Source organism: Desulfovibrio desulfuricans, from assembly GCF_024460775.1.
Taxonomy (GTDB): domain Bacteria; phylum Desulfobacterota; class Desulfovibrionia; order Desulfovibrionales; family Desulfovibrionaceae; genus Desulfovibrio; species Desulfovibrio desulfuricans_E.
Window position 1 is genome coordinate 575,242 of the sequence record NZ_JANFYZ010000001.1, and the last position, 57,671, is coordinate 632,912.

At 58.3% G+C, this 57,671-nt stretch carries 47 protein-coding genes (2 of these 47 only partly in view); 27 read left to right on the plus strand and 20 right to left on the minus strand.

From position 1 onward, the window contains the following. Together NE637_RS02395 and ggt are read left to right on the plus strand one after the other, a co-directional pair. Nucleotides 1–288: the 3' portion of a methyl-accepting chemotaxis protein gene (locus NE637_RS02395; protein WP_192111987.1), read on the plus strand. Its footprint begins 1,521 nt before the window's first position; the window shows 288 of its 1,809 coding nt (coding positions 1,522–1,809); the start codon falls outside the window, past its left edge; its stop codon occupies nucleotides 286–288. Nucleotides 289–638: 350 nt separating this feature from the next. Next, nucleotides 639–2,396 (plus strand): gamma-glutamyltransferase, encoded by a 1,758-nt coding sequence (gene ggt, locus NE637_RS02400; RefSeq protein ID WP_233483000.1) that lies wholly within the window; start codon nucleotides 639–641, stop codon nucleotides 2,394–2,396. A gap of 124 nt (nucleotides 2,397–2,520) precedes the next feature. On the opposite strand, the gene NE637_RS02405 is transcribed toward ggt, so the two are convergent. Further along, a complete protein-coding gene (locus NE637_RS02405; RefSeq protein WP_227117949.1) occupies nucleotides 2,521–3,300 on the minus strand; it encodes an HAD-IIA family hydrolase in 780 nt (259 codons plus the stop codon). Nucleotides 3,301–3,581: 281 nt separating this feature from the next. Here NE637_RS02405 and glpA point away from each other — a divergent pair, with 281 nt between their 5' ends. The 19 genes from glpA (at nucleotide 3,582) to NE637_RS02500 (ending at nucleotide 26,397) form a co-directional block, all read left to right on the plus strand. Next, the gene (gene glpA / locus NE637_RS02410) at nucleotides 3,582–5,189 is read left to right on the plus strand and encodes an anaerobic glycerol-3-phosphate dehydrogenase subunit GlpA (protein WP_215648848.1); all 1,608 of its coding nucleotides are present in this window, start codon (nucleotides 3,582–3,584) and stop codon (nucleotides 5,187–5,189) included. Beyond that, complete coding sequence (glpB, locus tag NE637_RS02415) at nucleotides 5,173–6,462, plus strand: anaerobic glycerol-3-phosphate dehydrogenase subunit GlpB (RefSeq protein WP_256267566.1); 1,290 nt, start codon at nucleotides 5,173–5,175, stop codon at nucleotides 6,460–6,462. Before glpA ends, glpB begins: the two co-directional genes overlap by 17 nt. Continuing rightward, on the plus strand, nucleotides 6,459–7,667 hold the full coding sequence (locus tag NE637_RS02420) for an anaerobic glycerol-3-phosphate dehydrogenase subunit C (RefSeq protein ID WP_192111991.1): 1,209 nt from the start codon (nucleotides 6,459–6,461) through the stop codon (nucleotides 7,665–7,667). The genes glpB and NE637_RS02420 overlap by 4 nt, the downstream gene beginning before the upstream one ends. Nucleotides 7,668–7,860: 193 nt before the next feature. Next, a complete protein-coding gene (locus tag NE637_RS02425) occupies nucleotides 7,861–8,616 on the plus strand; it encodes a class I SAM-dependent methyltransferase (protein WP_227117950.1) in 756 nt (251 codons plus the stop codon). A gap of 805 nt (nucleotides 8,617–9,421) precedes the next feature. Beyond that, nucleotides 9,422–10,243 (plus strand): nitrogenase iron protein, encoded by an 822-nt coding sequence (gene nifH / locus NE637_RS02430; RefSeq protein ID WP_022659260.1) that lies wholly within the window; start codon nucleotides 9,422–9,424, stop codon nucleotides 10,241–10,243. Between the two features lie 27 nt (nucleotides 10,244–10,270). Then, complete coding sequence (locus NE637_RS02435) at nucleotides 10,271–10,594, plus strand: P-II family nitrogen regulator (RefSeq protein WP_022659259.1); 324 nt, start codon at nucleotides 10,271–10,273, stop codon at nucleotides 10,592–10,594. A gap of 9 nt (nucleotides 10,595–10,603) precedes the next feature. After that, entirely contained in the window at nucleotides 10,604–10,981 is a 378-nt protein-coding gene (locus NE637_RS02440; RefSeq protein WP_022659258.1) for a P-II family nitrogen regulator, read from the plus strand. Nucleotides 10,982–10,992: 11 nt separating this feature from the next. After that, entirely contained in the window at nucleotides 10,993–12,582 is a 1,590-nt protein-coding gene (nifD, locus tag NE637_RS02445) for a nitrogenase molybdenum-iron protein alpha chain (protein ID WP_192111993.1), read from the plus strand. A gap of 1 nt (nucleotide 12,583) precedes the next feature. Further along, on the plus strand, nucleotides 12,584–13,948 hold the full coding sequence (locus NE637_RS02450) for a nitrogenase component 1 (protein ID WP_192111994.1): 1,365 nt from the start codon (nucleotides 12,584–12,586) through the stop codon (nucleotides 13,946–13,948). A 61-nt stretch (nucleotides 13,949–14,009) separates the two neighbouring features. Then, nucleotides 14,010–15,437: a nitrogenase iron-molybdenum cofactor biosynthesis protein NifE gene (gene nifE / locus NE637_RS02455; RefSeq protein ID WP_192111995.1), complete on the plus strand. Its 1,428-nt coding sequence runs from the start codon at nucleotides 14,010–14,012 to the stop codon at nucleotides 15,435–15,437. Between the two features lie 75 nt (nucleotides 15,438–15,512). Beyond that, nucleotides 15,513–18,224, plus strand: coding sequence for a nitrogenase cofactor biosynthesis protein NifB (gene nifB, locus NE637_RS02460; RefSeq protein ID WP_227117952.1), 2,712 nt, complete (start codon nucleotides 15,513–15,515; stop codon nucleotides 18,222–18,224). An 81-nt stretch (nucleotides 18,225–18,305) separates the two neighbouring features. Further along, a complete protein-coding gene (locus tag NE637_RS02465; protein ID WP_192111997.1) occupies nucleotides 18,306–19,250 on the plus strand; it encodes a homocitrate synthase/isopropylmalate synthase family protein in 945 nt (314 codons plus the stop codon). Further along, nucleotides 19,243–20,106 carry a hydroxymethylglutaryl-CoA lyase-like TIM-barrel protein gene (locus tag NE637_RS02470; RefSeq protein WP_192111998.1) on the plus strand — a complete coding sequence of 288 codons (864 nt, stop codon included), beginning with the start codon at nucleotides 19,243–19,245 and terminating at the stop codon, nucleotides 20,104–20,106. The genes NE637_RS02465 and NE637_RS02470 overlap by 8 nt, the downstream gene beginning before the upstream one ends. A 352-nt stretch (nucleotides 20,107–20,458) precedes the next feature. Then, entirely contained in the window at nucleotides 20,459–21,109 is a 651-nt protein-coding gene (locus NE637_RS02475) for a Fe-only nitrogenase accessory AnfO family protein (protein ID WP_227117953.1), read from the plus strand. A 47-nt stretch (nucleotides 21,110–21,156) separates the two neighbouring features. After that, a complete protein-coding gene (locus tag NE637_RS02480) occupies nucleotides 21,157–22,098 on the plus strand; it encodes a hypothetical protein (protein ID WP_227117954.1) in 942 nt (313 codons plus the stop codon). 134 nt (nucleotides 22,099–22,232) lie between these two features. Next, complete coding sequence (locus NE637_RS02485; RefSeq protein ID WP_227117955.1) at nucleotides 22,233–24,251, plus strand: monovalent cation:proton antiporter family protein; 2,019 nt, start codon at nucleotides 22,233–22,235, stop codon at nucleotides 24,249–24,251. Nucleotides 24,252–24,481: 230 nt separating this feature from the next. Beyond that, nucleotides 24,482–24,907, plus strand: a complete 426-nt coding sequence (locus NE637_RS02490; protein ID WP_215648860.1) for a CoA-binding protein — start codon at nucleotides 24,482–24,484, stop codon at nucleotides 24,905–24,907. Nucleotides 24,908–24,925: 18 nt separating this feature from the next. Further along, complete coding sequence (locus tag NE637_RS02495) at nucleotides 24,926–25,378, plus strand: YkgJ family cysteine cluster protein (RefSeq protein WP_192112003.1); 453 nt, start codon at nucleotides 24,926–24,928, stop codon at nucleotides 25,376–25,378. A 2-nt stretch (nucleotides 25,379–25,380) separates the two neighbouring features. Further along, nucleotides 25,381–26,397 (plus strand): J domain-containing protein, encoded by a 1,017-nt coding sequence (locus NE637_RS02500; protein ID WP_227117956.1) that lies wholly within the window; start codon nucleotides 25,381–25,383, stop codon nucleotides 26,395–26,397. 118 nt (nucleotides 26,398–26,515) lie between these two features. Here NE637_RS02500 and panD read toward each other — a convergent pair whose 3' ends face one another. Both panD and NE637_RS02510 read right to left on the minus strand, forming a co-directional pair. Further along, entirely contained in the window at nucleotides 26,516–27,034 is a 519-nt protein-coding gene (gene panD, locus NE637_RS02505) for an aspartate 1-decarboxylase (RefSeq protein ID WP_227117957.1), read from the minus strand. A 158-nt stretch (nucleotides 27,035–27,192) separates the two neighbouring features. Beyond that, entirely contained in the window at nucleotides 27,193–27,615 is a 423-nt protein-coding gene (locus tag NE637_RS02510) for a hypothetical protein (protein WP_027180902.1), read from the minus strand. A gap of 260 nt (nucleotides 27,616–27,875) precedes the next feature. Between NE637_RS02510 and NE637_RS02515 the strand changes: the two genes are divergently transcribed. Further along, entirely contained in the window at nucleotides 27,876–28,796 is a 921-nt protein-coding gene (locus tag NE637_RS02515; protein ID WP_227117958.1) for a DMT family transporter, read from the plus strand. A 254-nt stretch (nucleotides 28,797–29,050) separates the two neighbouring features. Further along, a complete protein-coding gene (locus NE637_RS02520) occupies nucleotides 29,051–31,366 on the plus strand; it encodes a methyl-accepting chemotaxis protein (protein ID WP_215648864.1) in 2,316 nt (771 codons plus the stop codon). Nucleotides 31,367–31,643: 277 nt separating this feature from the next. On the opposite strand, the gene dapB is transcribed toward NE637_RS02520, so the two are convergent. The 3 genes from dapB to uvrB all read right to left on the minus strand — a co-directional run bounded on the left by dapB (nucleotide 31,644) and on the right by uvrB (nucleotide 36,698). Then, nucleotides 31,644–32,432 carry a 4-hydroxy-tetrahydrodipicolinate reductase gene (gene dapB, locus NE637_RS02525; protein ID WP_227117959.1) on the minus strand — a complete coding sequence of 263 codons (789 nt, stop codon included), beginning with the start codon at nucleotides 32,430–32,432 and terminating at the stop codon, nucleotides 31,644–31,646. Between the two features lie 16 nt (nucleotides 32,433–32,448). After that, nucleotides 32,449–34,578: an NAD-dependent DNA ligase LigA gene (gene ligA / locus NE637_RS02530; RefSeq protein WP_227117960.1), complete on the minus strand. Its 2,130-nt coding sequence runs from the start codon at nucleotides 34,576–34,578 to the stop codon at nucleotides 32,449–32,451. 89 nt (nucleotides 34,579–34,667) lie between these two features. Beyond that, nucleotides 34,668–36,698 carry an excinuclease ABC subunit UvrB gene (gene uvrB / locus NE637_RS02535; RefSeq protein WP_227117961.1) on the minus strand — a complete coding sequence of 677 codons (2,031 nt, stop codon included), beginning with the start codon at nucleotides 36,696–36,698 and terminating at the stop codon, nucleotides 34,668–34,670. Between the two features lie 57 nt (nucleotides 36,699–36,755). Between uvrB and NE637_RS02540 the strand changes: the two genes are divergently transcribed. Continuing rightward, on the plus strand, nucleotides 36,756–37,247 hold the full coding sequence (locus NE637_RS02540) for a hypothetical protein (protein ID WP_022659238.1): 492 nt from the start codon (nucleotides 36,756–36,758) through the stop codon (nucleotides 37,245–37,247). Here NE637_RS02540 and aat read toward each other — a convergent pair. The 9 genes from aat to NE637_RS02585 all read right to left on the minus strand — a co-directional run bounded on the left by aat (nucleotide 37,211) and on the right by NE637_RS02585 (nucleotide 45,833). Further along, nucleotides 37,211–37,990, minus strand: coding sequence for a leucyl/phenylalanyl-tRNA--protein transferase (gene aat, locus NE637_RS02545; protein WP_192112009.1), 780 nt, complete (start codon nucleotides 37,988–37,990; stop codon nucleotides 37,211–37,213). The two genes, NE637_RS02540 and aat, sit on opposite strands and share 37 nt — an antisense overlap. A gap of 132 nt (nucleotides 37,991–38,122) precedes the next feature. After that, nucleotides 38,123–40,435, minus strand: coding sequence for an ATP-dependent Clp protease ATP-binding subunit ClpA (clpA, locus tag NE637_RS02550; protein WP_256267567.1), 2,313 nt, complete (start codon nucleotides 40,433–40,435; stop codon nucleotides 38,123–38,125). A 9-nt stretch (nucleotides 40,436–40,444) separates the two neighbouring features. Next, nucleotides 40,445–40,765 (minus strand): ATP-dependent Clp protease adapter ClpS, encoded by a 321-nt coding sequence (clpS, locus tag NE637_RS02555; protein WP_022659235.1) that lies wholly within the window; start codon nucleotides 40,763–40,765, stop codon nucleotides 40,445–40,447. A gap of 19 nt (nucleotides 40,766–40,784) precedes the next feature. Then, nucleotides 40,785–41,426 (minus strand): class IV adenylate cyclase, encoded by a 642-nt coding sequence (locus NE637_RS02560; protein ID WP_192112011.1) that lies wholly within the window; start codon nucleotides 41,424–41,426, stop codon nucleotides 40,785–40,787. 11 nt (nucleotides 41,427–41,437) lie between these two features. Then, entirely contained in the window at nucleotides 41,438–42,781 is a 1,344-nt protein-coding gene (gene radA, locus NE637_RS02565; protein WP_227117963.1) for a DNA repair protein RadA, read from the minus strand. Nucleotides 42,782–43,074: 293 nt separating this feature from the next. Continuing rightward, nucleotides 43,075–43,380, minus strand: coding sequence for a hypothetical protein (locus NE637_RS02570; protein ID WP_227117964.1), 306 nt, complete (start codon nucleotides 43,378–43,380; stop codon nucleotides 43,075–43,077). Nucleotides 43,381–43,597: 217 nt separating this feature from the next. Beyond that, nucleotides 43,598–44,215 (minus strand): GGDEF domain-containing protein, encoded by a 618-nt coding sequence (locus NE637_RS02575; protein WP_227123226.1) that lies wholly within the window; start codon nucleotides 44,213–44,215, stop codon nucleotides 43,598–43,600. 11 nt (nucleotides 44,216–44,226) lie between these two features. Next, a complete protein-coding gene (locus NE637_RS02580; protein ID WP_256267568.1) occupies nucleotides 44,227–44,799 on the minus strand; it encodes a PDC sensor domain-containing protein in 573 nt (190 codons plus the stop codon). Nucleotides 44,800–45,569: 770 nt separating this feature from the next. Further along, nucleotides 45,570–45,833 carry a hypothetical protein gene (locus NE637_RS02585; RefSeq protein WP_215648881.1) on the minus strand — a complete coding sequence of 88 codons (264 nt, stop codon included), beginning with the start codon at nucleotides 45,831–45,833 and terminating at the stop codon, nucleotides 45,570–45,572. Nucleotides 45,834–46,059: 226 nt separating this feature from the next. Between NE637_RS02585 and NE637_RS02590 the strand changes: the two genes are divergently transcribed. From NE637_RS02590 to groL, 3 genes are all read left to right on the plus strand, one after another. Further along, a complete protein-coding gene (locus NE637_RS02590) occupies nucleotides 46,060–49,137 on the plus strand; it encodes a hypothetical protein (RefSeq protein ID WP_215648883.1) in 3,078 nt (1,025 codons plus the stop codon). A gap of 382 nt (nucleotides 49,138–49,519) precedes the next feature. Continuing rightward, on the plus strand, nucleotides 49,520–49,807 hold the full coding sequence (gene groES / locus NE637_RS02595) for a co-chaperone GroES (protein WP_022659228.1): 288 nt from the start codon (nucleotides 49,520–49,522) through the stop codon (nucleotides 49,805–49,807). A 42-nt stretch (nucleotides 49,808–49,849) separates the two neighbouring features. After that, nucleotides 49,850–51,502 (plus strand): chaperonin GroEL, encoded by a 1,653-nt coding sequence (gene groL, locus NE637_RS02600; RefSeq protein ID WP_192112017.1) that lies wholly within the window; start codon nucleotides 49,850–49,852, stop codon nucleotides 51,500–51,502. A gap of 170 nt (nucleotides 51,503–51,672) precedes the next feature. On the opposite strand, the gene NE637_RS02605 is transcribed toward groL, so the two are convergent. From NE637_RS02605 to NE637_RS02625, 5 genes are all read right to left on the minus strand, one after another. Then, nucleotides 51,673–52,650, minus strand: a complete 978-nt coding sequence (locus NE637_RS02605; RefSeq protein WP_215648885.1) for a 2-hydroxyacid dehydrogenase — start codon at nucleotides 52,648–52,650, stop codon at nucleotides 51,673–51,675. A gap of 212 nt (nucleotides 52,651–52,862) precedes the next feature. Continuing rightward, entirely contained in the window at nucleotides 52,863–55,475 is a 2,613-nt protein-coding gene (locus NE637_RS02610; RefSeq protein WP_215648887.1) for a PEP/pyruvate-binding domain-containing protein, read from the minus strand. A 1-nt stretch (nucleotide 55,476) separates the two neighbouring features. Continuing rightward, entirely contained in the window at nucleotides 55,477–55,854 is a 378-nt protein-coding gene (locus tag NE637_RS02615) for a response regulator (RefSeq protein WP_192112020.1), read from the minus strand. Nucleotides 55,855–55,904: 50 nt separating this feature from the next. Further along, complete coding sequence (locus tag NE637_RS02620; RefSeq protein ID WP_192112021.1) at nucleotides 55,905–57,608, minus strand: sensor histidine kinase; 1,704 nt, start codon at nucleotides 57,606–57,608, stop codon at nucleotides 55,905–55,907. Continuing rightward, nucleotides 57,608–57,671: the 3' end of a PEP/pyruvate-binding domain-containing protein gene (locus NE637_RS02625; RefSeq protein ID WP_227117967.1), read on the minus strand. Its footprint extends 2,564 nt past the window's final position; only the last 64 of its 2,628 coding nucleotides appear in the window; the start codon falls outside the window, past its right edge; it ends in the stop codon at nucleotides 57,608–57,610. Before NE637_RS02625 ends, NE637_RS02620 begins: the two co-directional genes overlap by 1 nt.

Genomic DNA, 57,671 nt, shown 5'->3' on the forward strand with positions numbered 1-57,671 from the left:
GCTGGCAATGTGGAAAGCGCCACCACGCTTTCGCAAAAATCCGGCGAAGCCCTGCGGGAAATCGTGGGCATGGTGGATTTGACAGTTGATCAGGTGCGCGGCATTGCCACTTCGTCAGAAGAACAGTCCGCCGCAACCGAATCCATCACGCAAACTGTGACGCAGGTCAGCTCTATCGCGACAGAAACCGCCACCATCATGCACACATCGGCCCGAGCGGTTGCCGCCCTTGCCGATGAGGCCAAAAAGCTCAACAACATGGTCACAGAACTAAAAAACACCAAATAATGCGGCAAGTTCAGGGCGCTTCGCCAAGGTGAAGCGCCCTGCTGCACAGCGCCATCATTCATCCAGAGTTTGATAAACAAACACACAGCGGCAACGTGAAATTTCCCGTAACGCCTGTTGTGTGGGTACGTTGCCGCCCGCGATTGTCGGGGGCGGGTCTATGGTTTTACCGCGCAATCTGCAATTTGTTACATAATTGGCTCAATTGCCTGATAATGAAACAAAAATGCGCCAGATTGCGACCATTAAAAAATTCAATACATTTAAATGGCTTATCTTTCTCTTTGGAACAGATGGTGCATATACATGGCCGGTTTCATTGCCTTTAGCATTTCTGAAAGGAGAATCTGATGTCCATGAATTTTCTCTCTCTGGTCAGCCGCAAAACCCTGCCGGTTCTCATGGCATGCGGCCTCTTACTGCCTACAGCGACAGTCAAGGCGCAGGATGAGCCCCAGTACACGGCGACCATTTCCGCCGCCACCAACCCCCTGAGCACCAGGGGCGTTGTTACCAGCCCCAACTATCTGGCCTCGCAGGCCGGGCTGGACGTGCTGCGGCGCGGCGGCACGGCGGTGGACGCGGCCATTGCCACCGCCTCCACCCTTGCGGTTGTCTACCCGCAGATGTGCACCCTGGGCGGCGACAACTTCTGGCTCATTTACAATGCCAAAACCGGCGAACTGAAGGCGCTCAACGCCAGCGGCCGCTCGGGCGAAATGGCTACCATTGATTTTTATGCCTCCAAAGGGCTGAAAAAAATCCCCTCCCGCGGCTACATTGCGGCCAATACAGTGCCCGGCGTGGTTTCCGGCTGGGATGCGGCCTATGCCTACAGCAAGCAGAGCATGGGCAGCAAAATGAAGTGGAAGGAGCTGCTCGCTTCCGCCACCGATTATGCCGCCAACGGCTTCCCCGTGAGCACGTCGCTGGCTTACTGGAGCAAGATCAACACCAATCCCAATGATTCGGAATTCCGCAACCTGCAACGCTTTGACGCCTTCCGCAAAGCCTATCTGCATGCAGACGGCAGCCCCTACACCGTGGGCGAAGTCATGCGCCTGCCTGATCTGGCCGTCACGCTGAACCAGCTTGCGGACAAGGGCGCACAGGTCTTTTACAAGGGCGACATCGCCAAACGTATTGTGGCCGACCTGCAAGCCAACGGCGGCCTGCTGACCCTCAACGACTTTGCCAACCACAAGGCGGACTGGGTTGACCCCATTTCCGTCAACTATCGTGGTTACAAGGCCGTGAACTTCCCGCCCAACACGCAGGGCATGGCCTCCCTTGAAATTCTGAACATCCTCAACAACTTCAACATCAAGGCCATGGGCGAAGGCACGGCGGATTACTACCACGCGCTGATCGAAGCCACCAAGGAAGCCTTTGTCGATCGCGACAAGTACCTCTCTGACCCTGATTTTGTAAAAATCCCTCTCGACTATCTGCTTTCCGCCAAGCACGGCAAGGATCAGGCCGCGCGCATCAGCATGAGCAAGGCAGCCACAAACCTTACGCCCCTTGACCCCAAGGGCGACACCATCTGGCTTGGCGTTGTGGATGCGCAGGGCAACGCGGTTTCGCTTATCCAGAGCATTTATCACGACTTTGGTTCCGGCATCGTTGCGGGCGGCACTGGCGTGCTGCTGCAAAACCGGGGCAGCTTCTTCTCCCTTGATCCCAAGCACGTGAACCATCTTGAGCCGCGCAAGCGCACCTTCCACACGCTGAACCCGGCAATGCTGCTCAAGGACGGCAAGCCCTACCTTGTGTATGGCACCATGGGCGGCGAAGGCCAGCCCCAGACCCAGGCCGCCATCGTTACCCGCGTGGTGGACTTTGGCATGACCCCGCAAGAAGCCATTGCCGCTCCCCGTTGGCTTTATGGCCGCACATGGGGCGCTTCTTCCAACGACCTCAAGCTTGAAGGCCGCATTCCCCAGAAAGTGGCGGACGAACTCAAGCGGCGCGGGCATCCCGTGCGCCTGATTGAAAACTACACCGACACCATGGGCCATGCGGGCGCGATCCTTGTGGATCAGGCCACCGGCGTGCGTCAGGGCGGTACGGACCCGCGCGGCGACGGCGCTGCCGTGGCCTACTAGGCTGATATTAAAACAAGCTTCAGCCCAGCAGCATGTTGGGCCGAAGGCTCTGACGCAATAAAACACCCGCGCTGGTCTTTCGGCCAGAGCGGGTGTTTTATTGTCGGCAACGGGCAGACTGGCTTTATGCCCAGTCTTTATCGGCGTGGCCCAGGTCTTCAAGCACCAGAGTCGGCTGATGCTCCTCCCTGGCAAGATCGGCGCGCGTGGCTTCGCCGCTGAGCACCAGAATGGAATCAATGCCAGCATTGCGCGCAAGCTGCATATCCGTACTCAGGCGGTCGCCAACCATGATCATTTCTTCCTTGCGGTAGTGCGCCAGCAGAGGCGCGAGCACGGCTGGGTCGGGCTTGCCAAAAATATGTTGCGGCTTTCTGCCCGTGGCCGTGGCGTACAGGCTGATGAAGCTGCCCACATCCGGCAGCGGGCCTTCGGGCGAGGGGCACACCAGATCAGGGTGCGTGGCAAGGAAGAGCACCGAACTGTCCTGCAACAGCAAGGCAGAGCGGGCAAGTTTGTGGTAGGTGAGTTCCGTATCATAGGCCAGCACCACGGCCTGCGCGCCCTCTTCCACCAGTTGCAGCTCGGGCATGCGCTTGAGCAGATCATGCTGAAAATCGGCATTGCCCACGGGGAAAACGCGCAAGATGCCATTGGCGCGCAAAAAATCTACCAGAGGCGTCACGGGCGAGAGCAGCAGGTCTTCGCGCGCGGCAATGCCCATGCCGTTGAGCTTGTCCACATAGGTGAATGGAGATTTGGAGGTATTGTTGCTCAGAAAATAAAAATCCAGACTGTTCCAGTGCCGCTGAATAAAGCCCACGGCCCCATCAATTGGGATATGACCGAGGTAGACGGTGCCGTCCATATCAAGCACAACGCAACGTTTTTTTGACCAATCCATATATGCAATCCTTGAGTTTTTTGCCTTCATTATGCGGCATTGCCTTCTCTGGCAAGTGCATCCCCAATATTCTCCAGCATTCAATCTTGACGCAATTACACAAATTGATAACCATACGGTATCAACAATCATCCTGGGCATAACCGCAGCAATCATTTACCCGACCTGGATATTCAATCTTGTTGTGCAGCTAGCCGTTGTTTTCGGCCACGCAGGCGCGGCATCTGGCAGCGTCTGCATGCTTCAGGACGATTCCGACAATTTGCTCCACTGGAGAAACCATGCTTGAAACTACTGTTGTCGTCATCGGCGGCGGCGCAACAGGCATAGGAACCCTGCGCGATCTTTGCATGCGCGGCGTTCCTGCCATATTGCTCGAACAGGGCGGCCTGGCCCACGGCACAAGCTCGCGCTTTCACGGCCTGCTGCACAGCGGCGGCCGTTACGCCGTGGGAGATAATGAATCCGCGCGTGAATGTATTGAAGAAAACATGATCGTGCGGCGCATTGGCAGGCAGTGCGTGGAACAAACCGAAGGTTTTTTTGCGCTCACGCCCGAGGATGACCCCGCCTATGTGGATCGATGGGTTGAGGCCTGTGGCCGCGCGGGCATTGAAGCCTCTGAAATTGACGTCAAGGAAGCCCTGCGCCTTGAACCCAACATGTCGCCCGAGGTCAAACGCGTTTTCCGCGTGCCTGATTCCTGCGTGGACGGCTTCCGGCTGGTGCTGCACAACGCCATGTCGGCCAGGCGCCACGGCGGGCAAATGCTCACCTATCATGAAGTGACCGGCATCTGCCAGAAGAACGGCAAGGTCTGCGGCGTTACGGCCATCAACAAGAACACGGGCGAAACCATTGAGATTGCCTGTTCTGTTGTTGTCAACGCCGCCGGTTCATGGTCTGGCCGCATTGCGGCCCTGGCCGGTCTTGATGTGGCGGTTTCGCCCGACCGTGGCACGCTTGTGGTCTTTAACCACCGCTTTACCTCGCGCGTGGTCAACCGCCTGCACCCCGGCTCGGACGGCGACATTTTTGTGCCGCACGGTTCCATCACCATTCTTGGCACCACGTCCATACCCACCGACAGGCCGGACGACACTACCCCCACCAGCGAGGAAGTGCTGCGCCTGCTCAAAATCGGTGAGCCGCTGTTCCCCGATGTGCGCAGCTACCGCATTTTGCGCGCCTTTGCGGGCACACGCCCCCTCTACACGCCGGGCAACGCCGCCGGGCGCAAGGCCAGCCGCAACTTCCATGTTATGGATCACGCCGAGCAGGGCCTTGACGGCATGGTTTCCATTTTCGGCGGCAAGCTGACCACCTACCGCCTCATGGGCGAACGCACCGCAGACAAGGTTTGCGCCAAGCTCGGCGTCACCGCCCCCTGCCGCACCGCAGAAGAAGCCATTGTGCCGGATCCGGACGAAGCCACACTTTCCCGCGCCGCCAAGTACTTTCCTGTGCAGGGCATCCAGCTTATGGCCGACCGCATGGGCGATGACCTGACCCCTGTGATCGAACGCGCGGAAAAGGCCGATTCCAACCCCCTGCTCTGCGAATGCGAGATGGTCAGCATGGCGGAAATTGAATGCGTGGCGCGCGACGCCTCCACCCATTCGCTGACGGATATCCGCCTGCGCACACGTCTGGGCATGGGCACCTGCCAGGGAACGTTCTGCTCCTTGCGGGCAGTGGCCGCACTTTCCGAACACGACATTCCCCTTGAATTTTCAGCTACCGACAACGTGCGGCGCTTCCTTCAGGAGCGCTGGGGCGGTCTGCGCCCGGCCCTGTGGGGCATGCAGGCGCGTGAAATGGAACTTGGCCGCGCCGTATACGCGGGAACACTCAATCTTGATGGAGCCGCCCATGAGCAGGATTGTTGACGTACTGGTGGTCGGCTCCGGCATGGCGGGCCTTGTGGCTGCCCTTGCCGCAGCGGATCAGGGCCGCAGCGTACGGCTGCTCACCACGGGCATGGGTTCGCTGGCTATCAGCGGCGGCTCGGTGGATTTTCTTGGTTACGCAGACGGCAGATTTGCCGCCGACCCGTGGCAGGGTCTGGCCATGTTGCCTGAAGACCATCCCTACAGCCTGCTTGGGGCAGAAAGCGTCCGCTCGGCCTTTCAGTTCTTTGCAAATGTGATGGAAGGCCAGCACTGGCCCATGCGCCCCGCCCTCTCGCAGGACGGCACCCCGCGCAACACCCAGTTGCCCACCATCATGGGAACGCTCAAACCCACCTATCTGCTGCCAGCCAGCCTGCACACAGAGGCGCTCGCCAGCGCAAAAAAAGTGCTGGTGCTCAGCGTGCAGGGCCTGCGCGACTGCCGTCCCTCCCTGGTGGTCAGCCAGTTGCGGCGCTACAAAAGCTGGGCCGACAAGGAATTTACCAAGGGGCTTTTGCCCTCGCCCTTTGGCGACACCCACCGCGCCATATCTGCGCTTGATCTGGCCCGCATGGCGGACAAGCCGCACAGCCGCCGCTGGCTGCTGGATGCGCTTGCCCCGCATGCCGGAAAGTACGACCTTATCCTTATTCCCCCGCTCTGCGGCAGCAAGGCCAATCCGGAAGTCTGGCAGGCGGTCAATGCCGCCGCTGGCTGCCCGGTGGTGGAAATGCTGTCCATCCCTCCGGGGGTTGGCGGCCTGCGCCTGCGCGACGCCCTGTTGCAGGCCCTGAACAAGCACAACTTTGAACTGGTGGAAAACACCACGGTTCTGCGCGCCGAAACAACTGGCAAAACCTGCACCGCCCTGGTGGCCGAGGCCTCCGGGCAGGAACGCCATCACGCCGCCCGCGCCTTTGTAACCGCCACCGGCGGCATCCTTGGCGGCGGTATGACGCTTGAACCCGGCCAGTGCTGGGATTCCGTGTTCGGCATCGACATCACCGTGCCGCAGGATGTTTCGCAGTGGTCAGAGCCGAAGATTTTCGGCAATCATCTGTTCTCGCGCATGGGTGTGCGCGTTGACCGCACCATGCGGCCTGTGGACGATGCCGCCGTAGTGCGCTGGCAAAACGTCTTTTTCGCCGGGCGCAGCCTTGGCGGATATGATTACGCAACAGAAAAAAGCGGTCACGGCGTTGCTATCGCCACGGGCTGGCAGGCGGGCCTCATGGCCGCCGCAGCCGCCGCTGCCGGGGAAAACCAATGAGCGTGCGCATCAATCCAGACAAATGCATAGCCTGCACCACCTGCGTGGTGCACTGCCCCGTGGCGGATGCGACCCCCAAATTCCTGGGGCCGCGCATGATAGGCCCTGCCTATGAGCGCTTTCGCCTGCTTGGGCTGACGGAAGACCCCTCGCTGCACTACTGCGCCAACTGCAAAAACTGCGATATCTCGTGCCCGCACGGCGTGCCGGTTTCCAGCCTCAACATGATGGCAAGGGCCGACCAGTTCAAAAAACACTCCCCCGGTCTGCGCGACTGGGTGCTCGGTCACGGCGAGCTTATGGCCAAGTGGCTGCGGCTCATTCCGGCGGCGCTCAAGAACTTCGGCATGCTCAATCCCGTTACCCGCATGGTGCTGGATGCGCTGGGTATCGACAAACGCGCGCCCCTGCCCGCCTTTGCGCCCCAGACATTCCGCCAGCTCATGCGCCATGTGCACCAGCCCGACCACAAGCGCAGTGTGGTTTTCTACCCCGGCTGCTACGTGGACGTGTATGACCCGCGCACCGGCCTTGATATGGTGTGGGCCATGAACCGCGCGGGCTACAAGGTCATTGTGCCCGAGGAACTTGTGTGCTGCGGCCTGCCAATGGTTGCCAACGGCTTTTGGCAGCATGCCCGCTCCAATGCGGAACATAACCTGAAAGCTCTGGGCCAGTGGCGCGATGCAGGGCTACCCGTGGTGACGGGCTGCCCCAGTTGCGCCCTCATGTTCCGGGTGGATCTGCCGGAATACTTCCCCGATGTGGCGGAAAAATACGGCGCATGCAGTCTTGCGGACGCGCAGGAATTTCTGCTGGATGCTGTGGACAGCGGCGACCTTTCGCTGAAGGCCGACGGCAAGCAAACCCTGCCCGACCTCAAGCTGATCTACCACGCGCCCTGCCATCTGCGGGCACAGGGCAACGGCCTGCCGGGGCTGGAACTGCTGCGCCGCCTTGACGGCGTGACCGTGGAAAATGCTGATGCAGGCTGCTGCGGCATTTCCGGCAGCTATGGCTTTAAAAAGGAAAAATACGACATTGCCCAGACTGTAGGCTCGGAACTGTTCGCCAAGGTACGCGAAAGCGGCGCGCAGGCGGCGGTTTCCGAGTGCGGCACCTGCCGCGTGCAGATAACGCACGGTTCCGGCAAATTCAGCCTGCACCCTGTCACCATTCTGCGGCAGCGGCTCGAAGCCCGCTAGGCTTCTGGTTCACGCAACAATTTCTGCTTAACTCATGTGGCAGGCGGCTAACCGCCTGCCACATGCATGTCGGCTTTGCCAACACTACCGAAAATCAAGAGCAGGCAGCGGCTTTGCCGCACCGTCAGACGAATATTTTCCGTGCATTGCACCCGTTGCCCAGACGGTTTGCCGCCAGCCCAAAGGATACGCCATGACAGCCAAAAACAGCACCAGGGAATTCTGGAACAGCAGGGCTGAGTCCTTTCCCCGCTATGAAGCCGGGGCCGACACCTACGAGGGCCGCATGCTCCAACTGGCGCGCGACAACGGCGTGGATTTTCGCGGCAAAACGGTCCTGGATGTGGGCTGCGGCAGCGGCATGTACACCATCCGCCTTGCGCAGGAGGCCGCAACGGTCACTGCCGTAGATATATCTGACGAAATGCTCCGCATCCTCATGCAGGATGCCGCCGCGCAGGGCCTTGCCAACATCCGGCCCGTGCTTTCAGACTGGGAACACTTTGCCCTTGATGAGCGCTTTCAGATTGTTTTTGCTTCCATGACCCCGGCCCTGAGCGATGACGCCGCCCGCGAAAAGCTGCAGCACTACGCGCTCGAGCAGGTGGTCTTTATGGGTTTTAACGAGCGCAAAACTTCGGATGTCATGGCCGGGCTGTACACGCATTACGGCATTACGCCGCCGCAGTTTGCCGACGCCCCCGACATGCGCGCATGGCTTGAGGGCCGCCGCATGCCCTATACTGCACTGCCTGTTGACGGCCAATGGATTGTGCCACACACCCGCGACCAGTTGCTTGGAGCCTGCGCCGCCAACCTGCGCGCCCGTGGCGCTGAGCCGGATATGGCCCACCTGGCTGCCCATATTGAAAATTTTCGCAACCAGAACGGGGAATATGTGGAACGCACGGAATATTCCCTTGAAATGCTGATCTGGCAGATATCCTAATCACAACTCTAACCCGCACAGAAACTTTAAAAACTTCTGGCTGCGCGTAGCTCACCTTCCTCGTCCCTGATCTCCATACTGCATTTCTGCCGCGTATGCCGTTCATAAGCCGTGCGCAAGGTCTTGCCCGCAGTATTTCTTGCGCGAGTTGGGTTGTTCACGCTTTGCAACTTTTACGCTTTCATTCCTATTTTGATACAATTTTGAATCAAACTTTTCCTGTCTTGGCTATGCATATATTTGCGGCCATGCAGGCCTGACCACGCTCGATGAATGAGCCCTTTTCTCTCCCCCACTGGCAAAACCGTCCGAACAGATACGTTCTTGCCTGAACCGCTCCCTTCCTCCCCTCACACTCCTCTCAATTCACCGCTCTTTTGCAATTCAATCCCTGCTTCCGCCCCATTTGCCTGATGGGCCGGGCTTTCTGCGCCCATGAGCAGCCATCGCTGCCCTACCTGTTTTCCTCTGCCGCTTCCATCATCGTGTGTCCCCAATGCAGCCCATTCTGCCCCTGCACATTCACGAATGGCAATTTCCCTGCAACCTGTTCCCAATTTCAAACAAATTTGTATTGGCGATTTACGGCCAAAATTTTCCTTCAAATAAAAATCTATTATTAAAGCAAGTTACAGACAGGGCGGTTTTTTCTGCACGATAGGCCACCTTAACAATTTTGTATTGATTGTGCATGCAGATTATAAAATTATATAATAATATTATATAGTTAATCTAACGGCACGGTTTCTGCACAAAGAGGGACAAGCGCAACGAGCGCGGGAACATCAAACCCAGAGGGAATCTCATGCGTCAGGTAGCTATTTACGGCAAGGGCGGTATCGGCAAGTCCACCACCACACAGAACCTTAACGCCGGCCTTGGCGAAATGGGCAAGAACATCATGATCGTGGGTTGCGACCCCAAGGCCGACTCCACGCGCCTTATCCTGGGCGGCCTTGCCCAGCAGAGCGTGCTCGATACCCTGCGCGAAGAGGGTGAAGACATCGAGCTGGATCTGGTGCTCAAAAACGGCTTCAAGGGCATCCGCTGCGTGGAATCCGGCGGCCCCGAACCGGGCGTTGGCTGTGCCGGGCGCGGTATCATCACCTCCATCGGTCTGCTGGAACGCCTTGGCGCTTACACCGAAGACCTCGACTACGTGTTCTATGACGTTTTGGGCGACGTTGTGTGCGGCGGTTTCGCCATGCCCATCCGTGAAGGCAAGGCCCAGGAAATCTACATCGTGGCTTCGGGCGAAATGATGGCCCTCTACGCCGCCAACAACATCTGCAAGGGTGTCAAAAAGTACGCCAACACCGGCGGCGTGCGCCTTGGCGGCATCATCTGCAACAGCCGCAAGGTTGATGGCGAAGCCGAGCTTGTCTCTGCCGTTGCCAAAGAAATCGGCACCCAGATGATCCACTTTGTGCCGCGCGACAACATGGTGCAGCGCGCCGAAATCAACAAGCAGACCGTTATCGAATTTGACCCCACCTGCGGACAGGCCGACGAATACCGCACCCTGGCGCAGAAGATCGACGGTAACGACATGTTTATTATCCCCAAGCCCCTTTCCCAGGAACGGCTCGAAGAGCTGCTCATGGAACACGGCTTGATGGACGCCTAAACCAACAGCACGAAACGGAGAACAACAATGCAGATGATTCGCACGATTATTCGGCCTGAAAAGACCACCGAGGTTCTCTCCGAGCTGCTGTCAGCGGGCTTTCCCGCCGTTACCAAGCTTGATGTGGTGGGCCGTGGCAAGCAGAAAGGCATCATGGTTGGCGATATCCAGTACGACGAAATTCCCAAGCAGATGCTCATGCTTGTGGTCAGCGATGAAGACAAGGACGATGCTATCCGCGTTATCCTGCGCGTGGCAAAAACGGGCGACGGTCACTTTGGCGATGGCAGAATCTTTGTTTCAAGCGTCAGCGAGGCCTGGACCATCAGCAGCGGCAAGTCCGGCCTGTAGGAGGCTCCCATGCAGGAAATAGTTGCAATGGTTCGGGCCAACATGGTGGCGGCTACCAAGAATGCCCTGTCCAAGGCCGGATGCCCCTCATTCTCATGCACCAAGTGCCTGGGACGCGGCAAAAAAGGCATGGATCCCGCCACCCTGCGCATGGTTATGGAAAGCGGCGAGCTGCCGCGCACTCCGGCGGGCGAATCCCTGACCGAAGTGGGCAGGCTGATCCCCAAGCGGTTGTTCAATATCTGCGTTCCCGATGAAAAGGTCGAAGCTGTGGTCAAGGCCATCATAGAAGCCAACAGCACCGGCCACCCCGGCGACGGAAAGATCTTTGTGATGCCGGTGGAAGAATCCTATGTGGTTCGCACGGGCGAGCGCGCTGACGCATAAGGAAGGTATGTATGAGTATTGACGCCAACGCAGTAGTGCTTGAGCGCTACAACGCCAAGGTCTTCAAGAACCGCAAGGAGCACATGCTCAAGGTCAATCCTGCGGAAGACCAGATTATTATCGCCAACACGCGTGCCATTCCCGGCATCATGACCAACCGGGGCTGCTGTTACGCTGGCTGCAAGGGCGTTGTGCTCGGCCCCATCAAGGACATGGTTACGATCACCCACGGCCCTGTGGGCTGCGGCTTCTATAGCTGGGGTACGCGCCGCAACAAGGCCAAGGCAGAAGGGGATACCCCCAATTACATCCAGTACTGCTTTACCACGGACATGCAGGAACCGGACATCGTCTTTGGCGGCACCAAGAAGCTCAAGAAGGCCATTGATGAAATCATGGAGCTTATGCACCCCAAGACCATCATGATCGCCGCCACCTGCCCTGTGGGCCTGATCGGTGACGACATTCAGGCCGTGGCCGCAGAAGCTGAACAAGAATACGGCATCCGCTGCGTGGCATATAGCTGCGAGGGTTACAAGGGCGTAAGCCAGTCGGCGGGCCACCATATCGCCAACAACGGTCTTATGAAGCGCGTTATCGGAACTGGCGATTATGAACCCGCCACCAAGTATTCGATCAACATCCTTGGCGAATACAACATCGGCGGCGACGGCTGGGAACAGGAACGCATCCTTAAAAAGATTGGCTACGAAGTTGTTTCGGTGTTCACGGGCGACGGAGAAGTGGAACGCATAGCCAGCTCGCACAAGGCAAACCTGAACCTCGTGCAGTGCCACCGCTCCATCAACTACATCGCCGAAATGATGAAGACCAAGTACGGCGTGGACTGGCTCAAGGTCAACTTTATCGGCCTGGAAGGAACGGTTCAGAGCCTGCGCGACATGGCTGCCTACTTTGGCGATCCAGAGCTTGCGCAGCGTACCGAGCAGGTTATCGCCGAAGAACTGGCCGAGGTGCAGGATCAGATGGCGGCCTACAAGGCCCGCCTCAACGGCAAGACCGCAGCCCTCTTTGTGGGCGGCAGCCGCTCGCACCACTACCAGGGCCTGCTGCAGGATCTGGGCATCAAGACAGTGCTTGCCGGGTACGAATTCGGCCACCGCGACGACTACGAAGGCCGGGAAATCATCCCCAACATCAAGGACGACGCGGACAGCAAGAACATCGAACACATCACCGTGGAAAAGGACGAAAAGAAGTATCACGCCTACCTTACGCAGGAACAGTACGACAAGCTGGCCGCCGAGATCCCGCTTGAAAAGTACCACGGCATGATACGCGACATGGATGAGGGCACTTACGTGGTTGACGACCTCAACATGTACGAAGCTGAAAAATTTATGGAAATCCTCAAGCCCGACATGTTCTTCTCCGGCATCAAGGACAAGTACGCGCTGCAAAAGGCCGGCACGCTCTCGCGCCAGTTGCACAGCTACGATTACAGCGGGCCTTACGCGGGTTTCAAGGGCGCAACGCAGTTCGGTTACGACCTCTGCATGGGTTACTTTACCCCCGCGTGGCACATGGTAACCCCGCCCTGGAAGAACCGCGCCACCCTGCAAGGAACTGTGGGAGAATAGTATGCTTGACCTCACCCCAAAGACACATGTGAACAGATCGGGCGTTCTTATCAACCCGTGCAAGACCTGTCAGCCGGTGGGCGCGCTGTTTGCCGCCCTGGGCGTGCGCAACTGCATGCCTTACAGCCACGGATCGCAGGGTTGTGCTTCTTACCACCGCACCTACCTTACGCGTCACTTTAAGGAACCAGCCATTGCCGTCACCAGTTCCTTTACGGAAGGCGCCTGCGTGTTCGGCGGCGGCCCCAACATCCGTCAGGGCGTCAAGACCACTTTTGAGGTCTATAACCCCGACATTATTGCCGTGCATACCACATGTCTTTCTGAAACCATCGGCGATGACCTCAAGACCTACATCGACGAAATGGAAATTCCGGACGACAAGCTCGTGGTGCACTGCAACACGCCGAGCTACGTTGGCTCGCACGTGACGGGCTTTGGCAACATGATGGCCGGTTTTATCAACTACCTTGCCGCCAAGGGCAAAACCACGGAAACCGTGGCGGTGTTCCCCGGTTTTGTGAACCCTGGCGACATCCGTGAATACAAGCACCTTGTGAACCTGATGAAGCTCAAGTCCATCATGTTCCCCGATTGCAGCAACGTCATGGATGCCCCCATGACCGGCGAATACAAGATGTACCCTGATGGCGGCACCACGGTTGAAGAAATCCGCGCCCTTGGCACCTGCCGTAAGGTTCTGGCCCTTGGCCGCCTGACCAGCGAGGAACCCGCGGCCCAACTCAAGCGCAAGTGCGGCGTGGATTTTGACCTGCTTCCCCTGCCCATCGGCCTGGCCGATACCGATGCCTTTGTCATGGCCATGGCAAACCTCAATGGCGGCGAAGTTGACCCGCTTATTGACGAAGAACGTGGTCGCCTGCTTGACCTCATGCTGGACGCCAACCCGTACTTCTACGGCAAGAAAGTTGCCGTGTACGGCGACCCCGACACAGTGCTTGGCATGACCCGCTTCTGCCTCGAACTGGGCATGATCCCCAAGTACGTGCTTACCGGTACGCCCGGCGAAACCTTCGTCAAGCTGGCCAAGGCCATGTTCAAGGAATACGGCAAGGAAGAAGAATGCCAGGCCTTTGCCGCCAAGGACCTCTTTGACCTGCACCAGTTCATCAAGGAAGAACCCGTTGACCTCTTGCTCGGCAACTCTCACGGCAAGCAGATCGCCAAGGCCGAGGGCATTCCGCTGGTTCGCGCCGGTTTCCCGGTGCTTGACCGCTACGGACACGCCTCGCTGCCCATGGTCGGCTACCGTGGAGCCTTCCAGCTCGCCACCCGGATCGCTGATACGCTCATGGAAGAGTTTGACCGCAACTGCGCTGACGAAGATATGGATCTGATTATGTAAGACGGCTCAAAGCCGCAATAGGGCCGGGGGGGCATCCCCCCGCCCTTGCAAGGGGGTTCCCATGGCTATGGAAATACTTGAAGAACGCCGTACGTCCATCAAGGAAAAGGGAAACAAGGGCGGGGGCTGCTGTAGCGGCGACGGCCTGCGTTGCGATACGGCCAGCGTGGCCGGTTCCGTGAGCCAGCGGGCCTGCGTGTACTGCGGTGCGCGCGTGGTGTTAAACCCCATTACCGATGCCTTTCATATCGTTCACGGCCCCATCGGCTGCGCCAGCTACACCTGGGACATTCGCGGCAGCCTCACCAGCGGGTCGGAACTGTTCCGCAACAGTTTTTCCACTGACTTGCAGGAAAAGGACATCGTCTTTGGCGGTGCGGAAAAGCTCACCCGCGCCATTGACGAGGCCGTGGCCAACTATGCGCCCAAGCTCATCTTTGTGTACGCTACCTGCATTGTGGGCGTAATCGGCGACGATGTGGAAGCCGTGTGCCGCAATGCGGAAAAAAAGCACGGCATCCGCGTGATCGCGGTCAAGGCTCCGGGCTTTTCGGGCACCAAGTCCACAGGCTACCGCATGGCCTGCAACGCCCTTGTGCAGCTTATGGAGCCGCACAAGGAACAGCCCAAGATCAAGGGCGTCAACATCCTTGGCGACTACAACCTTGCGGGCGAAATGTGGATTATCCGCAACTACCTGCGCGAGATGGGCATTCCCATTGTCGCCACCCTCACGGGCGACGCCGCGTACGAAACGCTCATCAAGGCTCCGGCTGCACAGCTCAACATCGTGCAGTGCGCTGGCTCCATGATGTATCTGGCCCACCGCATGGAAGACGAAATGGGCGTTCCCTGGATGCGCGCCAGCTTCTTTGGGGTGGAAGACACCTCCACAGCCCTGCGACAGGTGGCCGAACGCCTCAATGACGACTACGCAAAGCGCAAGGCTGAGGCTCTTATTTCTGAACGCGGCGCAAAGGCTGAAGCTTTTCTTGAACAGTACAAGCCGCACTTTGTGGGCAAAAAGGCCGCCATTTTTGTGGGCGGCGGCTTCAAGGCCATATCGCTCATCCGTCAGTTTAACGAGATGGGCATTGAAACCGTAGTGGTCGGCACCCAGACCGGCAAGCCTGAAGATTATGAAATCATTTCAAGCCTCGTTAACCCCGGCACTGTCATTCTGGACGATGCCAACCCGGCAGAGCTTGAAACCTTCATGAAGCAGAAAGGCGCGGATATTCTGGTTGGCGGCGTCAAGGAACGCCCCCTCGCCTACAAGCTTGGCATTGCCTTTTGCGACCACAATCACGAGCGCAAGCACGCTCTGGGCGGTTTTGAAGGCGTGGAAAACTTCACCCGCGAGGTGAACCTTTCCATCAACAGCCCTGTGTGGCAGTTCACGCGCAGCTCTGCCTCATTTGCCGAGGCAACGCAGGCGCAGGCCAGCCTTGTGCGTGAAGCACTGGCAGCAAGAGCAGCACATTTCTAGCACAGCGTAATCGGCTTGCACGCAGTTTGCCCGCCGCCACGGCCCAAAGGCCGCCTGGAACATAAGGAGAAGACAATGAGCGCCAATCTTGTCAACCTGAATACAAATCCCTGCAAGATGTGCATGCCCATGGGTTCGGTAAGCGCCTTTTACGGCATCAGCAAGAGCATGAGCATTCTGCACGGTTCGCAGGGGTGCAGCACCTACATTCGGCGGCACATGGCAACACATTACAATGAGCCGGTGGATATCGCCTCCTCTTCGCTTACAGAAGAAGGCACGGTCTTTGGCGGCACCAAGAATCTGCTCAAGGGGCTTGAAAACCTCATCAAGCTCTACAACCCCGAGGTGATCGGCGTTTCCACCACCTGTCTTGCCGAAACCATCGGCGAGGACGTGCCCGCCATCATCAAGCAGTTCAAGGACGAACACCCGGAAGTGACGGCCACCATCATTCCCGTGGTCTCGCCGGGCTACAGCGGCTCGCAGTACGAGGGATTTTTCCGCGCTTTGCACGCCATTGTGCGCCATGTGCCCATGAACGCCACGCCCAACAACGTGGTCAACATCATCACCGGGCACCTCTCTGCGGCGGATACCAGAGCGCTCAAGCTGCTGCTTGACGCCAGCGGCCTTGAATACGTGCTGCTGCCCGACCTTTCGCAGAATCTTGATGGCGGGCATGAAGATGACTATAACAGGCTGCCCCAGTATGGCACCACGCTTGCCCGCATCGGCCTCATGGCTGGCGCGCGCATGACGCTCGAACTTGCGCCCTTTTGCCCCGACGGCTATTCCCCTGGCGCGTACCTTCGCGATACTTACGGAGTGCCGCTCCTGCGCATGAACCTGCCCGTGGGCCTGCGCGATACCGACGCCTTTATAGCCACGCTTGAAGCCCTTGGCGGGGCCATTCCCGCCACTGTGCGTGAAGAACGCGCCCGCTACCTTGACGCCATGATCGATGCGCACAAGTATAACGCCCAGAGCCGCGTTGCCGTATTTGGCGAGCCGGACATGGTGCTGGCCCTTGTGCGCGCCTCGTGCGAAAACGGAGCCGTCCCCGTGGTGGCCGCCACCGGCAGCCGCTGCGCCGCCTTTGAAAAAACGCTTGCGCCCGACATGGCTCAGGCTACGGAAACCCAGTTCAGCGGCGATTACGACATTCTCAATTTTGCAGACTTTGCCGCCATTGAAAACGCGCTGCTTGCGCGCAAGGCCAACCTCATGCTTGGCAATTCCGATGGCCGCCGCATTGAGGAGCGTCACCATGTTCCGCTGCTGCGCTACGGCTTTCCCATCCACGACAGGGTTGGCGGCCAGCGCACACGCATGCTCTTCTATGACGGCTCGCTCAGCCTCATGGAAGCCACGGCAAACGCCATGTTGCAGTTCACCGAGGGCAGCTTCCGCGAGGAGCTTCTCAACAAATACTTCAAGGATGAAGCCGTCATGGAAGCTGATGCCTCCCGCATAGAAGTTGCGGCCCCGGCCACGGAGCCTCTTGTGCCTGTAACAGCCCCTTCAGCCGTCCATGCCGCTGGCAGCGCCGCCGCCGTCAATGCGGAGCGCACCAAGTCCCACCCCTGTTTTTCCTGTGGGGCCTGTGCCACCTCGGCGCGCCTGCACCTGCCCATCGCGCCCAAGTGCAACCTGAGCTGCAACTACTGCCTGCGCAAGTACGACTGCGTTAACGAAAGCCGCCCCGGCGTCACCACCGCCGTGCTCACGCCCGCGCAGGCTTTTGACCACTTTATGAAAGTAAAGCGCGACATGCCCAATCTTACGGTTGTGGGCATCGCCGGCCCCGGCGACACGCTGGCAAATCCCGAGGAAACCTTCCGCACGCTGGAGATGATCCGCAAGGAAGACCCCAATATCACCTTCTGCATGTCCACCAACGGTCTGGCTCTGCCGGAATACGTGGAAGACATGAAGCGCGTGGGCGTAAGCCACGCCACCGTGACCATCAACGCCGTTGACCCGGTCATTGGCGCGCAGATTTACAAGTTTGCCATGTATCGTGGCAAGAAATACACGGGCGAAACCGCAGCCGCCCTCCTGCTGGCAAACCAGATGGCGGGCCTGCGCGCCCTCTCCCAGGCTGGCATTGTGAGCAAGGTCAACACGGTGCTACTCAAGGGCATCAACGACGGGCACATTCCGCAGGTGGTGGAAACCGCGCGCGAGCTTGGCGCTGTGATGACCAACATCATGCAGCTTATCCCGGTCAAGGGCAGCGTTTTTGAAAACATGCCCCTCGTGAGCAACAAGGAACTCATGGACATGCGCCGCAGCTGCGAGCCCACGCTCAAGCAGATGTACCATTGCAAGCAGTGCCGCGCCGACGCCGTGGGCCTGCTGGGCGACGACAAATCCATTGATTACCGCCCGCCCGTGGCCGAAAAGGCCCCCGTGGTGGAAGAAGCCAAGCCCGCCGTGGCCCGCAAGATACGCATTGCCGTAGCTTCCAAGACAGGCATGACGGTTGATCAGCACTTTGGTCAGGCCGAACAGTTCTACATCTACGAAAGCGATGGCGACGCCGCCAGCTACGTGGAAACCCGCAGTGTTTCCAAATACTGCAATGGCATGGACGACTGCGGCGAAAAGGCCGGGCGCATGGCGGGCATACTGGCCGCCGTGGACGACTGCAAGGGCGTGCTGGCCCTGCGCATAGGCGAAAGCCCGCTGAAAAAGCTTGAGACAAAGGGAATCCGCGTGTTCACCCTCTATGAAAATGTGGATAAGGCCGTGAATGACGCCGCCAGGGCGCTCTGCGGATAATTCCGGCCCATTCCAACGGCCTGGCCGGAGGCAAACCGGTCAGGCCGGGGCACACGCCATCTTTGCCAAGAGGTTATTTCCATGCCGCAACTGGTGGACAGAACGCTCTGCCTGCTCTACCGGGTGCTGCCAGCCGCGCACTCGCAAGAGGAAAGGCAGACCGCAGACGCATTTGCGCTCTGGGCCGGGGAATGGATCGACCTCATGCACCATATGGGTTTTGTGGTCGAAATTCCCCCAGACCTGCAATTTGCAGCAGCCAGCGTCAAGGCCCGCCGCACGGGCAAACGCCCGATCCTTAACGGGCCGTGGGCGCGCCTGAGCGGTTGCTGTGACGCCCTTTATACCTTTGAAACGGAACTCTGGCCGCGCTTTGCCGCCATCAAGGATACCGTGGAGTTCTGCCCCGGCGATCATGCAGGCTGCGCCACGGCTCTTGCCGTGCTGTGGATGCTCAAGGGCGGCCCCCGTGTGGCGGGCTGCATTGGCGGCTCTGCCCTGCACGGCCCCGATGCCGGGCCTGCGCTGGAAGAAGTGGCCCTGAGCCTGTACGCCCAGGGTCTGGAAACCGGCCTGACGCATCTGGACAAACTGCCTGAAGCAACAGCTCTGCTCAGGGAGGCAGGCCAGGAAGTTTCCCACCACAAGGCCGTGCTGGGAGCGGATATTTTTGCTGTAGAATCCGGCATCCACGTGGACGGCATTGTAAAAAAACCCTTTCTTTACGAGCCGTACACGCCAGCTACTGTAGGGCTTGAACGCCAGATTGTGGTGGGCAAGCACTCAGGGCGTGTTTCGTTGCGCATCAAGGCCCGCCAGCTTGGTTTGAACTTGCCGCGCACGGCGGAAGAACATATGCTGGAACTGGTTCAGCAGCTTGCCGAGCGCCAGCAATGCAGCCTGACCGATGCCCAGTTTCTCGACCTGTGTCACGCATGCCATCCCCCCGAATCCTTGTCTTCTGCCCGAACGGACTGTTGCGGTCTTTCGGGCGCAACGGCTTCTGTGGAGGTGGGCCATGCCTGAGATCATTATTGTCGATACCACCCTGCGCGACGGCGAGCAGGCTCCCGGCTTTGCATTCCCCCCTGCCCTGAAAATCCGCCTTGCCGCCATGATGGACGAAGCTGGCGTGGACCAGATCGAGGCGGGCGTTCCCGCCATGGGCGAAAACGAAAAGGCCACCATCCGCTCCATCCGCGAGGCCTGTTCCAATGCCCGCGTTTCCACCTGGAACCGCCTGCGTGAAAGCGATGTGCGCCACTCCTTTGACTGCTCTCCACATATCATTCATCTATGCTGCCCGGTTTCTGACCGGCAGATCAAGGACAAGCTCAAAACCACCCGCGCCGAAGTGATGGCCTCCCTTGCCAAGTGCGCGGCACTCGCCGCAAGCCGTGGAGCGGAAGTGACGGTTGGCTTTGAAGACGCCTCCCACGCTTCGCCCGACCAGTTGCGCGAAGCGGCAAAGGCGGCACGCCAGTGCGGCGTGGTGCGGGTGCGGCTCAGCGATACCGTGGGCTGTTACACGCCAGACAAGGTCTGGCGGGCCGTGCGCATGCTGCGCGAGGCAGGAGTGGATGTGGAAATCCATGCGCACAACGACTTTGGCATGGCTGTTGCCAATTCACTCATGGCTGTGAACGCCGGGGCGCGCTACGTCAATACAACGTTGTGGGGCATTGGCGAACGGGCGGGCAACTGCGGGCTTGCCACCTTTACGGCGGCGGCCGCGCGGCTTGGCAATACCTCCTGCGCCGTAGATGCGCGCAAGGCACTTGAACTGGAACGCCTTGCGGCTACACTTTTGCCGCAAAAATCCATGAACGGCTGGGGCAAGCATCTGGGGTATAGCTATGGCACGCGCCCCTTTGGTCTTTAACGGCACAAGCGTCTTTTGTCCTCTGCCAGCGTTGCGTTAGCCGTTGCGACGCAGGAAGCTACGGATAACGGCAGCAGTTGGTTAAAAATGAACCTTACACGTCCATTGCTGTCGCTATTCGTAAGCCCGACAAGCGGGCAACGACTAGCGCATACTGCGCCAGTTTTTTCGGTCGAGTACTATAAGAGTACACTCCCTCAAAAACAGGCTTGTCTTCCTTGGCAGAGAACAAAATCCATCTTGTGCCAAAACAAGTTTATCATAATTACGGCAGATAGATAGATGTTATTTTTAATAATTACATCACTCGTTGCCGCCAATACTCTGGACGCCCCAGCTTACGGAGATCGCCATGAAATGCGACTGCATTGCAGTGTTGGTAAATACAGATAATTCAATCACCGCCATGGAAAACTGCACCCACCTTTCCCTCTGGCAGCGCGACTGGAGCACGGGCAAGGGCTGGCATGCCTGTGATCCAGTGCCTTTTTCTCTTGAAGGCTGCGCAACTCTGCCCCAGATACGCGACCGGCTGCGTCAACTGGCCCTTCTGCTGCCCGCAGAGGCAGCCATAGCCGGGGCCAGTATTTCCGGCCTTGCCTACAACGAACTGAGCCGGATGGGCTTTTGCCTGTGCGAGCTGGATGCATTCTCGCCCGATATTCTGGATGCCTTGGCCAGCGAGATTCTGGCTTCCGCCCAGGGGGAGGCTCAGGTTCCCATCGCGCCCACGCCCACAGATACACCCGGCGTATACAGCATCAATCTTATGGAAGTGCAGGCCGCACACCCTGAAATTACATCAAAAAAAGCCTTGCGTCCCTTTTTTGCGTCTACGCCCTTTGTGGAACTGGAACTCATCTGCGGGCACATGCCCCCCTGGCTTGAGGAGCACATGCGCCAGCAGCGCCTGACATGCGCCCTCACCCGGCAGGAAGACGGAACCGTCCGCGCCCGTATTTCACACGCGCTTTGCGGCGAATCTGCGGCCAATGGACGTTAGAGCAGTTCACGGATGAAATGGGTTAACTGCTCCAAGGAGTCAATGATATGGGTACTGCCCTGCAATTTGAAACTGTGGCTACGCCCTACGGCACCATCGCCAACGTGCATGTGCTCTCCCGCTGGCCCGGCGGCGCGCCGCAGGATTGCCGCCTGCTGGCAGAAGATACCGTGCCCACGCCCCACGGCTGGCTCACGCCCCTTTACGAAGCCGAAGACGTGCGCCGCAGCAGCGGCAAGAGCTTCAGCCTCTACCCCAACGGCATGTGGCGCAGCCTGGAGCTGCAAAATCAAACAACCGTAAACACGCCCCTTGGCGACATGCCCGCCGAATGGCTGGCATGGCACGGAAACGGTGCGCTCAAGCGCATACTCCTGCGCAAGGGCAAACTCAGCGGTTACTGGACAGAACAGGACGAGCGCAAACTGGCAAGCCAGATATCCCTTTCCCTGCACGGGCAGGAAATGAGCGCCAAGGTTCAGGGCCTGCGTTTCTATCCTTCAGGTGTACTGGAGAGCGTCACCTTCTGGCCCGGCGAAACAATCAGGCTCGTCACCCCGCTTGGCCCCATGCCCGTGAGGTACGGCTGCGCCTTTTACGAGAGCGGCGCACTGCGAAGCTGCGAACCGGCGCGGCCTGCGCATGTGCCGACCTCCATTGGGCAGCTTGCGGCCTACGACCCTGCGGCCTCGGCCATCTGCGGCGATATGAATTCCCTGTGCTTTGGTGAAGACGGCGAGGTTTCCAGCCTTGTCACCGCCGCCTGTTCGCTACGCTGGCAGCAGGGCAAGGAGCAGAAATGCATGTCGCCGCGCATGGAAAAAGATCAGCTCACCATGCTGCGCACAGTGGTTGTTCCCCTGCGGGTAGAATTTCTGCCCAATGGTCTGGTACGCATGGACGATGGCAAACAGATCATGCAGGCCCCCTCGCAGGGCATAACTGTCGGGCCTTTTGTGGCTCTGCCCGACATGCGCGAGAGCCGCTGAGGTTTTGCGCAGCAACTACAACCCTGCCTTACATTGCAACCAGTTGGACGAGCATCGCGCTGCCGCAAACATTGTTGCGGCAGCGCGTCTTGCGCTGTATATGGTCACAGTGCTAGATTGCCGCAGGAGGCTGCATGGAAGTTCCTTTGCTCTATGAAATCGTCATTATTTTTCTTCTTTCAATATTCGTCACCATCGTCTGCAACAGAATAAAACTGCCCGCTACCGTGGGCTTTCTGCTTACAGGCGTTTTGTGCGGCCCGTCCCTGCTTGGTATCGTCAAGGATATGCAGGCCATTGATCATATTGCTGAACTCGGCGTTGCCATGTTGCTGTTCACAATAGGCATGGAACTTTCCGGCGAGGCCCTCAACCGCCTGAAACGGCCCGTTTTTCTGGGCGGCAGCCTACAAATCGGCCTGACAGTTCTTGCCGTGGCGGGCATAGCCATGCTGCTGCGCGATGCCACCTACCAGAAAGGCCTTTTCTGGGGCTGTCTGGTGGCGCTTTCGTCGTCGGCCATCGTGCTGCGCATTTTGCAGGAGCGCGGGGCCACAAACACGCCTACGGGCCGCCTTTCCCTCGCCATCCTTGTTTTTCAGGACATTATGGTAGCGCCCATGCTGCTGGCGGTGCCGCTGCTTGCGGGCACGCTTGAGCTTTCTCTCCAGGGCGCGGTGTTCTCCACCCTGCGCGTGGTGGTGGTATTGGGCGGCGTACTGCTGTTTGCCCGCTTTGGCCTCAACAGGCTTATGGAAGCCGTGGTACGCACCCGCACGAGGGAAATACTGCTGCTCTCCACACTTGGCCTGTGCCTTGGCATGGCCATGCTGACCAACCATCTGGGCCTTTCGCTCTCGCTTGGGGCCTTTTTGGCAGGTTTGATGCTTGCCCGGTCGGAATACAGCATGAGCGTTATTTCGGGCATTCTGCCCTACCGCGATGTTTTCATGAGCCTGTTTTTCATCTCGGTAGGCATGATGCTGAATCTGGAGTTTTTTTTAGAGCATTTTGTCGCCATTATTGTTCTGACGGTGCTGTTCATTGTCATAAAATCCCTGCTCACCCTGCCTTCGGTGCTGGTGCAGGGCTATCCCTTGCGCGCGGCCATCATCACCTCCCTCTCTCTCGCGCAGGTGGGCGAATTTGCCTTTGTTCTTGCGGCATCTGGTCTGGCGGCCGGGTTGTTCGACATGAACGCCTACCAGACATTCCTTGACGTAAGCGTGCTCACCATGATGCTGACCCCCGGCCTTATGGCTGTGGCCCCGCGTATTGCCGACAAGGTTGCGGGCAAGCGCAACGAAAGGATGCTCGCCAAGGCCGAAGACCACGAAGGCGCCTGCGCCATGGATGACCACCTGATTATTGTGGGCTTTGGCATCAGCGGAAAACATCTGGCCCATGTGGCCCGAGAATCGGGCGTATGTTACACCATCCTCGAAATGAATCCTGAAACCGTTACCCGCTATCGGCACAAGGAACCCATTTCGCACGGCGACGCCTCGCAGCCCATTGTGCTGGAGCATCTGGGCGTCACCAGGGCGCGTGTGCTCGCCATCGTCATTTCCGACCCGGCGGCGGTGCGCTCCATTGTTATTGAAGCCCGCCGCTTCAACCCCAACCTGCACATCATTGCGCGCACCCGCTTTGTGAGCGAGGTGGCACCGCTGCGCGCGCTTGGCGCGGACGAGGTGATCGCTGAAGAATTTGAAACTTCCATTGAGGTTTTCAGCCGCGTGCTGACGCGCTATCTGGTTCCCCGACAGGATATAGATTCCTTTGCCGCGCGTATCCGGCAGGAGAATTACCGCATGATCCGCCGCATGAGCGCATCGGTAAACTCGCTTGATTCCATGGTCAGCCGCCTGCCGGAGATGGGCGTTCAGGCCATGCGCCTTGCCGCCGCCTCGCCCCTTTGCGGCATCAGCCTTGCCCAAAGCCAGATGCGCCGCAAATACGGCGTAACGGTCATTGCCATTCTGCGTGACGGCGTAACCCAGGCATCGCCCGAACCCAACGACCAGTTCCAGGCCGATGACGTGGTTTATCTGTTTGGCAAAACAGATAAACTTCTGGCAATAGCCCCGCTCTTTTCCGGCCCCTTGCGCGAATCCGGCAAGGAAACCAGCCCCCCGCCCAAGGCTGCATAGCGCATTTCGCAATTGCTGCGTCAAAGGAGGCGGGGCTTGCCCTGCCTCCTTTTAATTGCCAAACTCGGCAAGGTGTTAGCGCTGCCACGGCAAAAGATTCTGCCAAACCGGGGCTGGGAACTTGCGCATTTTGCCATTGCCGTCTATTAAAACTGATTACAGATATACTAACGGGAGCAACCCAAAGGGCTGCCCGCTGATAATCCGCCCTCTTGCGGTATGGATGTACTATGCTTGACGACAGACTGATGCGCGCCATGTTTGGCGAATCACGCAGCATCGCCATTATCGGTGCCAAGGACAAAGCCGGACAGGCCGTGGACAGGGTCGGGCGCTATCTGCTGGAGCAGGGATACAGGATTTTTCCTGTCCATCCTGTGCGCAAGACCGTATGGGGGCTGCCTGCGGCAACCTGCCTTGCGGAGCTGCCCGAGCCTGTGGATATCGTCAATCTGTTTCGTGCGCCGGAATACTGCCCTGCCCACGCGCAGGAAGTACTGGATCTGCCCTGGAAACCAAAAGTTTTCTGGATGCAGCTTGGCATACGCTCGATCGAGGCACGTCAGATGTTAGCCCGTACAGGCATGACAGTGGTTGAAGATTCCTGCATCATGGTGGAACACGAGCGCCTCATGCGCCCCTCTCTCACTTTTTAAGGTCAAGGATTATAGCCCATGTCTGCCGCTCACGGAGAATCTGTTTTCAACTGCCGCATGTGCGGCCACTGCTGCGAAGGAAGAGGCGGCATTGTCGTAAGCCCCACAGACCTGATCCGGCTGGCAGCGCACATGCAGCAAGCACCGGAAGCAGTGGCGGACAGCTATTGCGAACGCATTGGCGGCAAGCTCAAAATTCGTTGCGGCGAAGACGGCTACTGCGTATTTTTTCGCCAGGGCAGCGGCTGCGGCGTGCACGAGGGCAAGCCTTCAATCTGCCGCGCATGGCCCTTTTTTCGCGGCAACATCGAAGACCCGGCCAGCCTTGCCATGGCCAAGGAATTCTGCCCCGGCATCGAAACTGGCGCGCTGCATGCGGATTTTGCGCGCGAAGGCCGCGACTATCTGCGCGAAAACGGCCTGCTTGCTTCTGATGCCACCTGTGAAGCCAATGCGCTTATCCTGAAGTAATCATGCGACGCCGCCCCCGCCAGATATCGTTGAAAGAATGCTACGACATTCTCAAGCTTAAAAAGGACGCCGATACGGCTGACCTCAAGCGGGCCTACCGGCGTCGCGCTTTTGAGCTGCACCCCGATCTCAACCCCGGCAACCCCGATGCCAGCCGGGAATTTCAGCTGCTCAACGAGGCATATGTGGCCCTTTCCGCCATACTCAAACATGAGGACGGCGTACGGGCTTCAACAGAGGCCAGCAGGGCTGCCCAGGCAGAGAGCAAGGCGCGGGCCGCAAAGGAAGAGCCCGCTGACGACAGGGCTGAACAGAAGGCTCAGGCTGAAAATGGCTCTCAAGGCAGCAACGGGCAGCAAGCGGAACCTGACGCAAAAGAAGCCAGCTCTGGCCCGGCTGACGCCGCTTCCGGGGCACGGACCGCAGACGAGACCGGGAAAGCCCAAAAAGAGCAGAATCAAGAGCAGCAAAAGGACAAAACGGCAGACAAAAAAAACGCGCAGAACGGCTATTCAGAGCATGACGTGCTGCGCGACCTGCTTACAGATCCCTTTGCCCGCCGCGTTTTTGAAGATATTTACAGCGAACTGAACCGCCAGCATCAGGAAGAAGCGCCCCCCCAGCAGGAAGCGCCTTACCAAAAGGAAGGGCCCACTTTTGGCCAGCCTAAGGAAAAACCCACGGCAGAAAAGCGCAATGTAAAACTGCACAAGAGCAATCTGGCCTGGGGCACGCCCAAGTGGAACAAAGACCACAGCAAGGGCGTTACCGGTATGGTCAAGGGCTGGCTGCGCCGTCAGATTGATGAAGAACAAACCCTTGCCCTGCCGTCGGCAAATCTTGCGCCCGGCAAGCGCATTCGACTGCAAATACGTCAGGCCCTTTCTGGCGAGCTAAAAACTGTCGAAATCACCCTGCCGCCGGATTTTGCCGTGGGCAAACCCATCCGGCTGCGCGGGCTGGGCAAGCGTGTGGGGCCGTGGCAAGGCGATTTGTACCTTATTATCACCAACGAATGATCACGCGCTTTCATGCGCGCCGCAGTATAAACGAAAAGAGGCCCCTGTGGGGCCTCTTTTCGTTTATACTAGTCTGCTCATCGCAAGAGCATTTTGCGCGTTCTGTCGGAGCCTGCGGCTATTCGGTTTCCACATGAAAGCCAAAGTCGCCCTCTTCTTCCCCGTCGACCACATAGCGCAGGCGCTCATGAATGCTGTTGTCCTCGTTAAAGGTCAGCACTACGGGTTTACGGCTGTACAGATCCTGTGGGCCGTTCACGTATTCGTAAGCGCTGATGATGACTTCATCCCCACGCTGACAGGCCCGGGCCGCCGCACCGTTGAGTATGCAGCAGCGCGACCCCGGCTCGCCGTAGATGACGTAGGTGGAAATACGCTGTCCGTTGCTCTTGTTCCAGATATACACAAATTCCAGCGGGTAGATGCCCGCCTCGCGGCACTGCTCCGGGTCAAGCGTCACCGAGCCGTGGTAGTTCAGTTCGCACCCGGTAACACGAATGCAATGCAGTTTTGCCCGCAGTATTTGCAGCATGACAAACTCTCTTGCGCGGTTGAACGCGCCTAAAAAAAGGTCGCACAGGCGACCATGAATGATGCCGAATCCGGCAGTTGCCCGCACCGCAGGAGTTGCCAGCACAGGGCAACCCCTCGCGCCGCCCGGTAGCGGCGGACGCATGAGCACGGCATGCAACAACTATGAAGCGCACCGCAAGCCTCACCGGGCGCGGCCCCGGTTTGGTCGCTACGCTCCGGGCCGCAAAAGCGGTGTGAACCTAAGCAGACGGCGCAAAAAAATCAATACGCCTTGATGTACTCGTCCATATTTTCCGCAGAGCAGTTGCGGCTGACCCAAAAAGCAGAGGCCCATACCATCAGGGCTGTGGCCTGCGTGTCGTCCAGACTTTTGATCTTGGCTTCAAGGCTGGATTTGCTGGCCCCATGCCGCAGGTGCACACCGTTGATGTCGCAGGCATCCGTAACGCGCAGCAAAAGATACGAAAGCCGCGTATGGTCGGGCATGAGCTTCATATCCTTGTGGGCTTCCACAATGGTTTTCAGCTCCGCAGCACTAAAGATATGCTTGATGCCCGTGATTGCCCGAAAAAACGTGTCCACCGCCCAGGGAAGGATAAACTCCGCCCCCGCGCTCTTTGTGCGGAAGTAGTCTTTGAGCCAGCGTTCCTGATCGTCGTTAATACGTGCTGCGACCTGCGGCATGATGCCCCCGATGTTGCGTGCGGCCTGGCGCAAGTTCGCCAAGCATCGTGTTACGCTATGTTTTCTTTTTGCGCTACACTACCTGCTCGTGAATTTCAAGATAAAATCTAGACTTTTTTCCAGAAACATTGTCCGGGCTTACCGCAGATCAGGATGCGGGCATGGCAAATATGCCACATGCATGCCCCCTTGCCTAGCCCTGCTTGCCGCGCGCTGCCCTTGAATGTATCCATAGCGCAAGACAGAATAAAGGAGCTTGCATGCAGAATGCCAGACAGGCTGCGCCCCCACAATTACAATCTACCACAGCACCCAACAAGGACGCAATGCAGCAAAGCGCCGTGCGCGCAGCCCTGATCCGCATGCACGCAGCCACGGTTCTGTTTGGTATCTCTGGCATTTTTGGCAAATTGTGCCAGTGCTCCGCCGTTGATCTTGTCTGGGGCAGGGCCGTGGTTGCAGTGGCCGCTCTTGGCTGCATCTGCCTTGTCCGGCGTGATCCGCCCTGGCATGGAATTGCGGCACGCGACCTGACAGGCCTTGCCGTAAGCGGCATTCTGCTGACCCTCCATTTTGTTACTTTTTTTATGGGCATAAAACTGGGCGGTATTGCGGTGGGTACGCTCGGCTTTGCGTGTTTTCCCGCCTTTACGGCCCTGTTTGAAGCCATAGCCTACCGCGAGCGCCCAAGCGCCCGGGAATTGCAGTGCATTGGCATGGTAAGCATTGGGCTTGTGTGCCTGACGCCCTCGTTTTCGCTGGCTGATACTGCAACCCACGGCCTGCTTTGGGGCATTGTTTCCGCTGCGGTCTACGGACTGGTGGCCATAGCAAACCGGCACTTTGCCGGGGGCATGTCTGGCATGCAGACCTGCTGGTGGCAAAATACAGTAATAATCATCTGCCTTCTGCCCTTTGCTGCAGCGGATGTGCCGGGCATCGCCGCTCTGGACTGGCTGTGGATAATCTGCCTGGGCCTTTTATGCACCGCCCTCGCCTACAGCCTTTACGTAAGCAGCCTCACAGCCCTCAAGGCCCGACAGGCAGCGGTTATCATCACGCTTGAACCTGTTTACGCCATAATTGCTGCGTGGCTGCTCTTTAACGATGCTCCCGGTCTGGGCATTTTTGCAGGCGGCGCACTCATACTTGGCGCTGTGTTCAGACTCAGCAGGCGATGATATAAGCGGCTTTTGGGCTGCAATTAATTTTTTTTAATTCGATAATCACATAAACGCTTACTACACAACTGCCATTTCCACAAAATATTATTACAAATGATATAAAGTTTATATTGGATTTGACGATTTTTTTGACTATTAATAATAAAAAAAATTTAGTCAGATGTGCTGCGTTAACGGAATGCTATTTTTTTTAACATACGTTATCATCACATCATAATCACCCTTGCATCACGAGCTCACTGGAGGATACCATGCCACGCCTGTCATTCAAGAGCGTAAATACTGTTATAGCCGCACTGATAAGCGTCATTCTGCTTATCGGCGTTTCCATTTTTGTTGTTTACGTTGGCAAATCTTCATACCACATTGTCAACAATACATCTGTTGGCGGCATGAAGATCATAAACAACGGCCTCATTGCCAACGTCAATGACATGATTGACGCCAACATGAGCATGATCAAGGTTCCGGCGCAGAGCGGTCAGGCGAAAAAAGCCATCGAAGGTAACAGCGCCGAAATGGACACCCTTATCAAAGCCCTTATCAAAGAATACAAGGGAATCAATTCCATCTTTGTTCTAAATTCGCAGGGCGTTGCTGTTTCCGGCGCATCCTCCAATGGAGAAAATTTTATTGGCAATAACTACAGTGAAAGAGGCTATTTCAAAACTGCCATGCAGGGCAAGGATGCCATTGACCCCAACATCGTTATTGCAAAAACCACAAAAAAAGAAATATTTGCCATCGCTACTCCAGTTTTTGGCGACACAGGCAAGCCCATTGGCGCAGTATGCGTGACCATGAACTGGCTTGAATATATTAAAAGCCATGTTTTTAACATAACAGTTGCAGACCATGGTTATGCATTTATTATTGATGCCAATGGTCGCGTTATTGCCCACCCCAAGGCTGAGACTCACATGAGCGATGTCAGCAAGCTGGAATTTGTAGTCAAGGCGCTTAAAATCAAGAACGGCTCTTTTGATTACGGATTTCAGGGTAAGGACAAGGTAATTGTTTTTCAAACCATTGAAAGAACAGGCTGGCTTGTCTGCACCTCCGCATTTACAGACGATCTTGCAAAAGACGCCGTTGAGCAACGCAACATTCTTATTCTCGTTGCTATCGGCATTTTTGTTGTATTGCTGGGCAGCATCATATTTATGGTTCGCCGGATCATTACCGCCCCGCTGAAGAACATCATGGACTACAGCGCGCAGATTGCGCACGGCGATTTCAAGGCCACGCTCGCGGGCAATTATAGTTTTGAACTGGCTGAACTTGCAGGTAATTTTAAAGAAACAACCGCTGTGCTCAAAAACCGCCTGGGTTTTGCTGACGGCGTATTGCAGGGCATCACCTTCCCCACCCTGGTTGCAGATACAGATGTGCGCATCACCTATGTGAATGATGCCATGGTCAAGCTTGTGGGCAAAAGCGGCAAGCCCGACGACTATAAGGGCATGGGAGCGGCTGAATTTTTCTACGGGGATGCCAACAAGCGTACCATCTGCCATAAATGTCTGAGCGAGGGAGTGAACGCACATGGCATTGAAGCAGCAATGACCTTTGCAGACGGCCAGCACAAAAATCTGCGCATTGATGCCTCGCTGATCCGCGATCTGGACGGCAACATTGTTGGTGCAGTAACACTTGTGTTCGACCTGACGGAAATCAAAAAGCAGCAGGCCACCATCGAGCAGCAGCGTGATGCCGTTGCCCAGGTGGCGCAGAACGCCAATGCCATTGCCGACAGGCTTTCCACCGCGACCGAGGAGCTTTCCACCCAGGTGGAACAGGCCAGCCGTGGCGCGGATCAGCAAACACAGCGTGTTTCTGAAACCGCCACCGCAATGGAGCAGATGAATGCCTCGGTGCTTGAGGTGGCGCGCAATGCGGGCGGCGCCTCAGACACTACCATCAATGCCAAACGCAAGGCGGAACATGGCGCAGAAGTGGTCAACAAGGTAGTGCAGGGCATCAACCAGTTGCACACGCAGGCTTTGGGCCTCAAGACCGGAATGGCCTCGTTGGGCGATCAGGCCCAGAGTATCGGCCAGATCATGACCGTGATTTCAGACATTGCAGACCAGACCAACCTGCTGGCCCTCAACGCCGCCATCGAAGCGGCGCGCGCGGGCGAAGCCGGACGCGGATTTGCCGTTGTGGCCGACGAGGTGCGCAAACTGGCGGAAAAGACCATGCAGGCAACCCGCGAGGTTGGTTCCGCCATTCAGGGCATACAGAGCGGCACCACGCAGAACATTGATCAGGTCAACCAGACTGTAGACACCATTGAGCAGACCACCGAGCTTGCCGGAACCTCCGGCGAGGCGCTCTCAGAAATTGTGGTGCTGGTGGATCAGGCTGCGGATCAGGCGCATTCCATTGCCGCCGCCGCAGAAGAACAGTCGGCCACCAGCGACGAGATCAACCGCGCTGTGGAACAGATCAACACCATCAGCGTAGAGACGTCCTCCGCCATGTCGCAATCTGCCAACGCAGTGACGGAACTGGCAAAGCAGGCGCAGGAACTCAAAAAGCTCATTGCGCAGATGGTTTCATAGCTGACGCGGGCACAGGAGCAGGAGTAAGCGCCTACCCTGCCCCGCAACAAACTCAAAGCCCCTGAACGGCAAACCGTTCAGGGGCTTTTTCACACCCTGCCCCATCTACGCAAGCGCGGCAACAATAAAACAGATCAGACCCGCCTTCGTTCAATACAGCACCTAATGTGTTGTCACTGAACGAAAACGGGCCTGCTTTAAAACACCTTGCTTTGGTCTGTACAAAAGATATTCAAACCTGAAATCTCATCCAGACAAAACAGCCTGCAAAACAATACTAAATATCCTTGATCACGTCCTGCATGCTATAAAGCTTGCCGGGCTTCTGCCCTGCCATCCAGCCAGCGGCGCGGATAGCGCCGCGTGCAAAATTCTCGCGAGAGTGGGCCTGATGGGTCACTTCAATACGCTCACCGGGGCCCATGAAATACACGGTATGCACGCCCACCACATCGCCGCCACGTATGGCCTGAATGCCGATCTGCTCCTTGGGGCGGGCGCCGATGATGCCGTCACGGCTGGAGCAGCGCACATCGTTGAGCTTCCAGTCGCGGGCCTCGGCAAGGCATTCGCCAAGGGTCAGGGCCGTGCCGCTGGGGCTGTCCTTTTTGCGGTTGTGGTGCAGTTCCACCATTTCAATATCATAATCCTCGCCCAGGGCCTTGGTGAGCTGGGGCAGGATGTTGAGCAGCACATTCACGCCGATGCTCATGTTCGAGGCCCAGAAAATCGGGGCCTTGGCAGCAAGGGCGCGCAGTTCGTCTTTTTGCTCATCGGTAAAGCCCGTGGTGCCGATTACAAGGGCATTGCCGGTCTGCGCAACGGCCTTGGCCGATTGCAGACTCACCGCAGGAGCGGTGAAGTCAATGACCACAGCCCCCGGAAGTTTGGGCAACAGGGCTGCCAGACTGTCGGAAACAGGGCAGGCAGCACCCGTAAGAGCGGCTATGCGCTCCGGGCTGTCCACCAGCCCTGCAAGGGTGAACTGCGGGTCGGCTTCCACAAGCCCGCTGATGGTTTTGCCCATACGCCCGCTGGCCCCGACCACAATAATAGAAGTGCTCATAGCTTCTCCGTTTCCGTTATTCCGGCTCAATGCCGGATTCACGCAACAGGTTTCTGAATTCCGTTTCATCCAGCACGGTTACGCCAAGGGAGCGCGCCTTGTCCAGCTTGCTGCCCGCCTTTTCGCCCGCCACCAGATAATCCAGCTTCTTGCTGACAGCACCAAGGGGAACAGCCCCGGCGGCCTCGGCCCACTTTTGCGCCGTGCCGCGCGGCACGCTGATGGTGCCCGTAAAAAGAATGGTTTTGCCAGCCAGGGGCCCTTCGGCAAGGGTTTGCGCACCCTGAGCCGAATCCGCGCCCTTGGGCCACGGGCCGTTCTCCTTGAGCCGCGCAAGCTGCTCGCGGTTGGCAGGGCTGTCAAAGAAGTTGCGTATGGACGAAGCCACTTCCGGCCCCACATCGGGCAGGGCCAGCAGGCTATCCACTGTGGCGTTTTCCAGTTCATCCAGATCGGCAAAGCGCGCCGCAAGGGTACGGGCCGTCTGCTCGCCCACGTGGCGGATACCAAGGGCGCTGATAAGCCTTTGCAGGGTCGCGGTGTGGCGGGCGTTTTCCAGCGAATCCACAAACTTTTGCGCCAGCACCTCGCCCATGCGTTCAAAGCCCAGCAGCTCCTGCACGGTGAGGCTGAACAGATCGGCTGGCGACTGTACGCGCCCGCTGGTCACAAGCTGCTCGATCCACTTTTGCCCCACGCCCTGAATATCAAGCCCGGCCTTGGAAACAAAGTGGGTTATGGAGCGCAGCCGGATGGCGGGGCAAGCCAGATTCTCGCACCGCCAGGCAGCCTCGCCTTCTTCGCGGTACACGGGCTGCCCACAGGCCGGGCACGTGTGGGGGAACTCGTAGGGTTCAGCGCCCGCGGGCCTTTTATCCAGCACCGGGCCGACCACTTCGGGGATAACATCGCCCGCGCGTTGCACAATAACGGTATCGCCCACGCGCACGTCGCGCGCGCGGATTTCATCCTCATTATGCAGGGTTGCGCGCGAAACCATGACCCCGCCCACAGCCACCGGCGCAAGCATGGCCACTGGCGTAAGCGCCCCTGTGCGCCCCACCTGAATTTCTATGCCCTCAAGCTGGGTTTGCGCCTGCATGGCCGGGAACTTGAAGGCCACGGCAAAACGCGGCGCGCGCGCCGTAAAACCAAGTGCCTCCTGGGCTTCAAGGTCGTTCTGTTTTGCCACGGCGCCGTCAATTTCCATGGCAAATTCCGGCCTGTTTTCGCGCACCCAGTTCACATAGTTTTCTACATCCTGAGGGCTCGCGCAGAGCTTGCCGTTTGGCGGCGTAAGAAAACCGTATTCCTTCAGCCGGGCCATCAGCTCCGAATGCAGGCGGCACGGCTGCGCCGGAGCCCACTGCGCATCACCCAGACTATAAGCCAGAAAGCGCAGGGGGCGCGATTCCGTAACCGAAATATCATGCTGGCGCAGGGTTCCTGCTGCCGCATTGCGCGGATTGGCAAAGGTCTTTTGCCCCAGGGATTCCTGCCGCTCGTTGAGGGCGTCAAAATCCTTTTTATACATCACCACTTCGCCGCGCACTTCAAGCCGCGCGGGAAACGGCCCATCGCCCCTGAGGCGCAAGGGCACGGTGCGGATGGTGCGCACGGCCTCTGTAACGACTTCGCCCACCTCGCCATCGCCGCGCGTCAGGGCCTCCTGCAACACGCCGTTTGCATAGATGATTTCCAGCGCAAGGCCGTCCAGTTTGGGATCACACCAGAAGGCCTGCGGCAGAGGGCCGTTGAGTTCCGTATCCCATGCGCGGCGCATGCGCTCCACAAAATCGCGCCATTCTTCGACAGAAAAGACGTTGTCCAGACCGTACATCTGGCGGCTGTGGGCTTTTTTGGCAAGGCCGTCCAGCAGCTTGCCGCCCACGCGCAGGGTGGGCGAATGGGCAGAGCGCAGCTCGGGCCAGCGGTCTTCCAGCGCGGCCAGCTCATGAAACAGCGCGTCAAACTGGTCGTCCGAAATTTCCGGCGCATCCTGAGTGTGATACAGATAATTGTGGCGCTCCAGCTCTGCGGCCAGCCAGCGGGCGCGGTTGCGCTCCTCGCTGCTGGGACCGCCAGCGGGGCCAGTGGTAAAGAGGCTGTTCTGCTCCTGCCTGCCATTGCGTGAATTCTGCGACATGAAAAAACCTTTCTGATGGTCAGCCGCCGTGCCCTTGTTTGGCTTACGGGCTTTGCGGCGGCACTGCTCACAGGGGCAAGCGCCCCCGTCTATTCGGGCATGGCGATAAGCCTGGCCCGCAAAATGCGGATGCGGTCACGCAGCTCTGCGGCCTGTTCAAATTCCAGATCACGAGCCGCCTGACGCATCTCCTTTTCAAGCTTGGCAACAAGAATGGCAACATCCTCGGCAGTCAGCGGCACTGCGTCTGGCTCGCGCTGTTTACCCTTGCCCTTGCCGCGCCCGCGTCCGCCGCCATCTTCCACATACAGGCTATCAAGTGGCGATTCAAGCGATTTGCGGGTGCTGGTGGGCGTGATGCCATGCTCTTCATTGTAGGCCGCCTGCTTGGCGCGGCGGCGCTCGGTTTCGCCCATGGCGGCGCGCATGGAATCGGTGATCTTGTCCGCGTACAGAATGACCTTGCCCTGCGCGTTGCGCGCGGCGCGGCCAAATGTCTGGATAAGCGAACCCGTGGAGCGCAAAAAGCCCTCCTTGTCCGCATCCAGAATGCACACAAGCGACACTTCGGGGATGTCCAGCCCCTCGCGCAGCAGGTTGATGCCCACCAGCACGTCAAATTCCCCAAGCCGCAGCGCGCGGATGATCTGCATGCGCTCAAGCGTATCAATGTCCGAATGCAGGTAACGCGCCCGCACGCCCATGTTGCAGCAGTATTCGGTGAGGTCTTCCGCCATGCGCTTGGTAAGTGTGGTGACAAGCACCCTCTCGCCCAGCGTCACCTTGCCCCGGCATTCGCCCAGCAGGTTTTCCATCTGGCCCTTGGTGGGGCGCACCTCCACCACCGGATCCACAAGGCCCGTGGGACGGATGATCTGCTCCGCCACAATGCCCTGCGCCTGATCCAGCTCGTACTTGCCGGGCGTGGCCGACACGTACACCACCTGATTGAGCAGGTTGGTGAACTCGTTGAACTGGAGGGGGCGGTTATCCAGAGCCGAGGGCAGGCGGAAACCGTAGTCCACAAGGGTCTGCTTGCGCGAGCGGTCGCCCTTGTACATGCCGCCCACCTGCGGAATGGTGATGTGCGATTCGTCCACAAAAAGCAGAAAATCTTCGGGAAAATAGTTGAGCAGACAGGACGGCGGCTCGCCCGGCTTGCGGCCGTCGAGGTGGCGGGTGTAGTTTTCAATGCCGTTGCAGTAGCCGAGCTCTTCAATCATTTCGAGGTCAAGCTGGGTGCGCTGCTCAATGCGCTGGGCCTCCACAAGCTGCCCGTGCTCCTTGAAATAGGTGAGCCGCACCGCCAGTTCATCGCGTATGTCGCTGGCAGCCCGCTTGAGGTTGTCCTGCGCGGAAACAAAGTGGCTGGCAGGGTACAGCACGGTTTTGCTTACCTCGGCCAGCACCTCGCCCGTGAGGGGGTCAATCTCGCGCATGAGGTCGATGTCGTCGCCAAAAAATTCCAGCCGCAGCGCCCGCTCGTGATGGTAGGCGGGAATGATTTCAAGGGCATCGCCGCGCACGCGGAAGGTGCCGCGGTGGAAGTCATAATCGTTGCGCTCGTAGTGCACTTCCACCAGCCGGGTGATGAGCTTGTCCATGGGGAAGTGCTGGCCCACCTCAACGGGAATGACCATCTTGGCGTAATATTCCGGCGAGCCAAGGCCGTAGATGCACGAAACCGAAGCCACAATGACCACATCGCGCCGGGTCAGCAGGGCGTGGGTGGCGGCGTGGCGCAGCTTGTCTATGTTGTCGTTGATGGACGAATCTTTTTCAATATAGGTGTCCGAGGCCGGAACATAGGCCTCCGGCTGGTAGTAGTCGTAATAGCTGACAAAATATTCCACGGCATTGCGCGGAAACAGCCCCCGGAACTCGCCGTAAAGCTGGGCTGCCAGCGTTTTGTTGGGGGCCAGAACCAGCGTCGGGCGGTTGCAGCGGGCAATGACGTTGGCCATGGTAAAGGTTTTGCCGGAGCCGGTAACGCCCAGCAAAACCTGGGAGGGAACCCCGGCCTGAAGATTGTCCACCAGGGCGTCAATGGCCGTGGGCTGGTCGCCCGTGGGGGTGTATGCCGTTTCAAGGCTGAATGGGATGACCGGATTATCTTCCATAATATTATGTTTTGGAGTAAGAGGACAGGATTACATCAATAACGAACGGGAATTGCCATGGAAAAAATCTTCGTACCTTCTCAGATAGATCTGCCCATCGACCGGGTTTTCATTGTGGCCGCAACCCTCAGCACCTTCAAGGGCTGCCGCCATCTGGACGTGCAGATTTTCCGCCCCGGCGCTACTGATGCCGAAGTGGAAGCCATCAAGGGTCTTGGCCTTGTGGCCCCGGCTGACCCTTCCGTTCCGGCAGAAGTGCTGCAAGGCGCTACGGAAGAAGCCGCCCTGCGCTGCGTGCTTGAATCCTTCACTGCAGAAGAAAGCCACGCGCTGGTGGAATACCTTGAAAAGCGCTATGCCGACCAGATTGAAAAAATCACGGTCTGTCCGCTTGATCTGCCCGTGCCCATGGGCGTTGCGCCGCTGGCAGGCATTGGCGAAGGCAAGACCACGGGCTTCATCCGCTTTGACGCGGTGCGCGACTATCCGCTGCCCTTCCCGGCCTATGGTTTTTACGATCTGGCCGCCCAAAAGCCGTCCGGGGAATAACTGTACACAACTCCCCAGGGCAGCCACGGAAACGGCAGACCGCTTCCAGCCATTTCAGGCGTTGCGCAACTTTGCGCAGCGCCTGTTTGCGTTTGTGAGGCAAGGGCGCGCTCAAGTTCGGCCTGAAAAACCGCGCGCGGCAGCATCACGCCGCCCATGCGCATGATGTGCGGCGTTTCCTGCTGGCAGTCAAGCAGGGTTGCTCCGCGCTGGCGCAGCAGGGCCACAAGCCCTGCCAGTGCGGCGCGCGAGGCTTCGGGCTGGGTGTGAAACATGGATTCGCCAAAAAAGGCCCGCCCAAGCGCCACGCCGTACAGACCGCCCACCAGTTCGCCATCGCGCCAGGCCTCAATGGAATGGGCATAGCCAAGGGCGTGCAGGTCTTCGTAGGCGCGCATCATGTCGTCAATAATCCAGGTGCCGCCCTCCTTGTCCCTTGGTGCAGCGCAGGCGCGGATAACCCGCCCGAAAGCGGCGTTGTGAGTCAGCTCAAAAGGATGCAGGCGCAGCTTGCGGGCGCTGCGCGCAGGCAGACGAAAGCCCTCAAGGGGCATGACGCAACGGGGATCCGGCGACCACCAGAGAATGGGCATTCCTTTGGAATACCAGGGAAAAATCCCACGGCTGTAGGCAGCAACCAGACGTTCTGGACGCAGATCGCCGCCCAGACACAGCAAGCCGTCTTCACGGGCTGATTCCGGCGGCGGAAATTGAGAGGCCAGTGCTGTAAATGCCCCGATCATAGCGTCCTTTGCCGACAGAGTACCATTTGAATATTTGGGGGATGGGGCGGATGCCCTTGAAAACAGCGTCAACGCAAACGGGCCGGGACTGCCGCATTCGGCAACAGCCCCGGCCCGCCTTTGTGCATATAATCAGGCGTCTACAGGCACCGGCTTACGGCTTTTTGCCGCGCTGCCCTCATGTTCAAGGGCCAGTTCTTCGCCCTTGACTGTCAGCTTTGCGCTGCCGCCCTTTTTGAGCGAACCAAAGAGCAGTTCGTGCGCCAGACGGTCTTCCAGCTCCGTGCGCAGCAGACGGCGCAGAGGCCGCGCCCCCATGGAGGGATCAAAGCCCTTGCGGGCCAGCCACTTGCGGGCGGTCTCCGTGAGTGTAAGCGTTACACCGCGCTGCTCAAGGCTGGTGCGGATTTCGCCCACAAACTTGTCCACAATGCGCAACATCATGGGTTCTGTGAGGCTGCCAAAGGGAACAAGCGCGTCCAGCCGGTTGCGGAATTCAGGGCTGAAGGTGTTTTCCACAGCCTTGAGGCCCTTGTGCGCCGCATCCTGCGGGGCCGTGCCGCCAAAGCCCATGGCGGGCCGCGACATTTCAAAGGCCCCGGCATTGGAGGTCATGATAAGGATAACGTGCGAAAAGTCCGTCTTGCGCCCGGTGTTGTCCGTCAGCGTGGCGTAATCCATCACCTGGAGCAGCACGTTGAAGATATCCGGGTGGGCCTTTTCCACTTCGTCCAGCAGCACCACGGAATACGGGGCCTTGCGCACGGCCTCGGTCATGAGCCCGCCCTGATCAAAGCCCACGTAGCCTGGAGGCGCGCCGATGAGCCGCGAAACAGAGTGCTTTTCCATGTATTCGCTCATGTCGTAGCGCAGAAATTCCACGCCCATGAGCTTGGCAAGACTGCGGGCCACTTCCGTTTTGCCCACGCCCGTTGGCCCGTAGAACAGGAAGGCGCCTGCGGGGCGCTGCTCCTGCCCAAGCCCGGCGCGGGCGCGCAAGATGGCGCGCACGGTCAGCTCAATGGCTTTTTCCTGCCCGAACACAAGACTCTTGAGGTCTTTTTCAAGCGTTGCCAGCTTGTTGCGTTCCTTGCCGGAGACAGTGCGCACGGGTATGCCCGCCATGCGGGCCACAATGCGCTCCACATCGGCCACACTGACCAGCGGGGCATCCTTGCCGCTCTTTTGGGCAGGCTTTCCGGCAGGCGTTACGCCACGGCCCAGGCGCACGGCTGCGCCAGTTTCGTCCAGCACGTCAATGGCCTTGTCGGGCAGCAGGCGGTCGCGCACATGGCGCGCGGTAAGATCCACCATGGCCTTGAGGGCCGCAGGGCTGTAGCGCACGTGGTGGTACTGCGCATAGCGCGGCTCAAGCCCTTCAAGAATGCCAAGGCATTCTTCCGTGGTCGGCTCGGTAAGGTCAATGCGCTGAAACCGGCGGGCCAGCGCGCGGTCTTTTTCAAAATGGTTGCGGTATTCCTCGTAGGTGGTGGAACCAATGCAGCGGATTTCGCCATTGGCGAGCACGGGCTTGAGCAGGTTGGACGCATCAAGCGAGCCGCCAGAGGTGGAACCAGCCCCCACGATGGTGTGGATCTCGTCAATAAACAGGATGCAGTCGGGCTGCTCCTTTAGCTTTTGCACCACGGCCTTGAGGCGGCCTTCAAAGTCGCCCCGGTAGCGGGTGCCCGCGAGCAGAAGGCCCATATCAAGGGCATAGAGCTTTGTTTTGGCAAACATTTCAGGCACGTTGCCTTCCACAATGCGCAGGGCAAGGCCCTCGGCCAGGGCTGTTTTGCCAACGCCGGGGTCGCCCACAAAGAGGGGGTTGTTCTTGCGGCGGCGGCACAGAACCTCAACCGCGCGGTCAAGTTCCGCTGTGCGGCCCACGAGGGGGTCAATCTTGCCTTCCTTGGCACGGGCCGTAAGTTCGACGGTATACTGGGCCAGCGGATCGGCCTTGGCTTCGCCGTCCCCGGCTTCGGCCCCGGCTTCCACGCCGCGCGAGCCGGAACCTTCATCAAGCCCGTGCGAAATAAAGGTCAGCACGTCCAGCCGTTCAACGCCCTGTTTGCGCAGATAGAAGTGGGCGTAGCTTTCTTCCTCATCCATGATGGAAATGAGCAGGTCGCCAAGCTCCACAGCGTCGCGCCCGGAGGAGCGGATATGCTCCAGCGCGCGTTCAAGCACGCGCTGCACGCTGTCCGTCTGCGAGACTTCGTGCTTTTCCGCCAGGGAAACGGGTTCCAGTTCCTTGTTGAAAAATTCCTCAAGCTGCTCGCGCAGCACGGGCACGCTTGCCCCGCTGCCCTCAAGAATGATGCGCCCCTTCATGCTGTTCGTCAGCGCAAAGAGCACATGCTCCACAGTCAACAGATCATGCCGTCGCCGGTGGGCTCCCATGAGGGCGTCCCGAATGACCAACTGAACATTTTTACTCAACATAGGCTTATCTCAATGGATTTTTTCCATGGTGCATTTAAGGGGATACCCTGCCGCCCGCGCCGTGTTGTGCACACGCCGAACCTTGGCCTCGGCTATTTCAAGGGTGTATATGCCGCACTGGCCTACCCCGCGCTGGTGTACCGCCAGCATGATAGCCGTGGCTTCTTCGGCGGTTTTGTGGAAAATGCCGCACAGTACCGACACCACAAACTCCATGCTTGTATAGTCGTCATTGTGCAGGAGTACCCGGTAGCGATCCGGTTCCTTGAGTTTTTTTTCCACGATTACGCGGCTGTCGCCGCTGGTTTGATTGTCGGGGATAAAAGACATGCATGGCTCCCAAGACGTTTCAGCTCTGCCGCGAAGAATCCGTGTTGACATCGGCCTTGTCGGTCAGGCCCAGCACTGTGCGCCAGTGCGCCCTCTGCGCTTCGTCAAACACAAAGGAAAGCTGTTTCGGCTTGTTGTTTTGCCGCAACCATTCCTGATGCAGCTCATGATAACTTTTGATGCTTATTTCGGCATTGTCAAGGTTCAGACGCTTCTCGACCCTTGCAATATCCTGCGCCCGGCCTTCCAGTTCAACCACCTGGGCAAAGGGCAGCGCGTCCAGCTCCACTTCCACGGTGTCCATGCGCCATGGCTCGCGAACTTTTTCGTACCGGGCCGCCACCGTATAGCCCAGCCCTTCCAGAATACCACGCAAGGCAGCGCCATCGGCAACTTCCGTTTCGCGCTCCTCGCGCACCTTGAAGCCGCCGTCTTCTGTGGCGGGCAGCTTGAGCGTGATCAGGTGGCGCGTTTTGTCCTGCCATTCCTGACTGCGCAAACGCAGCAGCTTGCCGCCAGTGACCAGCGTTCCCTGGGCAGTGTCAAACACCCAGTTGCACTCAAAATGCGCGCCAAGGCAGTGCGCCCCGCTGTCCACAAGCGCCTGCCGCAGGCTTTGCAGATTCACATGCAGATATTTGCGTTCAATCTCAAGGCCCATAACCGCCGCCTTTACTTGCGATGAAACAGTTTTTGCTGCAAGGCGGCTATGGTGCTAATGCCGCCTTGCTCCACAGCCGGGTGGACAATGGGATCAAAGCCCAGCCGCCGCGCCTGCGTGAGGCGCAAATCCTGCGCGGATACGGGCCGCACCTGCCCGTTGAGATCAACCTCGCCCCACAGCACGCTCTTTTCCGGCAGCGGAACATCATAATACGACGAAAGCACCGCAGCCACCAGCGCCAGATCAAGCCCCGGCTCGCTCAGCTTCATGCCGCCGCCCACCTTGGCGTAAATATCCACCTGACCAAAGTTGAGCTTGAGCCTTTTTTCCAGCACAGCCAGCAGCAAATGCAGGCGGGCCACGTCAAAACCAAGGGCGGCGCGGCGCGGGATACTCAAAAATGTGCGGGAAACAAGGGCCTGCACCTCCACTGCCAGCGGGCGCTGCCCGTCTACGGCCATGACCACGGCAGTGCCGGATAGCGAAGGATCGCGCTGACCTAGAAAAAACGTGGAAGGATCGTCCACAATCTGCATGCCCGAGGCTTCCATGCGAAAAACCAACAGTTCCTCATTGGGGCCAAAGCGGTTTTTGAACACGCGCAACAGACGGAACATCTGGCGGCGGTCGCCCTCAAGCGAAATAACGGTGTCCACCATGTGTTCCAGCAGGCGGGGGCCAGCCAGCACACCGTCCTTGGTCACGTGCCCCACCAGAACCAGGGTGCAAGACAGGCGGCGGCAAGCCTCGAGCAATGTTGTTGCCACGGCCCGCACCTGGCTGACGTTGCCCGGCAGGCCATCGGCCTCTAGGCTTGTGAGGGTCTGCACCGAATCCACAACCAGCAGGGCTGGCGGCGCGGTATTGGCAGCTTCGAGCACGTCCTCCACGCGGGAGGTGGCAATGGCCATGAGGTTATGATCCAGCATGCCGAGGCGCTCGGCCCGGCCCTTGATCTGCGGCAGGGATTCCTCCCCGCTGGCATAGAGCACGCGCCTGCCCTGCGCTGCCACTAGCCCCGCCACCTGGAGCAGCAGGGTTGATTTGCCGATGCCCGGCTCGCCGCCCACCAGTATTGCCGCACCGGGCACAAGGCCCTTGCCCAGAACGCGGTCAAGGGCTTTCAGGCCGCTGCCGTAGGGCGCGTGTCCGGCATCTTCCACATCCCGCAAGGCAATGGGGCGGCTGGAGGAATCCGTAGCAGCGCGGGGTCTGTTGCCGCCGGGGGCGGATTTGGGCTGCACAGCCGCCTGAAGCGTATTCCACTCATGGCAGTTGGGGCATTGCCCACGCCACTGCATGGTTTGTGAGCCACAAGAAGAGCATATATAAATTTCACGTGTTTTCGACATGAATAAAGCCTACGGAAAAAGTACACAGGGCGCAAGGCGTGGGCGCTTGGGCCATGCCGCCTCCCCTCTGCCGATCCGCCCTGCAACGCTTGCGCGATGAAGGAAACTCAGGCGGGATTGAAACAGCAGCGCCCGCTGTTGAACGGATCCCGGTACGGGCAGCCGTGTCAACAACGGGCGATGGTATACAGCCGTAAAATCGCGGCCTGTGGCGTCAACCGGAGCAGGTGGGTATTTTCAGCCACATCCAGCTCTGGAGTAAGGATAGTTGCAAACTTGGCAGTTGCTCCAGGTTAGCCCTTGGAACCACGCTTGGAAGCCTTGAGGGGGTTGACCTTCTTGGCGGAGACGGTCTCCACCTGAATGCGGTGCTGGTTTGCGGCCATCAGGGCATCCACATCCAGCCCCAGTGCGGCAAGCCTTTGAGGCACATCCTTGCGCACGCCGCTATAGCGGTTGCGGTCGGCAATGGGGCGTCCCACAAACTGGGCGGTGGTCAGATACAGGCCCCTGCTGTCGATGGCGAGCACAGCCTCCGTTCCATTTTCCTGAACGGTCTGGATCATCATTTCCTGCGTTGTTCCAAAACGGTTATACATGTTACCTGTTCTCCTGTGTGCCTTTGCGGCGGTAAACAGTGCGGCCCTATTGAGGGCAACAGGCTCCATTATATGAAATAGAAATTCAAAGTCAATGCAAAAAGAAGAATATTGCCGCGTTGCGGGCCGCATGATCGCAACTGCATGGATTACCAGCGCAAAGCTGGAAATTTGAGCACGAAAAACTGCGTAATGGAGAGCGCATTAATGCGCTGTGTCAGGAATGAGGACGTATCAAACAGTCCGTATTCTCTTCTTCGCTGCAACTGTCTGCCAATATGCTGCGGTTGCGCCCCTGAGCCTTTGCGCTGTACAACGCTTCGTCAGCTCTTCTGAAAGCTTCATCAAACGACATATTGCAACAGTCGTGCACCAGTAAACCGCCCAAAGAGATGGTTACAACCTTGTCTGCCCCATCTGGATGCTGGAGGCGCATATCCTCCACAGTCTTTCGGATCTTTTCCATAAGGGAAACGATCTGCCGCTCCTCTGACGCACTGGCCAGCACGGCAAATTCCTCCCCTCCGATGCGAAAAACCCTGTCGCCCCGGCGGGACAGGCGGATACTCACATATCTGGCGATTTCGCGCAGAACATGGTCGCCGGCCTGATGCCCAAAGGCATCATTCAGTCGCTTGAAATGGTCGATGTCAAACAGCACCAGCGAAAAAGGCACGCCAAGCCGCAATGTCTGGGCAAACCACGCCTCGGCCATTTCATCAAACATTCTGCGGTTGAGCAGCCCGGTCAGGGAATCATGCTGCGCCTGAACCCGCAAGGTATCATTAAGTTTTTGCAAGGTTTTGCGCAGATACCTGTCGCGCAGCAGGTTCACTGTGGTACCGATTATGACAGCAAAGCCAAGCACAAAAAAATAAACGTGGTAGCAAGGTGCATGCGGAAGCTTTCCGCAAGGTCGGCCAGCAGAGGGCCAAGGCCCTCAAAGCCGTATACACTGAGGCCCTCCTTACTTATGCGGACAGTCTTGCACAAGTAGGGGGGGCCACCGGGGCTGAGCTCCCATGCATCGTAGCCGTCCACATCCACTTTGCGCAGATACATGGGTTCAAGACTTTCGCGCTGATAGCGGAGCAGACTCTTGGCCGGGGCAAGCAAGGCGGCACTCTCGCCAGGCACGACGCGCAGCATGTTCCCCGGCGAATCGGAGAGCACCACCACGCCCGCCTTGTCCGTAACAAAACCCGTGGGCAGGTAAAGCTGCTGCGCAAGCGTGTCCGTATCAACCTTGAGCACAGCCACGCCAAGGTAGCCATCAGGCCCGCTGACAGGCGCAGAAAAATGAAAACCGGGAATTGTTGAAACCCGTCCTACAACAAATTGCACGGAACTTTCGCCAGCCATGGCGCGGATAAAATAATCACGGTCGGCAAGATTAACGCCAAGGAGATTTTTGGGCATTCCCGCATCGTTGGAAGCAACGCACACACCATTTTTATCAAGCAAAAACGCACGGTGCAGCCGGAGCGTGTCCCCCACACTCTGCAGGTAGCGGGTGCATTCCGCAAAATCCCCTTCTCCCTTCAGAGCGGCAATAATGCGTGAGTCTGTAGCCAGAAGTACGGTAAGTTTTCTTATTGTATCAAATTTAAGGTCTGCCATTTCCGCAACGCGTTGAACACGTTGCGACAAAGAATATTCTGCTTCATCAATTGCAACTGTCAAACTTTCTGAACGCCAGTGCAACGCTACAAGCAGTGAAAATAATGCAGCAACAGGAAGCGATAAAGACCAAAGCAAAAATATTGCTCGAGTTGGACGTTCTTCAATTTGCGTTCTGAGCAGTCCGAACATTGATTTCATATACAAAAAACCATATCCACAAGCCATATTCCCTTGTGTTTGTCGTAAAAAAATTACCTCCAGCACCTTCATCAATTTATGCGCGTTTGGCAACCCCAAAATGCAACCATTGCACATAAAATTTTTATAACCTCAGTAAAACAATTACATTTACTGTGTACGGTTTTACGTAACATTCTAAAATACTGCAACTGACATACCAATACAACCTGCACCATCAGTTTTCAGTAACGGATTAAAATTTGTAATCAACGAAATATTGCTGACTGCTGTCGGCAAATATCAGTGCAAAGCACGTGAAATTTTTGGTCATATCCCACGCTTTGCATTGCAATCACCGCAGCAGCCAGCAGTAAAAGAAAAGGCAGCTATTCTTCCGTCATATTCTCGGCAAAGTGCTGCTCTGCCCACTGCGCCACACGCCGCTGCATGTCGCCCAGTTGCGCATCGTCAAGTTCAAGACCGGCGGCAGCGGCATAGTTGACCACATAGGCATAAGGATCAGCCTCAAACCGGTATTGATCCTTGTTATTCCGGATATTGTCAGCCATGGCCTTTTCGAGCCAGTCCATCATTTCCTGGGCCGAGGCGAACACATGCCCTCCGGCCAGATCGTTGGTTTGCTGGTACATACATCCTCCGGGGTAACTGGTTGGAGCGGGCATCCGCGCAGGAGACTGCTTTTTGCCATTTAACGGCAGTATGGCCTTTTTATCAATGCAGTTGAGCGCATGCCCGATGGCAGAAACATGACGCTGGACTTTCGCGCACTTGCACTGCATCATAACCAAATATGGTCAGCTTGCAGGGCATGCAGCCGCTGCAAATATCTTTAAGCACTTTTTCCCGACACTATACATGCTCAGTTCTACAAGTACCACTACCAACGGTTCCTCAACCGATGGGCGCGAACACGCGCACCGGAAGTTTTCTTCATTGCTGTTTGACAGGCAGGACCACAAGCTCATCCAGATGGTGAACGCCTTTGTGGACGCCCGCGCCCAGGATCACGCCCTGCGCCAGCCCGAACCGGGCCTGCACCCCCACGGCATCATTGAAATGACATCTTCGCACGCCCTGCGCCTTGCCAGCGCTGTTATCGTGCTGCTGGAAAGCCTGGAGGCTGGCGGCCCCAGCGAAAGATTGCAGGCTCTGCGCCGCTTGCACGACGAGGTTCTGTACTCCACGCATTCTTCGCTGCAAAACAATACAGCGCGCGTGCTGGTGCAGATCATGAAAGACCTCGTGCGTTCGCACAACGACGCCAGCCGCCAGTTGCCCCTCGCGCACGAATTTCATCAGGCAGTGCGCGGTACGCCGCGCATTGTGCGGGCATTGCTGCGCAAATACCACCTGCTTGAAATGCCGGAGGAATGGAACCAGCACGCCTTTGACCACCATGTGCACGACGCCAACACCAAGGGCCGCAAAAACCCCACGCATCTGGTCATGGATGCGTGGATCAAGGGCATCCGCTTTTTGACGGTAATCTACTACAATACCGTTGACCCGGAGGCGGCTCAGGAACTGCTGCGCGCTGCGCGCATCATGGACATTACGGTGCGCATAGGTATTGAGTTCAAGGCCACGTTCCGCGACAAACTGGTGGAATTTACCTGGTCGCCGCTCAATACCGAAACATCCAGGGCTTTTGACAACCTGCTGCACCGCAAGGACATCACAGACGCGCTACGCAAGTACGCGCCCGTCAACGACTGGATGCGCGCCTACGTGCTCAAGCTCCTGCGGGCCTGGAACGAAAGGCACGCAGCCTCGCTGGCTGCCCGCTGGGATATGCCCGCGCCGGAGCCTATCAAGGAAGAGGCTTTTCTTGCCTATGTGGGTCAAAAGCAGCCGTCCTCGCTACATCTTGCCGAATTTATTTACCATCATCTGGAACCCATGCGGCAGTTGCGCGGCGAACGCCTGCGCCAAGCCCTGGCTGAAGAAACCAATTCCACCCGTGCCGCCAAGCTGCGCGAAAGCCTGACGGAACTGACAGACATGGTGCCCGACATGCTGCGCGATGACTGGCTCGGCCCGGAGGCCAACCCGGAAATCGTGTTCCCCTACAAGCCGCACAAGGATTTGCCCGCTATTTTGCAGCAGTCGCCGGAATTTCTGCTGGAAAACATCTATCCGCTGCATCCCTGTCAGATTGTGCTCAATCTTGCAGGGCTGACGGAACAGGACGTGCTGGAACTGCTGTGGCTGGGCCGTGGGCGCATTACCCACCTCGAGCTTTTTAACCTGCGCGAATGGACAGCCGGTCAGCTTGCCCATGTGGAAGAAATCAACACACTGCAAAGGGCCGTCAACGAGGGCAGCACCCCGCGCCTCAAGCAGGTCATCCGCAGCATTATCAGCAAGGAACCCAAGGATTCTGCGCGCATTCCCCTGTTTCAGGAGATATTGGGGCATATACCGCAGTTGCAGGAATTTTATGCGCTTTCGCCGCTGGGTTCGCGCATCGGCACAGATTCCACCAGTCGCTCGCACCACACGCACGGCATGGGGCTTGTGTTTGTGGAAACGCTGCCTCCCAAGGCCCGTGCCGCCCTGCGCAGCGAAGATAACTCCCTGCGGCTCACCCTGCCCGTACATACGGATATTTACCGATTCACGCACTACCATGAGCCAGCACAGCCGCAACCATGGTGGCAGCGACTGCTCAGGCGCATTCCCGGCCTTGGGAATCTGGGCTGCCACCGGGTGCGCGGCTGGGGCCTTGAAAAAAATACCACCAGCGTGGGGCATGATGGCAACCTTGTGACCCTGGGCGGCGTTGACGCCAAGGGCGTGAACCGCGAAATGCAGCAGACGCCCGGCCCGGAAAAAGGGGAAATCCCCTTCTGGTCGCCAGAATACATGAACAGCGACATTGTCAATGTTCTCAAAATTCTGGCTGGTTTTTTGCCCGCGCAGTGGGCCTTCAGCTACGTGGACGGCTGGTGGGTGCTCACGTGGTTTGGCGCGCTCATATGGTTTGCCATTACCGCGGTGCGCAACGTGGGACAGGCGGTTGTGGGCGGCGGGGCCTTTACCCGTTCTGTGCTTGTGCCGTGGAAACGCTATGTGAGCTGGAGCCGCATGGCCGATTCGCTGTTCTACACGGGCATATCCGTTCCGCTGCTTGAGGTTGTGGTGCGCCTGTGGCTCTTGCAGGACTTCATGGGTCTGACAGTGCAGGACAACGCGCTTGCAGTCTATACAGTCATAGCCATGATCAACAGCGCCTATATTTCAGGGCACAACATTTACCGGGGCCTGCCAAAGGAAGCCATAGTCGGCAATCTTTTTCGCAGCGCGCTTTCCATTCCGCTGTCCATGCTCATGGGGCAAGGTTTGCTGCTCTGCTTTACCGCAATGCACCTGCCTGATCCCATAAACCTGATGCAGAACTGCGCGGCCATTGTTTCCAAGTGCTCGTCCGACATGGTGGCATCTATTATCGAAGGTTTTGCCGATCGCAACATGTATCTGCGCATGCGGCAATGCGATTACGACAGCAAGTTTACGCAGATATACAAAAGCCTGACGCGACAGGAACTGCTGTTCCCCAGCAAAGACCTTGAGACAATGCTGCAAGACCCTGCGGAATACTGGCGCATGCTGTACGGCAAAGACCGGGCAGCAGCCCGGCAAATAGTAACGCATCTTCTGGACATGATGTACATGTGGTATTATCAGCCCCGCGCCCGTGAGGTATTCTGGCGCAAGATGTGCGCCCTGCCGCAGGAGGAACGGCGCATTGTCATTGGCATGCACGCCCTGCTCTCGCTTGAACGGGAAATCAGCACCCTCATTCTTGAGGGCCTGCTGAAAAAAGATTTTGCCCGCGCACTGGCTTTTTATCTGCAAAACAACAGGACCTATGTGAAGGAACTCCGCCGCGAGGCGCGGTCAAAACTTGGAACATCCCCCTGCCTGTGCTGACCCGGCATGGGCCAAAACCCAAAAAGGAACCGGCATCCGGGCAAGTCGAGCTTGACTGCGCGCCCTGCCTCCGGTAGTGCTCCTTGCCCAAAGTATTGAGCGCGGTTACGCCGCAGAGAAAAAGGCATCCGGAGCGGGGCTAAGTTCAACATGCTGGATTTGTTTGATTTTTTATTTTTTTGCAAAAAAAAGTAAAAAAATCAGTCCAAACCCCTTTTCAAGCTCCGAGCGCGTCTTATTTCTATGCCGGTGCGGAACTGAAGCGAAGTGAAACTGGCTTCGGTTCATAACGCGCAATATTTCCAGCGCGGCCACAGCGATGCGGCCGCTGCTGCGTCCTAGATGGACAATAATAATATCATTTCCGGGAGGATTTGACGTCATGAAGCTGAAGCCCCTTAACGACCGTGTGCTGGTCAAACGCCTTGAATCCGAAGAAAAGACCGCCGGTGGCCTGTTTATCCCTGATACGGCCAAGGAAAAGCCTTCCAAGGGTCAGGTTGTTGCTGCCGGTCCCGGCAAGGCTGGGGAAAATGGCGAACGCGTCGCTCTGGCTGTGAAAGCGGGCGACATGGTGCTGTTCAACAAGTATGCTGGCACCGAAGTCAAGCTGGACGGCGTTGATCACCTTGTGATGCGCGAAGAAGACATTCTCGCCATTATTGACTAGCTCCCACTGCTGCCGAATTATATTTCAGGAGGAAAATTTCCAATGTCCGCTAAAGAAATTCTTTTTGACGTTAAAGCCCGTGAAAAACTTGCCCGTGGCGTCGACAAGCTCGCCAATGCCGTTAAAGTGACCCTCGGCCCCAAGGGCCGCAATGTCGCCATTGAAAAGTCCTTTGGCGCTCCCGTCATCACCAAGGACGGCGTGACCGTGGCCAAGGAAATCGAACTGACCGACAAGTTCGAAAACATGGGCGCCCAGCTCGTCAAGGAAGTGGCCTCCAAGACCTCTGACGCCGCTGGCGACGGTACCACCACCGCCACCATTCTGGCCCAGGCCATCTACCGCGAAGGCACCAAGCTTGTGGCCGCCGGCCGCAACCCCATGGCCATCAAGCGCGGCGTGGACAAGGCTGTTGAAGCCCTGATCGCCGAGCTGTCCAACCTGGCCAAGCCCACCCGCGACCAGAAGGAAATTGCCCAGATCGGCACCATTTCCGCCAACTCTGATGCCACCATCGGCAACATCATCGCCGAAGCCATGTCCAAAGTGGGCAAGGAAGGCGTGATCACCGTTGAGGAAGCCAAGGGTCTGGAAACCACCATGGACGTGGTGGAAGGCATGCGCTTTGACCGTGGCTACCTCTCCCCCTATTTCGTGACCAACACCGAAAAGATGGTCTGCGAAATGGACAATCCTTACATCCTCTGCACCGAGAAGAAAATCTCCAGCATGAAAGACATGCTGCCCGTGCTTGAACAGGTTGCCAAGGTGAACCGTCCGCTCATGATCATCGCTGAAGACGTGGAAGGCGAAGCCCTTGCCACCCTGGTGGTCAACAAGCTGCGCGGCGCCCTGCAGGTTGTGGCCGTGAAGGCCCCCGGCTTCGGCGACCGCCGCAAGGCCATGCTTCAGGATATCGCCGTGCTGACCGGCGGCCAGGTGGCTTCTGACGACACCGGCTCCAAGCTTGAAAACATGACCCTTGCCGAACTTGGCACCGCCAAGCGCATCGTCATCGACAAAGAAAACACCACCATCGTTGACGGCGCCGGCAAGGGCGACGACATCAAGGCCCGCGTGAAGCAGATTCGCGCCCAGATCGAAGACAGCACCTCCGACTACGACCGCGAAAAGCTCCAGGAACGTCTGGCCAAGCTCGTGGGCGGCGTGGCCGTTGTGCATGTGGGCGCGGCCACCGAAGTGGAAATGAAGGAAAAGAAAGACCGCGTTGAAGACGCCCTGAACGCCACCCGCGCTGCCGTTGAAGAAGGCATCGTGCCTGGCGGCGGCACTGCGCTGATCCGCGTTTCCAAGGTGCTGAACGACATCAAGCCCGCCGACGACGACGAACTTGCTGGCGTGAACATCATCCGCCGTTCCATTGAAGAACCCCTGCGCCAGATCGCCCACAATGCCGGCTTTGAAGGCTCCATCGTGGTCGAAAAGGTTCGCCAGGGCAAGGACGGCTTCGGCTTCAACGCCGCCACCGGCGAATACGAAGACCTCATCAAGGCTGGCGTTATCGACCCCAAAAAGGTTACCCGCACGGCCCTGCAAAACGCCGCTTCCGTGGCCTCCCTGCTGCTGACCACCGAATGCGCCATTGCTGAAAAGCCCGAACCCAAGAGCGCTGCTCCTGCCATGCCCGACATGGGCGGCATGGGTGGTATGGGTGGCATGGGCGGCATGTACTAAGCCAGCCCTACGGCTCATACGTTTAGATGAAAAAGGCTCCCGCAAAAGCGGGAGCCTTTTTGTTGCGCTGACAAAGTCGGCGCAACCAGAAAACAGGAGCAGGCTGCGGCTTGCCCGCGCCGATAATCCCGAGGTTTTAGCCGCCCTCCCTCAACAAATTTCAAAATAAATCAGTTTGATACTTGCCGTGCTTCGGGGTTGAGGCAGTTGGCGGGCAACTTGCCGTCCAGGGCTGCAAAAATCTTTTCCGCACTGCTGCGCCCCATGTTTCTGAATCCGTCCATGGTCGCCGCCCCCTTGTGCGGCGTCATCAGCACGTTGGGCAGATCGCAGAGAGCAGGAAGCACCAGCGGTTCGTTTTCAAACACGTCCAGCCCGGCCCCGGCTATCACGCCGTTTTTCAGGGCGCTGGCAAGAGCGGCCTCGTCCACAACCTTGCCACGCGCTGTATTGATAAGAATGGCATGGGGCTGCATGAGTTCAAGCTCCCTGCTGCCGATATATTTTTCCGTTTCCGGCGTCAGCGGCATGTGCAGGCTGACAAAGTCGGACAGCCGCAGCAGATCATCCTTGCTGACGTAGCGCGCGCCCGTACTGGCCTCAAAATTCTCGTTACGGTGACGCGCGGTGTAGAGCAGCGACATGCCAAAGCCTGCAGCCCGGGCTGCCACGGCTTGCGCAATACGCCCGCTGCCCACGAGGCCCAGTGTTTTGCCAGAAACGCGTAAGCCCAGGTTGACCGTCATGGGCCAGGGCCTTTCTCCGCTACGCACAAAGGTGTCGCAAGCGCGCAGTTTACGCGCCACGCCGAGCATGAGCGCAAAGGCCATATCAGCTGTGTCATCGGTGACAAAGCCGGGATTGTGCGTCACCCATATGCCGTTGCGGGTGGCAGCGGCAATATCCACATGATCAAAGCCGACGCCAAAGCAGGAAATGATCTTGCAGGTCGGGGCCATGGCATCAATGACATCCGAGGGCAAGGCCACCACCGGCGAAAGAACGCCGTCGCAGCCGCGTACCGCTTCAACCAGTTTTTCGTGCGACAAACCGCCGCCGGGGCCCATCTCCACATCACAGCGGGTTTGCAGTAATTCAAGCGCCTCCGGCACCACCGTGCGCGGAACAAAAATTCTTGGTCTGATCATGAACTCTACTCCAGAATACGAAAAACTTAGGACAAACAGAGGCGCAACCCGCCGGATAGTCCAGCGCAGTCGCCTGTTTTTGTAGTAAACAGCTAGGAATGTAATGGCAAGGAAGATGAAGGGGCGGGCGCGGGCCGCACTCGGCGCAAAGGCATAGCCAGCGTACAGGTTTCTCTGGAAGGCAGCACCTTGAACGTATGCTGAAAAAAACTCTAATTGCCCGCCGGTAAAGGCCTGTCGAGCAGCGAGGCCATGTCGCCACCCAGCTTTTCCCTGAGGGCTGCGGCGCGCTCCTGCTCCAGCATGATCATGTCCACCTGCCGGGTGTGGATGAGCAGGTAGCCGAGCATGCGGGTTTTTTGCAGAATATCGGCAGCGGGGAAGTTTTCCGCCACGGCAAAGAGCGAATCGTCCTTCACATCAGCGCGGAAGCCATGCGCCTCCAGCAGGTCGGCCACCATGCGGGCGCGCAGGCGGCGGCGCTGACGGTCAGCGGCACCGCCCTTGAACTGGAAGCTCACAAAATTTTCGTGATTATTTGCGCCAGCCAGACTTTCCACCGTACAAAAGTGATAGCCGTAGCGGGCCTGCAGAATCATGTAATTATCAGAAATGATAAAAAAGTTTTTGTTGGACATGGCATTGGGCGCAGTGCTTTCCAGATCCGGATTCATGGTGCTTTCAAGCATCACGCTCATGAAGCCCGAGGCGCTAGCCGCTGGCGGCCCGGCCCAGGGCACGGCCACCATGCCGTCCCACAGCGCCAGCATGGGCGTGCTGGCAATATCGGCGATATCCACCACCGCGCCGCCCACATGCCGCCTGAAACCGCCGCCCATATCCACAATCCAGTACTGAAGCTTGACCCCGGCCTTGAGCTGCTTGCCCATGCGCTGGTTGACGTCCGAGCCTTCCTCAAACATGAGCTGCACGGATTTTTCGTGGCAAAAACGGGTGATGTCGTGCAGGGTCTGGCAATGCTCCGGCGCAAATTCCGGCGATTCCGGATCCAGCAGATGCAGGGGAACCATCAGGGTCGCCAGGGCCTCAAGCCGCTGATGCACCGGGCTGCCTTCCATGAGATTGGGCGGCTCCGTCACCTGTGCGGCAAGCTCGGGATTCAGCCCCGCGAATACGGCGCAGCGCACGGCATCCAGCGTGGCGTCCCCGGCGTTGTCCAGCAGGCTACAGGCGTTGGGCAGACTGAACACGGCTGGCAGGCGGTATTCGCGCGCCACAGAGGCCAGATGGCCCGCCATGCCGCCCGTCTCGCTGACCATGCCGGATGCGCGGGAAAGCAGAGGTGCCCAGCGCGGCAAGGCCCGTTCGACTACCAGAATGCCGCCCTTGGGGAAGGAAAGCATGTCCGCTTCCTTGCGGGCAACAAACACAGGCCCCATGCCCACGCCGGGGCTTACGGCAACGCCCCCGCAAGCCAGCATGGAAAGGCCTTCGGGCAGATTTTCCGCCAGGATTTTACACTCGCCCGGCCCCACCGCTGCACCGTCAGCAACATCGGCCCGGTTTTCCGTGGCGGCATCCGCCTCGTGCAGGGGGCGGCTTTGCAGCACCACAATACGCCCGTTGCGGGAATCCAGCGCCCACTCCACATCCTGCGGCTCGGCGTAGTATTCTTCCAGCGCCAGCGCAACCTGGGCAAGGTCTGCGGCCTGCGCATCCGTGAGGCTGGCTGGCACGCCAGCAAGCCCTGCAAGAGTCTTGCTTATGGGCTGCGGCGGATTGGTGCGGGTAAAAATAAAAACATCGGGGGTAACTGCGCCGTCCACCACGGCCTGAGGCAGGCCCGGCACGGCATTGAGCAGCACCTGCTCCTGCCCGCGCGCGGCAGCAACAGGATCCCTGCTGTAGGCCACGCCGCCAGCGGCAGCGGGCACCATGGCAAGCACACCCACGCACATGGGCGCAGCATCGTCTGGGATGCCGTGCTGATAGCGATAGCTCATGGCTGTCACGGCATACTTGCTGGCGATAATTTCTTTCCAGACTTCGCAGGCTTCTTCCGGCGGCACATTAAGCTCGGAGCGGTACTGCCCGGCAAAGGAGACACCAAGCGAATCTTCGCCCACGGCGCTGCTGCGCAGGGCAAGGGCAAGGCCCGGCCCGGCCCGGCGCTGCATGGCGGCCACGGCCTCGGTAATTTCCTGCTCCAGCTCCGGCGGCAGTGGCGCACTGAGCACGGCCTGTTGCAAGGCCGCAGAAAGGCTGAAAACTTCATCCAGACTGTGCATATCCGTAGCCTGAATGCGGCGGTTCAGTTCGCTGTGCAGGCCGCTGTATTCCATAAAGCGGTAGTAGGCGCTGACCGTCACGGCAAAACCGTCCGGCACGTCCAGCCCCGCGTGGGCCGCCACTTCACCTAGATTGGCCATTTTGCCGCCCACAAGGGTGATGTGATGCAGGCGAATATCGCCAAGCGGCATGATATTGGGGCCGTCCTGATGCGGCTGATCTTCAAGCAGATTCTGCATCTGCTCACGAATGCGGTCAAAGGCCTGCTGCAAAGGCTCATAGCCTTCATCGGAAAGCGCGTTGAGGTCGCGTACCATCTGAAAAACCGCCGTTACGGCGCGAGTGCTCACGGCATGCACGTAATCCATGCCAAAGGGCCGCGCTCCGGAGAGGTGCTCCTCCACATCGCTCATGGCCTCAAGGGCTGTCTTGTTGGACGACAGCAAGCGGCGGAAACGCGCGCAACGCTCCCTCAGATGGGCCTTAAAAGCCTCCTCACGCGCAAGCTGTTCCGCGTCCGGCTCATCCGAGCCATCGCGCCCCAGCCATTTTCGCAGGCAGTCGAGCAGCGTCATGTCACATAGCGGACCGGGCCGCTTCCTCCATCTTGATAATCAGCTCGCTGATGGCCACGGGCTTGAGCATGTAGTCATACGCGCCAAGATCAAGCCCCTGCACGGCTACGCCCATGCAGGCATGCCCCGTAAGCAGGATAACGGGCAGATTGGGGGCTTTTTCCTTCATGTGGCGCAGGGTTTCCAGACCATCCATGCCGGGCATGCGCACATCCATGACCACAATCTGGAACATCTCGCCCGATTGCAGGGCCTGATCCAGCAGATCAAGGGCCGACTGGCCATCGGGGGCGGTTACAACTTCCATACCTCGCCGGGTAAGGCGTTTTTCCATCAGTTCCAGAAATTCCACTTCGTCGTCCACAAACAATGCGCGCATGGAGGCCTCCTTCATATGGCAGCATGCCCCATTGGGGCCGCCTAGTGGTATTATGCTTCTGCGCTTTCTTCAGGCGCGAGCTGCGGCGGTTCCGCAGGCAGAAAAATATTGAATGTGGTGCCATGCCCAAGTTCGCTCTGCACGTCTATGCGCCCACCGAGTTTTTCAAGAATGGTGTAGCAGATGGCAAGGCCAAGCCCCGTGCCCTCGCCCACCTTCTTGGTGGTAAAGAAGGGGTCGAAAATCTGCCGCAGGGTTTCCTGATCCATGCCCGGCCCAGTGTCAGTAAAGGAAACACGCACTCCATTGCGCCAGGGCTGCGTGCTGACGGTCAGGGTGCCGTTCTTGCCCATGGCATCAATAGCATTGTCTATCACATTGATGAATATCTGTTCAAGCTGGGCCGGGTCGGACAAAATTACGGGAACATGTGCATCGTACTGCCGCACAATGGCTATATTGCGGTTGGCGGCCTCGGTTTTGAGCATTTCCACGGCCTGATCGGCCAGGGAACTGATAAGAATTTCCGTGCGGCCCGGATTCATGCGCCGCCCAAAGCCCAGCATGCGCTGGGTTATGCCCTTGGCGCGCTTGACGTGCTGTTCGATTTTCTCCGTGCTATCGAAAATTTCTTTGTAATTTTTCATGGTTGACGGGTCTTCATCGTCCAGCAGGTCGCGTATCCAGCCCGCGTTTTCCTGAATGAGCATCAGGGGATTGTTGACCTCGTGCGCCACGCCAGCCGCCATCTTGCCCAGAGCGGCCATTTTGCTTGACTGCAGCATGCGCGCGTCAATGTGGGCCTGCTTTTGATCCGAGGCTTCAAGAGAAGCCACAAGCCGCCGGGTGCACAGCTCCGCGCCCATGCAGGTCAGCGCGCCGCCAAGCAGGGTAAAAAAGAGTATCAGCGCCTTGAGCTGCCGCAGAGGCTTGAGGCTGTCGCGCACATCGTCCATGACCACCAGCACCCAGGGCATGGAATCCATCCGCATCAAGGCCACCAGCATTTCTTCCCCGCTGGGAATGACCTTGCGCATTGTCACCACGTTGTTGCGGGTCAGATCCTCCTGCGGCAGGGTAAAGTTACCCATGATCGGGCCATAGAATCGCGAGCCTGTTTGCAACACGCCAGTATTGCTGACGATAAAGGCATCACTGTGCGGCCCTGAGTATATGCGCCGCAGCAGGGCGTCAATGGCGTCCATGTCGATGGTGGCGCGCATGATATAGGTGCGCCCGCCCTCGTGCCGCAGCACAGCAATGATAAAGTGCGGCACATGGCGGTAGCCCATGAATACATCGCTGACGTACACGCCCTTGCGCAGCACTTCCGAGAACCAGGGGGCCTCGGAATAATTGGCGTCCCGCAGGTCAAACGGCCCCACATAGGAAACATGGCGGCCATCCATACCGATAATGCCCAGATCAACAAACGAACGGCTGTTGCTCTGCATCACGCTGAAAATTTCGCTCAGCCGCGCGGGATTGCTGAGATCAGAATACGGGTGGGTGAAGGCCAGGTTTTTGACCTGCGCTATGCGCTCCACCATGAAGGTATCAAGGGCGCGGTGCTTGCTGCTGATGACAGCCTCGATGCCCGCGGTGATTTTTTCGTCATAGATGGCGCTGAGCCTGTCCAGACAAAACATCCCCAGAGCCGCCAGCGGCGTGAGCGCCATGAGCAGCAGCGTTATCAGCAAGCGGCGGTATATGGCCCTGTAGCCTCTGTGTGGGACAGGCACGGTGGACGACATTAACGGGCCTCCTGGGATGGAGAATCAGCAACGCCAGCCAGGGATTCTCCCCTGAAAAGCGCC

Coding starts and splice junctions, on each gene's coding strand:
- ggt (WP_233483000.1), top strand. CDS start 639: ATGTCCATGAATTTTCTCTCTCTGGTCAGCCGCAAAACCCTGCCGGTT.
- NE637_RS02405 (WP_227117949.1), bottom strand. CDS start 3,300: ATGGATTGGTCAAAAAAACGTTGCGTTGTGCTTGATATGGACGGCACC.
- glpA (WP_215648848.1), top strand. CDS start 3,582: ATGCTTGAAACTACTGTTGTCGTCATCGGCGGCGGCGCAACAGGCATA.
- glpB (WP_256267566.1), top strand. CDS start 5,173: ATGAGCAGGATTGTTGACGTACTGGTGGTCGGCTCCGGCATGGCGGGC.
- NE637_RS02420 (WP_192111991.1), top strand. CDS start 6,459: ATGAGCGTGCGCATCAATCCAGACAAATGCATAGCCTGCACCACCTGC.
- NE637_RS02425 (WP_227117950.1), top strand. CDS start 7,861: ATGACAGCCAAAAACAGCACCAGGGAATTCTGGAACAGCAGGGCTGAG.
- nifH (WP_022659260.1), top strand. CDS start 9,422: ATGCGTCAGGTAGCTATTTACGGCAAGGGCGGTATCGGCAAGTCCACC.
- NE637_RS02435 (WP_022659259.1), top strand. CDS start 10,271: ATGCAGATGATTCGCACGATTATTCGGCCTGAAAAGACCACCGAGGTT.
- NE637_RS02440 (WP_022659258.1), top strand. CDS start 10,604: ATGCAGGAAATAGTTGCAATGGTTCGGGCCAACATGGTGGCGGCTACC.
- nifD (WP_192111993.1), top strand. CDS start 10,993: ATGAGTATTGACGCCAACGCAGTAGTGCTTGAGCGCTACAACGCCAAG.
- NE637_RS02450 (WP_192111994.1), top strand. CDS start 12,584: ATGCTTGACCTCACCCCAAAGACACATGTGAACAGATCGGGCGTTCTT.
- nifE (WP_192111995.1), top strand. CDS start 14,010: ATGGCTATGGAAATACTTGAAGAACGCCGTACGTCCATCAAGGAAAAG.
- nifB (WP_227117952.1), top strand. CDS start 15,513: ATGAGCGCCAATCTTGTCAACCTGAATACAAATCCCTGCAAGATGTGC.
- NE637_RS02465 (WP_192111997.1), top strand. CDS start 18,306: ATGCCGCAACTGGTGGACAGAACGCTCTGCCTGCTCTACCGGGTGCTG.
- NE637_RS02470 (WP_192111998.1), top strand. CDS start 19,243: ATGCCTGAGATCATTATTGTCGATACCACCCTGCGCGACGGCGAGCAG.
- NE637_RS02475 (WP_227117953.1), top strand. CDS start 20,459: ATGAAATGCGACTGCATTGCAGTGTTGGTAAATACAGATAATTCAATC.
- NE637_RS02480 (WP_227117954.1), top strand. CDS start 21,157: ATGGGTACTGCCCTGCAATTTGAAACTGTGGCTACGCCCTACGGCACC.
- NE637_RS02485 (WP_227117955.1), top strand. CDS start 22,233: ATGGAAGTTCCTTTGCTCTATGAAATCGTCATTATTTTTCTTCTTTCA.
- NE637_RS02490 (WP_215648860.1), top strand. CDS start 24,482: ATGCTTGACGACAGACTGATGCGCGCCATGTTTGGCGAATCACGCAGC.
- NE637_RS02495 (WP_192112003.1), top strand. CDS start 24,926: ATGTCTGCCGCTCACGGAGAATCTGTTTTCAACTGCCGCATGTGCGGC.
- NE637_RS02500 (WP_227117956.1), top strand. CDS start 25,381: ATGCGACGCCGCCCCCGCCAGATATCGTTGAAAGAATGCTACGACATT.
- NE637_RS02510 (WP_027180902.1), bottom strand. CDS start 27,615: ATGCCGCAGGTCGCAGCACGTATTAACGACGATCAGGAACGCTGGCTC.
- NE637_RS02515 (WP_227117958.1), top strand. CDS start 27,876: ATGCAGAATGCCAGACAGGCTGCGCCCCCACAATTACAATCTACCACA.
- NE637_RS02520 (WP_215648864.1), top strand. CDS start 29,051: ATGCCACGCCTGTCATTCAAGAGCGTAAATACTGTTATAGCCGCACTG.
- dapB (WP_227117959.1), bottom strand. CDS start 32,432: ATGAGCACTTCTATTATTGTGGTCGGGGCCAGCGGGCGTATGGGCAAA.
- ligA (WP_227117960.1), bottom strand. CDS start 34,578: ATGTCGCAGAATTCACGCAATGGCAGGCAGGAGCAGAACAGCCTCTTT.
- uvrB (WP_227117961.1), bottom strand. CDS start 36,698: ATGGAAGATAATCCGGTCATCCCATTCAGCCTTGAAACGGCATACACC.
- NE637_RS02540 (WP_022659238.1), top strand. CDS start 36,756: ATGGAAAAAATCTTCGTACCTTCTCAGATAGATCTGCCCATCGACCGG.
- aat (WP_192112009.1), bottom strand. CDS start 37,990: ATGATCGGGGCATTTACAGCACTGGCCTCTCAATTTCCGCCGCCGGAA.
- clpA (WP_256267567.1), bottom strand. CDS start 40,435: ATGTTGAGTAAAAATGTTCAGTTGGTCATTCGGGACGCCCTCATGGGA.
- clpS (WP_022659235.1), bottom strand. CDS start 40,765: ATGTCTTTTATCCCCGACAATCAAACCAGCGGCGACAGCCGCGTAATC.
- NE637_RS02560 (WP_192112011.1), bottom strand. CDS start 41,426: ATGGGCCTTGAGATTGAACGCAAATATCTGCATGTGAATCTGCAAAGC.
- radA (WP_227117963.1), bottom strand. CDS start 42,781: ATGTCGAAAACACGTGAAATTTATATATGCTCTTCTTGTGGCTCACAA.
- NE637_RS02570 (WP_227117964.1), bottom strand. CDS start 43,380: ATGTATAACCGTTTTGGAACAACGCAGGAAATGATGATCCAGACCGTT.
- NE637_RS02580 (WP_256267568.1), bottom strand. CDS start 44,799: ATGCCCAAAAATCTCCTTGGCGTTAATCTTGCCGACCGTGATTATTTT.
- NE637_RS02585 (WP_215648881.1), bottom strand. CDS start 45,833: ATGTACCAGCAAACCAACGATCTGGCCGGAGGGCATGTGTTCGCCTCG.
- NE637_RS02590 (WP_215648883.1), top strand. CDS start 46,060: ATGCTCAGTTCTACAAGTACCACTACCAACGGTTCCTCAACCGATGGG.
- groES (WP_022659228.1), top strand. CDS start 49,520: ATGAAGCTGAAGCCCCTTAACGACCGTGTGCTGGTCAAACGCCTTGAA.
- groL (WP_192112017.1), top strand. CDS start 49,850: ATGTCCGCTAAAGAAATTCTTTTTGACGTTAAAGCCCGTGAAAAACTT.
- NE637_RS02605 (WP_215648885.1), bottom strand. CDS start 52,650: ATGATCAGACCAAGAATTTTTGTTCCGCGCACGGTGGTGCCGGAGGCG.
- NE637_RS02610 (WP_215648887.1), bottom strand. CDS start 55,475: ATGACGCTGCTCGACTGCCTGCGAAAATGGCTGGGGCGCGATGGCTCG.
- NE637_RS02615 (WP_192112020.1), bottom strand. CDS start 55,854: ATGCGCGCATTGTTTGTGGACGACGAAGTGGAATTTCTGGAACTGATG.
- NE637_RS02620 (WP_192112021.1), bottom strand. CDS start 57,608: ATGTCGTCCACCGTGCCTGTCCCACACAGAGGCTACAGGGCCATATAC.